At 60.2% G+C, this 57,032-nt stretch carries 48 protein-coding genes and 10 pseudogenes (2 of these 58 only partly in view); 24 read left to right on the plus strand and 34 right to left on the minus strand.

Translation table 11 applies throughout. The annotated features are described in order from the left end of the window. Positions 1-299, plus strand: the 3' portion of a protein-coding gene (tnpB, locus tag ACE10W_RS38775) for an IS66 family insertion sequence element accessory protein TnpB (RefSeq protein WP_011091000.1). It extends 55 nt beyond the left edge of the window; the window shows 299 of its 354 coding nt (coding positions 56-354); its start codon lies off the left edge, out of view; the stop codon is at positions 297-299. 401 nt (positions 300-700) lie between these two features. Here tnpB (ACE10W_RS38775) and ACE10W_RS38780 read toward each other — a convergent pair whose 3' ends face one another. Beyond that, a complete protein-coding gene (locus tag ACE10W_RS38780) occupies positions 701-1,102 on the minus strand; it encodes a hypothetical protein (protein WP_011091001.1) in 402 nt (133 codons plus the stop codon). 7 nt (positions 1,103-1,109) lie between these two features. Beyond that, the gene (locus ACE10W_RS38785) at positions 1,110-2,330 is read right to left on the minus strand and encodes an ABC transporter ATP-binding protein (protein ID WP_011091002.1); all 1,221 of its coding nucleotides are present in this window, start codon (positions 2,328-2,330) and stop codon (positions 1,110-1,112) included. On the opposite strand from ACE10W_RS38785, the pseudogene ACE10W_RS38790 reads away from it, so the two are divergent. Next, a pseudogene (locus ACE10W_RS38790) lies at positions 2,224-2,805 on the plus strand (DNA-binding protein); the annotation flags it as partial. The gene ACE10W_RS38785 and the pseudogene ACE10W_RS38790 sit on opposite strands and share 107 nt — an antisense overlap. Positions 2,806-3,741: 936 nt before the next feature. On the opposite strand, the gene ACE10W_RS38795 reads toward ACE10W_RS38790, so the two are convergent. Then, complete coding sequence (locus tag ACE10W_RS38795; RefSeq protein ID WP_011084703.1) at positions 3,742-5,253, minus strand: ISNCY-like element ISBj12 family transposase; 1,512 nt, start codon at positions 5,251-5,253, stop codon at positions 3,742-3,744. A gap of 140 nt (positions 5,254-5,393) precedes the next feature. Here ACE10W_RS38795 and ACE10W_RS38800 point away from each other — a divergent pair. Next, positions 5,394-5,802: pseudogene (locus ACE10W_RS38800) on the plus strand (IS21 family transposase); the annotation flags it as partial. Between the two features lie 1,754 nt (positions 5,803-7,556). On the opposite strand, the gene ACE10W_RS38805 reads toward ACE10W_RS38800, so the two are convergent. Then, positions 7,557-7,838: a DUF3892 domain-containing protein gene (locus tag ACE10W_RS38805; RefSeq protein WP_370057846.1), complete on the minus strand. Its 282-nt coding sequence runs from the start codon at positions 7,836-7,838 to the stop codon at positions 7,557-7,559. Between the two features lie 767 nt (positions 7,839-8,605). Between ACE10W_RS38805 and ACE10W_RS38810 the strand changes: the two are divergent. The 3 genes and pseudogenes from ACE10W_RS38810 to ACE10W_RS38820 all read left to right on the plus strand — a co-directional run. Next, a pseudogene (locus tag ACE10W_RS38810) lies at positions 8,606-8,902 on the plus strand (integrase core domain-containing protein); the annotation flags it as partial. A gap of 3,239 nt (positions 8,903-12,141) precedes the next feature. Continuing rightward, positions 12,142-12,393: a hypothetical protein gene (locus tag ACE10W_RS38815; protein ID WP_304549207.1), complete on the plus strand. Its 252-nt coding sequence runs from the start codon at positions 12,142-12,144 to the stop codon at positions 12,391-12,393. 1,293 nt (positions 12,394-13,686) lie between these two features. Beyond that, a complete protein-coding gene (locus tag ACE10W_RS38820; RefSeq protein ID WP_011082835.1) occupies positions 13,687-14,280 on the plus strand; it encodes an outer membrane protein in 594 nt (197 codons plus the stop codon). Positions 14,281-15,024: 744 nt separating this feature from the next. Here ACE10W_RS38820 and ACE10W_RS38825 read toward each other — a convergent pair. From ACE10W_RS38825 to ACE10W_RS38850, 6 genes and pseudogenes are all read right to left on the minus strand, one after another. Then, positions 15,025-15,282: a hypothetical protein gene (locus ACE10W_RS38825; protein ID WP_014490244.1), complete on the minus strand. Its 258-nt coding sequence runs from the start codon at positions 15,280-15,282 to the stop codon at positions 15,025-15,027. Positions 15,283-15,569: 287 nt separating this feature from the next. Continuing rightward, positions 15,570-16,643, minus strand: a complete 1,074-nt coding sequence (locus tag ACE10W_RS38830; RefSeq protein WP_014490245.1) for a ribonucleotide-diphosphate reductase subunit beta — start codon at positions 16,641-16,643, stop codon at positions 15,570-15,572. After that, positions 16,634-18,577: a ribonucleoside-diphosphate reductase subunit alpha gene (locus ACE10W_RS38835; RefSeq protein ID WP_304549208.1), complete on the minus strand. Its 1,944-nt coding sequence runs from the start codon at positions 18,575-18,577 to the stop codon at positions 16,634-16,636. The genes ACE10W_RS38830 and ACE10W_RS38835 overlap by 10 nt, the downstream gene beginning before the upstream one ends. Before the next feature lie 400 nt (positions 18,578-18,977). Next, positions 18,978-19,124, minus strand: a pseudogene (locus ACE10W_RS38840) (transposase); the annotation flags it as partial. Positions 19,125-19,559: 435 nt separating this feature from the next. Beyond that, complete coding sequence (locus ACE10W_RS38845; protein WP_043900134.1) at positions 19,560-20,201, minus strand: N-acetyltransferase; 642 nt, start codon at positions 20,199-20,201, stop codon at positions 19,560-19,562. 1,268 nt (positions 20,202-21,469) lie between these two features. After that, positions 21,470-21,673, minus strand: a pseudogene (locus tag ACE10W_RS38850) (ATP-binding protein); the annotation flags it as partial. Positions 21,674-21,832: 159 nt separating this feature from the next. Between ACE10W_RS38850 and ACE10W_RS38855 the strand changes: the two are divergent. From ACE10W_RS38855 to ACE10W_RS38865, 3 genes and pseudogenes are all read left to right on the plus strand, one after another. Further along, positions 21,833-22,021 (plus strand): recombinase family protein, encoded by a 189-nt coding sequence (locus tag ACE10W_RS38855; protein WP_231088716.1) that lies wholly within the window; start codon positions 21,833-21,835, stop codon positions 22,019-22,021. Positions 22,022-22,386: 365 nt separating this feature from the next. Then, a pseudogene (locus ACE10W_RS38860) lies at positions 22,387-22,545 on the plus strand (recombinase family protein); the annotation flags it as partial. 334 nt (positions 22,546-22,879) lie between these two features. Then, positions 22,880-23,413: a transposase gene (locus tag ACE10W_RS38865; protein WP_011082845.1), complete on the plus strand. Its 534-nt coding sequence runs from the start codon at positions 22,880-22,882 to the stop codon at positions 23,411-23,413. Positions 23,414-23,695: 282 nt separating this feature from the next. Here ACE10W_RS38865 and ACE10W_RS38870 read toward each other — a convergent pair whose 3' ends face one another. Both ACE10W_RS38870 and ACE10W_RS38875 read right to left on the minus strand, forming a co-directional pair. Beyond that, positions 23,696-24,019 carry a hypothetical protein gene (locus ACE10W_RS38870; RefSeq protein ID WP_014490252.1) on the minus strand — a complete coding sequence of 108 codons (324 nt, stop codon included), beginning with the start codon at positions 24,017-24,019 and terminating at the stop codon, positions 23,696-23,698. After that, positions 24,019-25,204, minus strand: a pseudogene (locus ACE10W_RS38875) (transposase). Before ACE10W_RS38875 ends, ACE10W_RS38870 begins: the two are co-directional and overlap by 1 nt. A 132-nt stretch (positions 25,205-25,336) precedes the next feature. Between ACE10W_RS38875 and ACE10W_RS38880 the strand changes: the two are divergent. Further along, a protein-coding gene (locus ACE10W_RS38880; RefSeq protein WP_109866565.1) for an IS3-like element ISRj2 family transposase occupies positions 25,337-26,466 on the plus strand; the annotation gives its coding sequence in 2 pieces (ribosomal slippage) (positions 25,337-25,589 and positions 25,589-26,466; 1,131 coding nt in all). Between the two features lie 1,270 nt (positions 26,467-27,736). Here ACE10W_RS38880 and ACE10W_RS38885 read toward each other — a convergent pair. Next, complete coding sequence (locus tag ACE10W_RS38885) at positions 27,737-28,969, minus strand: cytochrome P450 (protein ID WP_011082852.1); 1,233 nt, start codon at positions 28,967-28,969, stop codon at positions 27,737-27,739. A gap of 125 nt (positions 28,970-29,094) precedes the next feature. Continuing rightward, positions 29,095-31,095, minus strand: a complete 2,001-nt coding sequence (locus ACE10W_RS38890; RefSeq protein WP_011082853.1) for a cytochrome c — start codon at positions 31,093-31,095, stop codon at positions 29,095-29,097. A 1,027-nt stretch (positions 31,096-32,122) separates the two neighbouring features. On the opposite strand from ACE10W_RS38890, the gene ACE10W_RS38895 reads away from it, so the two are divergent. Beyond that, entirely contained in the window at positions 32,123-32,413 is a 291-nt protein-coding gene (locus tag ACE10W_RS38895) for a hypothetical protein (protein WP_011082854.1), read from the plus strand. Positions 32,414-32,569: 156 nt separating this feature from the next. Next, on the plus strand, positions 32,570-33,679 hold the full coding sequence (locus tag ACE10W_RS38900) for an IS630-like element ISBj5 family transposase (RefSeq protein ID WP_011082855.1): 1,110 nt from the start codon (positions 32,570-32,572) through the stop codon (positions 33,677-33,679). A 675-nt stretch (positions 33,680-34,354) separates the two neighbouring features. Here ACE10W_RS38900 and ACE10W_RS38905 read toward each other — a convergent pair. Beyond that, a pseudogene (locus ACE10W_RS38905) lies at positions 34,355-34,579 on the minus strand (ATP-binding protein); the annotation flags it as partial. Between the two features lie 318 nt (positions 34,580-34,897). On the opposite strand from ACE10W_RS38905, the gene ACE10W_RS38910 reads away from it, so the two are divergent. Then, the gene (locus ACE10W_RS38910; protein ID WP_223153801.1) at positions 34,898-35,323 is read left to right on the plus strand and encodes a hypothetical protein; all 426 of its coding nucleotides are present in this window, start codon (positions 34,898-34,900) and stop codon (positions 35,321-35,323) included. Here ACE10W_RS38910 and ACE10W_RS38915 read toward each other — a convergent pair whose 3' ends face one another. Then, on the minus strand, positions 35,324-37,084 hold the full coding sequence (locus tag ACE10W_RS38915) for an oleate hydratase (RefSeq protein WP_011082857.1): 1,761 nt from the start codon (positions 37,082-37,084) through the stop codon (positions 35,324-35,326). 45 nt (positions 37,085-37,129) lie between these two features. Beyond that, the gene (locus ACE10W_RS38920; protein ID WP_011082858.1) at positions 37,130-37,888 is read right to left on the minus strand and encodes a glucose 1-dehydrogenase; all 759 of its coding nucleotides are present in this window, start codon (positions 37,886-37,888) and stop codon (positions 37,130-37,132) included. 1,182 nt (positions 37,889-39,070) lie between these two features. Here ACE10W_RS38920 and ACE10W_RS38925 point away from each other — a divergent pair. The 4 genes from ACE10W_RS38925 to ACE10W_RS38940 all read left to right on the plus strand — a co-directional run bounded on the left by ACE10W_RS38925 (position 39,071) and on the right by ACE10W_RS38940 (position 42,274). After that, a complete protein-coding gene (locus ACE10W_RS38925; protein ID WP_011082860.1) occupies positions 39,071-39,913 on the plus strand; it encodes an acetoacetate decarboxylase family protein in 843 nt (280 codons plus the stop codon). Positions 39,914-40,009: 96 nt separating this feature from the next. Beyond that, entirely contained in the window at positions 40,010-40,297 is a 288-nt protein-coding gene (locus ACE10W_RS38930; protein WP_011082861.1) for a hypothetical protein, read from the plus strand. 92 nt (positions 40,298-40,389) lie between these two features. Beyond that, entirely contained in the window at positions 40,390-41,970 is a 1,581-nt protein-coding gene (locus ACE10W_RS38935; RefSeq protein ID WP_011082862.1) for a recombinase family protein, read from the plus strand. Positions 41,971-42,034: 64 nt separating this feature from the next. After that, positions 42,035-42,274 (plus strand): recombinase family protein, encoded by a 240-nt coding sequence (locus ACE10W_RS38940; protein ID WP_014490262.1) that lies wholly within the window; start codon positions 42,035-42,037, stop codon positions 42,272-42,274. 82 nt (positions 42,275-42,356) lie between these two features. Here ACE10W_RS38940 and ACE10W_RS38945 read toward each other — a convergent pair whose 3' ends face one another. Further along, positions 42,357-42,542 (minus strand): hypothetical protein, encoded by a 186-nt coding sequence (locus tag ACE10W_RS38945; RefSeq protein WP_011082864.1) that lies wholly within the window; start codon positions 42,540-42,542, stop codon positions 42,357-42,359. Between the two features lie 324 nt (positions 42,543-42,866). On the opposite strand from ACE10W_RS38945, the gene ACE10W_RS38950 reads away from it, so the two are divergent. After that, on the plus strand, positions 42,867-43,070 hold the full coding sequence (locus tag ACE10W_RS38950; RefSeq protein WP_223154120.1) for a polysaccharide deacetylase family protein: 204 nt from the start codon (positions 42,867-42,869) through the stop codon (positions 43,068-43,070). Positions 43,071-43,249: 179 nt separating this feature from the next. Here the strand turns inward: ACE10W_RS38950 and ACE10W_RS38955 are convergent. Continuing rightward, positions 43,250-43,404, minus strand: a pseudogene (locus ACE10W_RS38955) (TrbI/VirB10 family protein); the annotation flags it as partial. A gap of 78 nt (positions 43,405-43,482) precedes the next feature. Here ACE10W_RS38955 and ACE10W_RS38960 point away from each other — a divergent pair. From ACE10W_RS38960 to ACE10W_RS38980, 5 genes are all read left to right on the plus strand, one after another. Beyond that, complete coding sequence (locus ACE10W_RS38960; RefSeq protein WP_011082866.1) at positions 43,483-43,908, plus strand: transposase; 426 nt, start codon at positions 43,483-43,485, stop codon at positions 43,906-43,908. Beyond that, positions 43,905-44,261 (plus strand): IS66 family insertion sequence element accessory protein TnpB, encoded by a 357-nt coding sequence (gene tnpB / locus ACE10W_RS38965; protein WP_011082867.1) that lies wholly within the window; start codon positions 43,905-43,907, stop codon positions 44,259-44,261. Before ACE10W_RS38960 ends, tnpB (ACE10W_RS38965) begins: the two co-directional genes overlap by 4 nt. Continuing rightward, positions 44,248-44,550, plus strand: a complete 303-nt coding sequence (locus tag ACE10W_RS38970) for a transporter substrate-binding domain-containing protein (RefSeq protein ID WP_014490263.1) — start codon at positions 44,248-44,250, stop codon at positions 44,548-44,550. Before tnpB (ACE10W_RS38965) ends, ACE10W_RS38970 begins: the two co-directional genes overlap by 14 nt. 12 nt (positions 44,551-44,562) lie before the next feature. Next, the gene (locus ACE10W_RS38975; RefSeq protein WP_011082869.1) at positions 44,563-44,919 is read left to right on the plus strand and encodes an ABC transporter permease subunit; all 357 of its coding nucleotides are present in this window, start codon (positions 44,563-44,565) and stop codon (positions 44,917-44,919) included. 257 nt (positions 44,920-45,176) lie between these two features. After that, positions 45,177-45,458, plus strand: a complete 282-nt coding sequence (locus ACE10W_RS38980) for a helix-turn-helix domain-containing protein (RefSeq protein WP_375762485.1) — start codon at positions 45,177-45,179, stop codon at positions 45,456-45,458. A gap of 109 nt (positions 45,459-45,567) precedes the next feature. On the opposite strand, the gene ACE10W_RS38985 is transcribed toward ACE10W_RS38980, so the two are convergent. Beyond that, positions 45,568-45,690, minus strand: a complete 123-nt coding sequence (locus tag ACE10W_RS38985) for a hypothetical protein (protein WP_256379488.1) — start codon at positions 45,688-45,690, stop codon at positions 45,568-45,570. A 166-nt stretch (positions 45,691-45,856) separates the two neighbouring features. On the opposite strand from ACE10W_RS38985, the gene ACE10W_RS38990 reads away from it, so the two are divergent. Further along, positions 45,857-46,096, plus strand: a complete 240-nt coding sequence (locus ACE10W_RS38990; RefSeq protein ID WP_011082871.1) for an AAA family ATPase — start codon at positions 45,857-45,859, stop codon at positions 46,094-46,096. A 328-nt stretch (positions 46,097-46,424) separates the two neighbouring features. Here ACE10W_RS38990 and ACE10W_RS38995 read toward each other — a convergent pair whose 3' ends face one another. The 14 genes and pseudogenes from ACE10W_RS38995 to ACE10W_RS39060 form a co-directional block, all read right to left on the minus strand. Then, entirely contained in the window at positions 46,425-46,820 is a 396-nt protein-coding gene (locus ACE10W_RS38995; RefSeq protein WP_014490264.1) for a GFA family protein, read from the minus strand. A 536-nt stretch (positions 46,821-47,356) separates the two neighbouring features. Beyond that, positions 47,357-47,458, minus strand: a pseudogene (locus ACE10W_RS39000) (P-type conjugative transfer ATPase TrbB); the annotation flags it as partial. Continuing rightward, on the minus strand, positions 47,455-47,895 hold the full coding sequence (locus ACE10W_RS39005; protein ID WP_011082874.1) for a ribbon-helix-helix protein, CopG family: 441 nt from the start codon (positions 47,893-47,895) through the stop codon (positions 47,455-47,457). The gene ACE10W_RS39005 and the pseudogene ACE10W_RS39000, both read right to left, overlap by 4 nt. Positions 47,896-47,902: 7 nt before the next feature. Next, the gene (locus ACE10W_RS39010; RefSeq protein ID WP_018269525.1) at positions 47,903-49,885 is read right to left on the minus strand and encodes a conjugal transfer protein TraG; all 1,983 of its coding nucleotides are present in this window, start codon (positions 49,883-49,885) and stop codon (positions 47,903-47,905) included. A 41-nt stretch (positions 49,886-49,926) separates the two neighbouring features. Continuing rightward, positions 49,927-51,666 carry a VirD2 family relaxase/mobilization nuclease gene (locus tag ACE10W_RS39015; protein ID WP_018269524.1) on the minus strand — a complete coding sequence of 580 codons (1,740 nt, stop codon included), beginning with the start codon at positions 51,664-51,666 and terminating at the stop codon, positions 49,927-49,929. 468 nt (positions 51,667-52,134) lie between these two features. Beyond that, positions 52,135-53,043: a lytic transglycosylase domain-containing protein gene (locus tag ACE10W_RS39020; RefSeq protein WP_011082877.1), complete on the minus strand. Its 909-nt coding sequence runs from the start codon at positions 53,041-53,043 to the stop codon at positions 52,135-52,137. Positions 53,044-53,047: 4 nt separating this feature from the next. Continuing rightward, positions 53,048-53,383, minus strand: a complete 336-nt coding sequence (locus ACE10W_RS39025) for a DUF736 domain-containing protein (protein WP_011082878.1) — start codon at positions 53,381-53,383, stop codon at positions 53,048-53,050. A 34-nt stretch (positions 53,384-53,417) separates the two neighbouring features. Further along, the gene (locus ACE10W_RS39030) at positions 53,418-53,963 is read right to left on the minus strand and encodes a S26 family signal peptidase (protein ID WP_011082879.1); all 546 of its coding nucleotides are present in this window, start codon (positions 53,961-53,963) and stop codon (positions 53,418-53,420) included. Beyond that, positions 53,960-54,478 carry a DUF2840 domain-containing protein gene (locus ACE10W_RS39035; protein ID WP_011082880.1) on the minus strand — a complete coding sequence of 173 codons (519 nt, stop codon included), beginning with the start codon at positions 54,476-54,478 and terminating at the stop codon, positions 53,960-53,962. The genes ACE10W_RS39030 and ACE10W_RS39035 overlap by 4 nt, the downstream gene beginning before the upstream one ends. Beyond that, positions 54,465-54,731 carry a hypothetical protein gene (locus ACE10W_RS39040; protein ID WP_011082881.1) on the minus strand — a complete coding sequence of 89 codons (267 nt, stop codon included), beginning with the start codon at positions 54,729-54,731 and terminating at the stop codon, positions 54,465-54,467. Before ACE10W_RS39040 ends, ACE10W_RS39035 begins: the two co-directional genes overlap by 14 nt. After that, the gene (parA, locus tag ACE10W_RS39045; RefSeq protein WP_011082882.1) at positions 54,728-55,366 is read right to left on the minus strand and encodes a ParA family partition ATPase; all 639 of its coding nucleotides are present in this window, start codon (positions 55,364-55,366) and stop codon (positions 54,728-54,730) included. Before parA ends, ACE10W_RS39040 begins: the two co-directional genes overlap by 4 nt. Further along, positions 55,363-56,478, minus strand: a complete 1,116-nt coding sequence (locus tag ACE10W_RS39050; protein ID WP_014490269.1) for a replication initiator protein A — start codon at positions 56,476-56,478, stop codon at positions 55,363-55,365. Before ACE10W_RS39050 ends, parA begins: the two co-directional genes overlap by 4 nt. 13 nt (positions 56,479-56,491) lie before the next feature. Then, entirely contained in the window at positions 56,492-56,743 is a 252-nt protein-coding gene (locus tag ACE10W_RS39055) for an AlpA family transcriptional regulator (RefSeq protein ID WP_014490270.1), read from the minus strand. A 203-nt stretch (positions 56,744-56,946) separates the two neighbouring features. After that, on the minus strand, positions 56,947-57,032 hold the end of the coding sequence (locus tag ACE10W_RS39060; protein WP_014490271.1) for a DUF2285 domain-containing protein. The gene runs 430 nt beyond the window's last position; the window shows 86 of its 516 coding nt (coding positions 431-516); its start codon lies off the right edge, out of view — the gene reads right to left on this strand; it ends in the stop codon at positions 56,947-56,949.

Genomic DNA, 57,032 nt, shown 5'->3' on the forward strand with positions numbered 1-57,032 from the left:
TCCGGGCTGGCATCAACAGCCTTGCGGTTCTGGTCCAGGAGACGATGGCGCTCGATCCGTTCGCTCTTGCGGTTTTTGCGTTCTGCAATCGCCGTTGCGACCGGATGAAGCTGCTGTTCTTCGATCGGTCCGGCTTTGTGCTGGTCCTGAAGCGGCTAACCGAGGACAAGTTCCGATGGCCGCGCCGCCAAGAGGCGGTCGTCACGCTGACGACCGAGCAATTGCACTCGATCCTTGACGGCATCGATATCGATGCGATGGTCCGCCATCCGGTGCGGCAATATCAGGTTGCCGGCTGAGCCCCAAAGCCGCCACGGCCTGAACAGCCCAGTATCGCCAGATACGAACGCCATCCGTCAAAAGCCCGCGCGTCAACGTGCGAGGAAAATCGTGCTTACGCTCAATCAACGCCCTTTGCGCGTTCTTTACTGCTTCACCTTTCGAGCCTAGCTCGATGAGTGGCCCGTTCTTTAATCGCGGGCACGGTATCAAGTGGCCGTTCCGTCATGGAGATTGCCAAGCTCCGAGGGGAGAACGACGAGCTCCTGAGGATGGTCCGCCTCGTCACCCTGAAGCTTAACGAGGCCCAAAAAGAGATGAGAGACGCCGGCGTGGCCGCACGCGAGGCGCGCGCAATCGCTCGCCGTTTCAGCCCCTGCGCTGTACTACAAACGCAAGATGCCGGAGCGCGACCATGCGCTCATGCGCTCCGGCGGCAGATCGAGGAATTCTTGCGCGACCCGCTCTCGGCAATGCGCTCCTTGCGCACGGCCGTCCCGCGATCTTCCGCCCCGACAACGGTGCCGAGTACAACGCGAAAGCCGCCCGCGCCTTCCTTGTGTCGCTCAATATCGCCATCTCCCGCTCGAAGAAAGACCGTCACTGGGAGAATGGGTACCGGGAGAGTTTCTACGACAAATTCAAGATCGACCTCGCGATTCCGGTCCGCTTCTCTTCCCTCGGCGAGTTTGTCGCTGAAATCTACAGACAGATTCACTACGACAACAATGATCGCATCCGACAGCGCACGGCGAGCGGCCGGTCGTGCTCGTGGGCATGCCGGGTGCCTGAAACTGGGCGTCTTACGAAACGGCTGCGGCACTCTTCGTCTAAGTCACTGACAAGGCGCAGTCGGTCAGATCGACCACGACGTCGCTCGTGGAGATGACACCTCTCCGATGAGTGATCGCTAGCACAGTCACATCCTCAGCTAGCGTGCGTATATGGTCCATAACGTCCCGTTCGGTTCGTTCGTCGAGCGCGGAGCTAGCCTCGTCGAGAAGAAGGATCGCCGGCTGTCCATAGAGCGCGCGGGCAATAGCAACGCGCTGTCGCTCCCCGCCGGAAAGCTTCAAGCCGCGTTCTCCAACGGTTGTTTCAAATCCTTCCGGTAGCGCCTCAATCAACGGGAGAATAGCGGCTTCTTTCGACGCATCGCGAAGGCGTACCTCGTCGCGGGGCCGTCCTAACAAAATGTTGTCAGCTAGCGGCTCATTGAGCAACATCACCTCCTGCGGCACGAGAGCAACTGCGGCATACCAATCCGCGCGATCGACGCTCGCTATATCCGTTCCATCGACGAGAATTCGGCCGTAGTCGGGCTCAATCGATTTCAGGGCGAGCTTAAAGATCGTGGACTTCCCCGATCCGGTTTCACCGACAAGAAAAGTAATCCCGCCGCGCCCGGCCTTAAACGAGACGTCGGTAACGCCGCGACCGTTGTCGTAGGCATAACCAATGCTCTCGAAAGAGAGCTGGTCAGCGGAGGGCTTGAAATCGTGAGCATGAGATGCTTGCCGCTCTTCTGGTGCGGCCCACAGTCTACCTAGAGGGATGAGGTCGGCTCGCGACCGCGCCACGTCAGAGATCGCCCTCGCGACCGTCTCAAAGGGCATATTGAGCTGAAGCAGAAGCGTATTGAATAGCACCATATCGCCAATGGTGATCGCGCCGGCGTGATATTCAGGTATAAGAAGGAGAAGCGTGACCGCAAATTGCAGCGCGACGGCAAGGCCGAGCACGGCGATGTAGGCCAGTCGTTGCAACACGTAGGCTCGCCAGTTATCACGCACCTCCCGCGCCCTTATCATAAAGCACTCGTTGATCCAGGAGTGACTGCCGAAATGGCGCAACGTGTCCATCGCGTTCATGACGTTGCCGACGAACCGAGCATTCTCCTGTCCGGCTTCGATCGCCGCATCCAGGAGCGCGCGTGCCTGACGCGTGGAACTCCAGGTCAATGCAATCGCGATTGCGGTCTTCTTCACCTCGGTCAATGTGGTGAAGCAGCGCTTGCGCCTGGCCTCGGTCTCGCCCGCGTTGCTCGACATCTATGCCGAGGACGGCATGTCGCTTGAGCAGTTGATGGCCTTCACCGTCACCGCGGATCATGGACGCCAGGAACAGGTCTGGCAGGCCATCTCCGGCTCCTGGCAGAAGGAGCCCTATCAGATCCGCCGCATGCTGACGGAGAAGACGGCGCGCGCCTCCGACCGGAGGGCCGTGTTTGTCGGCCTCGACGCCTACGAGGCGGCTGGCGGTGTGGTGCTGCGCGACCTGTTCCAGTCCGACGACGGCGGTTGGCTCGAGGACGTCGCTCTGCTCGACCGCCTGGTCGCCGAGAAGTTGAAGGCGGAGGCAGAAACGATCGCTGCCGAAGGTTGGAAGTGGATCGAGGTCGCGATCGACTTCCCCTACGGCCACACGCGTGGCTTGCGCGAGCTGGACAGCGTATCCGCCGGTCTCACCGCCGAAGAGCAGGCGACCATCGAGGCGCTCAAGGCCGAATTTGCCAGGCTGGAATCCTTCGCCGCCATCAGGCTGGATAGAGGACTTCCACCTCCAAGCTGTCGCTCATACTCGGCACACAACGAAAAACCCCGGCATGAAAGCCGGGGCCCCGTGATGCCACGGCGTACATCCGGCCGTGACGATCAGGCGACAGATTGCATTTGGTTCTTAAAGAAAATGTGACCTTTTGCGGCCGTCGCTCTTGAATGTCGCGCCAATCAATCGCGATCACACACTGTTCCATCCGCGCGTTCACCCTGTCCGGTATAAGATATCCGTGTCACGAAGGGTATTCGTGAGGTTACGTCGAGCCCGCCACCGACGCCGGCACGGCGTCACGTATGGAATCGTCCAGATGGCGATGCCTTCACCGACTTCGTACACAATATCTGCGGCCGTCTGCACGATTGCCGTCAGCACCACGGCGTTCATCCACTTCACGGGCTGACCGCGCCCTAGCCAACAGGGCAGATCTTGCCGCGGAGCTGCTAGCGTCACACCGAAGGGGCTGGACTGGATCAGGCACCCCGAGTGCTCGCGGTCCTCGTCTTTGAAGCTGGACTGAGAGCGACCTAAGCGTCGAGGCTCGACCGATCATCGCAGACAGGCAGGTTCGTGGCGGTCATTGTGAGGGGCATCGACCAAGCGGCGGCGGATCACAGACACGGCCAACGACTCTCGTGAGCGCGGCGTGTTGCCGAGGCTTGATCGCGGAAGCGGAGATTCGCAATCGCCGGGTCAGAGAGCCAATCACCATTGAGTTCGTTGGGCCGGGCTCTCGGTATAGCGCGACGATCTGGGTGGGAAGACGTATTGCCTCACATATCGATGCTCCCGGGCGCGATCAGTTGCCTCATTTATTTTGCTCCTGGCCTGAGTTGAGGAGGAGGCCGGGTGCGGAGATGGCCGGGGTTTCGGAGCGCCCGGCCTCCTCCGCTGGCACCTCGCACGTCATTGGGGTGTTGTGACCTCATGCCCTGGCGGCATTTTTTCTGAAGCAAACAGCAGCGCATTCGCTTGCTCGCTGCGCCAGGATTTCAACCGACGTTGAAGGGTTCGAAGAAGCTTGTTCGGATAGTCTCCAGGATATTCCACCTGCAGGCGCGAGAGCAGTTCGCTGCCGGTCCGCCAAGGCTCGGCTTCAAACCATTTTCTCAAATCTGACGTTGCCCGGATAAGCGGATCGGGACGACGCCGGCCCCTTTTAGCCTTCACGATTGGCCGATCCGTCGGGCGCGTGGCGCCGTCCTTCCAGGCCGTTCGCAGGCTTGCCAGGAAGCGATCAATCGATTGTGATGCCGCAGCAGGATGGGCGGATGGTTGGATATCCGCGAGCGCCGCGAGGCGCTCCTGCACGTCGCGGATGTCGCGCAACAACGTGACCGGATCGAGAGCGGTATAGATTTCCTGGAGATGGTGGCGGACCGCATCAGGCGTGCGGGCGTCCGCTGACAGGCGCTGGTGGGGTGTTGCCGGCGCGCTGTATGTCTTACGTACACGAGCACCGTCGCGCTGCTTGGCTAACAGTTTGAACGAAGGTTGGAAGAAGTTTACGAACAGCCGCGCTGACCGATAGAGTTCCGCCAGTAGCTTGGCCGCCTCCAGGCCTTCGAACCTACGATAGCCGACCATCCTGCGCACGACGGCGCCGTTCTTTTGCTCGACGAACGCCTGGTCATTCTTCCGGTAGGGACGGCAACGCGTGAAGACAATGTTGGCCGCCTCGCAGTAGGCCTTCAACGTCTCATTCATGAACACGGTGTCATTGTCCGTGTCGAAGCCGAGCAGCGCAAAAGGCAATTGCTTGCGCAATTCCGTCAGCACCGTGCTCACCAGCGTCTGTTCGCGCACGATCAGAGGTGCGCACTCTGTCCAGCCGGTAGCAATGTCGGTGAGCACGAGGGTCTGGATGAAGCTGCCGCGCGCAGATGGACCGCTATGCGCTACAAGGTCGGCCTCGACGAATCCCGGCGCCGGATCATTCCAATCTGCCGAAGTCCGTATTGGAATACTGCGACGCAGGGAATGCCCCGCGTGCCGCCGGCGCTTGCGACCCAATTTTTCTCGAACCCGCACCAAGGCGCGGTCGATCGTCGCAGCGCTCATCGCCAAAAGTTTGGTGCGAATCTCAGGGGCAAGGTCGAGGTGCCCGTACCGTTCCATCGCCTCAATCAGCGCGGGCATTAATGCTTTCAGTCGCTTCCCGCAGATGCGGTCTGACGCCTCCCAAAGCAGCACGAGTGCGGTGTGTTCTGCTTCATTATATATCCGACGTCGCGCCCGTCGGCCCGGATGTACGCCTTCCTGGTTTCGAAGTAGACGCATCGCATGCTTCCGATGGAATCCGGTGATGTCGACGAACTCGTCCAATATCCGCGCCTTCTTCGCGCGATCCGACCGCCGATAGCGCACGCCTGCCGCCGCCGTCAGTTCCTTCCGCGTTGCCATGCTTAGCCACCCCATCTCCGCCCCTCGCTCGTTCCCGGTCCAGGGGAGCAATTTACGTGAGGCAACGGCTTAGGATCCGGTAACAATTAAGGCGAGGCAATGCGGAATCGAGGGCGATTGTCGCCCGCCATCGGTGAAGTCGGACAGACCCAGGCGCGCAGAAGAAGACGCCGAGGGGCCGGCGCCGGTCCGATCCGCTCGCGCAGTATTGGGAGGCCGAGATCGTTCCGATCCTGAAGGCTGCGCCCGGCATCCGCGTGATCGGCGTGCTGGACGAGTTGCGCCGACGGCATCATGACCTGAACCCGAACATCCGCCGCACGCTGGAGCGGCGCATCAACGCCTGGCGGGCGCTCAACGGCGGGCTTGCAGAACGCGCTGTGGGCGCTTGGCGGCGTGCCGCGGGAGCATCGCAGCGACAGCCTGTCGGCAGCGTTCCGCAATCTGGCCGCCGACGCACGGGAGGATCTGACGCAGCGCTACGCCGGGCTGATGGGCCACTATGGCATGGCGCCAACGCGCAACAATGCGGGCATCGCACATGAGAACGGCTCGATCGAGAGCGGGGAACGCGTCTTCACGCACCAGAGCATAGCTCAACGGCTTTGGGACCAATATAGATGGGCCTCCCGCACGCGCCGTCGCCCCTACACTCTCAAACAACACTAAGAACCTTCTAGGCCGAACGAATCCGTTGGTCGGGCGGGCGGGCGGGCGAGTCTATTTGGTCGAAGAGACGTGGGAGCCGGGAGTGTCTGAAATCGTGACGCCAATCGGCCGTAAGCGGGCAATAGATTGGCTGAGCGCCAATCCGACCCGCCGTCGTGATGCGGCTGCCACTGATCGTAAGCGGGCCGAACGCCTTTTTAATGCGGCCTGATCGATCTGCAAAAGACCGAGGCTGAAATACTGGCAGGCTGAGCGGCGTTAAGTCGCTCAGTCTGGCCTATCAATTTAGGTAGGCCACGCACGGCGGCTTTCTCGCTAAACCGCACTTCAGCTCCCAGCGGATTAAGGTTCATGGGAAAGCAGGGTGTGGGTTAGCCTTTATGATCCGAGGGGCTAACTTCACGGGGCAGTGCGGATGCCGCAGGGATAGCGCCTCTATCTAAGCCCCCCAGCCGATAAAGGCGCCGAGTCGCATCCGCGCGGCTCTTGAGCCGACGAGGAAATCATGGCACCAAAGGCTAAGCCTTTAAGGCATTTGCGCGCGCGGGACATTGCTGAAGCGGTCCATTTCGCGACGCGAGTATCCTATAAAAGGTGGCCGACGGGCGTGTGGTTTGAGCTAAGAGATCGGATGGTCAGAACAGCCGACGGGCAATTCTATCTTATCGAAGATCACCCCATTAAGCTTGACGGCCATGAAGTCGCACGGCCTTACAGTCTAGCGAGCGTCTTTGCGTGGCTGCATGATTGCCCACAACAGATTGAGCTTTGAACGGCCCAAGCGGGCCGCTTTTCGTTTGTAAATTTTCCGCGCGGATCTTTGTCAGCTTTTGGAAAGCTAGCCCGAATACTCAGCCATTGAGCTTAGCGGCGCGTGGCAGGGACAGTGCGTGCCCCGGTGTACGCGAGGGGGCTAGAGCGCCGAGTCACGTCACCGCTAATCTCAATTGCAGCGCGGGCGCGGTAGGGACAACGCCCGATTCTTATCCTGACCTGGCGCCGAGCCGTGCCCGCGTTGCTTCCGGTCGCTGAGACTGATCGCCCAAGCGTCTGGCGGCAACCAGTCCTGGTAGTTGCGCCACGGGCTTTCCCGGACGATACTTTCCGCCGTCAGCTTCAGTCGCTTGACGCTGGCCATGTTGAAGTTGGCGGGGCGTGGTAGGGACAGCGCCTCTAATTCCAGCTCGGGCGCGGAGTCACGTTGCCGCTAACTTCTACCATAGGTCCAAATGGACGGTGATCATCAGCGTGACAGACCTTCGCCCGCAGAGCTGAGACGTTCGGAGCGGATACTACGCGCCGATCAGATCGCACCTCGGGGCCTCACTAAGGCCAACGCAGCCGCCTATTGCGGGTGCTCCAAGGACGCGTTCAACACGTGGATTAAGAAGGGCTTGGTACCGGAGGCTATCCCCGGCACTCAGCGTTGGGATCGCAAGGCGATTGATTGGTATCTGGACCGGGCGTCCGGTCTGCCTACCGGGGAGACCGCATCGAGCGATCCGCTCCCAGCCTGGCTGACCTCAGAACGGAAGGCTGGCAGATAGGAGCGTACACGTCCAACCTTTTCAAGTGACTCTCGGGAGGCGCTCTATCAAAATTATACTACTGATCAGCCGGATCGCCAATGAACTTTATCCTTGCGACAATTAGGGGCACTCAGGGAGTGAAAGCAAATTGTCCGGTTGAATGCCGTCGGCCTTCGTCTTGATGTACTTGTGCCCGTTGTGGACGGCCACAATCACATCGGCCGTGCGCTTTTCCTCGACATAGAACTCCCATACACCGTTTTCGATTTCTTTGATCGTGTGATCGACGGATTGCTTCCACCTAGACCCGTCCGGGTTTACTCCGCCAACGTTTTTGATTCGCTCGTGAGGGTTCTGCCTGTCAGTCTTGTTGATGCATTGAATTCGTATGCGGCTGGTCACTCGGGTCTCTCCCATCTGCAAGAAAAAAGAGCCTCAGTGTGGACCTCGGCCGTGGGTTAGTGTGCCGACCAATCCCAGTAGGTTGCCTTGCATCCTTCTCGGCGCCGAGTCGCGCCCCCATTGCCAGGCGACCGTGACTGTGATGCGGCAACCAGTTCTGGTAGTTGTGCCACGGCTTTTTGCGGTGGATGTATCCTACCGACAGCCTTCTTCCCTCCCGAAGCTGGCGGTGGAGTTAGCGGCGCGCGTGGTAGGGACAGCGCTTCTTCTTCTCTCAGATTGAGCGCCGAGCCACGTGGCCGCTAACTCCCAACCATGGGGCCAAAGGATGCATATATTCGAGCGGCACATCACGGCCCTACGGTCGCAAGCGCTTGAGGTGCTTACAGCCAATCAGGCCCGGGCGGCCGATCAGTCTTTGAGCCTGGCAGATCGCCAAGTCGCGACATTTGATGCCGAGGAGGCTCGGGCAGTGTTAGGCATCCTCGACAGCGTGAAGCCCAATCTTAGGCCGAACGACGCGCGGCGGATCGCTGCACGCATACGCGCGCTTCTAGAGTGGGAGGGTTGAGTGCCGCACGACTCTCTCGGGGACAAAGGCGGTCAGCCCCGGTCTTCGGCGACGGTCTGGTCAACAAGGCCTACTTAAACTCGTGAACATCAGCGGCGAAGGAGTTCGACTAGGCAGCTCTCCGGCAATTCATGTCCTGTAGGGTAGCCAAAGTCATTTCGATGAAACGTCAGCTTTCTTGACCAGCACTTTAACGTACGTATCCATCAAGTACACCGAGCGCCTGGCTGAGGCTGGCGTCGAGCCGTCTGTCAGCAGCGTCGGAGATTCCTATGACAACGCTCTTGCCGAAACCATCAACGGTCTCTACAAGGCCGAGGTGATCCATCGGCGCGGGCCATGGCGCAGCTTCGAGGCCGTCGAGTTCGCCACTCTCGAATGGGTCGACTGGTTCAACAACCGGCGGCTCCTGGAGCCCATCGGAAACATCCCGCCGGCCGAAGCCGAGCAACGCTACTACGCCATGCTGGAACAACCAGCCAAGGCGGCATAACTTAAACCAAATGGCCTCCGGCAAACCCGGGGCCGTTGACTATGATTGCCGGAAAGAGCTTCAGCGAGCCTGCGAACAAACCCCTTCGCCTTTTCCTTGGGTATCGTCGTGACGACGGACATGCGCCCGTGCGACTCTTGCTTGCGGGTGCTCAACTTGGGCGCCGCTCGAGCAGGATAGCGCCGATGAGACGCAACCTTCGCTTGCAGCATCGAGTGCAGGCCGCTTAAACTCTAGCCCCTGAGGAGCCCGACGCTCCTTTCGCCAGCCGCCTAATCAGCCTCAAATCATTTGACAACGGACAACGGTTGCCCCGCTTGTGCGGTGCCATCAACCGGTCGGCCCTCTGCTGAGATGTTTCGTTGTCGTGCAGAACTTCGAGACTACAGACGCGAGCGATCGCCACGACGCGGCGCGAGATTCGCTGATGGTTCATGGATTTTGCTTTTAGCTCTGATGCCGGTAGCGGACTGGCTGCCGGGGTTCAGAAACCGTAATCGTGACCGGCCAATGTGCTTTTGGGGTGCCCTTGGACACGGGCGCACCGTCCCCGCCGAACGGGGCTGTTAGCACGCTGGCCCATTGATGGCCACTGATGCTGTCTTCGGTTTCTGAGACCCAAGCCTATGGTCGCACACAACCTAGACGGTTGCAATGTTAATATTCTACTCTAGGCGCGACGAAACCGCGCGCTTCCGTTGCAAGGCTCGACGCTGAAAGAACTTGGCCTTCCATTTGTAGATGCTGGCGTCGCTGACGCCGCCGATCTTGTTGACCTGCGACGAACGCCTTGTTCCCCACGCAGACCAAGGGCACGCCCGCTGCAGAACCTGGCACGGCAGCGCTCGACAGGGCCGGCCTCAGAAGCGCGGTCGGAAAGTGGATAAGTGTTCGGTGTGAGATTCCGCCCTGCTGATGCCACGCGCTTTGGTGTTGCGGGGCGGGCGTGGCGGGAAAGGTCGGCGCCGATCTCATGTGGTCAGCGATTAGCTGGCTGGTGGGGGTATGGGTCGTGGCCATATGTCCACTCGATTCTAAATTGGTGGTTTCCCTTTGAACGAGAACCTGAGCGACGTGCCCTGCCGCGGCGTCGACGGCGACGCGGTCGCCTCTTCCTCAGTGGCGTAGGGGCCGGAGTACTCAAAATTGAGCGCAACCTTCCACCGGCCTTTATGGCGCGACACGAAGTATTGAACGCCAGCCATAAAGCTTGCTCCGGCCTCGCCCCTGTGATCGACAGATGGCCTTACTCTGCAAATCTGCCGCGGTCGCCTCAACTACCGAATTTGGTGGGCTCGGAAGGAGCAGCGCCTTGTAGTGATAGGGCTGGACTGTTGCTGTGACCGGGGAGACCAACTGCCGGGCCTTGGTCGCTTCCCTTATTCACGAGCGATCGCGGCTGCAATCGGCGAGATCGAGTGTCGAGAGCGAGATGTCGCCTAGCTGCTAGCCAGTCTTTTCTCTCTCGTTAGAGTCAAAGGCTGGATTGATGACGGATTGGGAGACGATCCACTTTTCCATTATGACCGTGATCCCAAGCTCTTGTTCCGTCTCAGCCCTCGGGAAAACATGCGTTCGATCGTCAAACTCGTCAGGGTCCCTCACGGTAGCAGCACGATTTGAGCCGAACCGCGTTGCCGCGCCCTTTCTATTGCCCCCCTGCACGCCCTGGGGAACGTCATTGGGATCTCCGTTCTTAATTAATAGTCTTTGACTGCAATACTGGGCGATATGATCCGGAAGCGCCGATAGCGGCGCCCGCTTGGCTTCTTCCCGTACTCGCGCTCCCACGTCGAAGTGTCAATCCGCACATCCGTCATGTTCGCTGATCGCCTCAAAGATTACAACCTTGCCCTAGCGACCGTGCTTCAGAGCGTCAATTCCTTCGAGCTGGTCGGGGTTGGGCTCGTCCTTGATGTTCCAACGGATATCGCAAGCCGCCGAATCTTCTCCAATCGAACAAGCGCCTCTTGGAGTAACGAGGCTCGGAATTTGCAAGTCGTCGGCGCGGGGTGGCGCTGCTCAGCCGTCCTTCGGAAATCCCTCCGTTCAATGCAGAAACACCATAGCGGCGGCACGCCTGACAGCTCTTTATTTCCGTCAGCTACAAATTCTTGTAGTTGACCCGCGCGGTGTCCTCCGGGCTGAATCGCGATCAACCCCACAGGAGAGCAAAGCTATGTCTCCACTAGAAGCAATCACCCGTTGGCTGGACTCACAAGATTTGGGCATGCAACTTGAGATCGCCGGTTTCGCGACATTCTTGGTTTTCGGGGATGATGACACTTTCACGCTCGGCGACTCGGAGCAGCTCGAGTCTCTTTACCGATGGTTGAACGAGCCAAGCTTGGCATCGGGCATCGCCGCCGAACGTGCCCTGACCTTTCGAGTGTACTTCGCTTCCTTGGCCGAGGATAGATCGACGGGCGCCGGATGGAAGCGAACCGAAGTGTTGGTGCGGAGAATTCTGAAAGACGCTACGCGAGACGGGAGGTTTGCCGCTGCCCGCAAGGCGCAAAGGATGCTTGAGCTCTTGCCCGCCCGAAAAGAGAGCTGGAATCAGGTCGTGAGATCCTGGAATGAATTGGCCGCGACGTATCTAACACACGAGGCTCTCAGTAGTTGGAGCGCCGCCGAGAAGCTCCGAGGCCTGAGGGCGATTTCAAGCACCAGCGTTCCTGTTGCTGGGCTTGGGTCGCCTCATCGAGGCGCTGCTTAATTCTGGTAAAGCCGCAATTCCCCTGTGCTGCGGGGCGAGCGTCTGCATGCACCTGTCGGATCCATGGCGGCCACGCTAGCCGCTTAAAAGCATGACAGCGCATTGAAACTGACCGTCAGGGCCACCGGAGGATATCTCCACCCGACCGGCGGCCCACTTGCGATGCTGTAGCACAAGAGCCGAAACCGGCATCTCAATGGCAGGCACGGCTTCGCGCTTTTCTTCGAACATATGCCAATGCCAGCGGGCCTAACACATCGAGATGAACGAAAGTCTCCGGATAGGCTATATCGTTTCGGTAGCTTCATTGCTCGAGAGCCGCTCAGGCCGATGTTCAGGGCCGTAAAAGGTGGTACGTCCGCCTGCCTTCGGCGCAGACGTGGCTGCTGCTCGACATGATGTCGCGGCGGCGTCAGTGCCGCTGCGAACGAAAACCGACAAATATCGGACAAAATCCGCAATTGGTGACGAAAAGTCCGGATTGGCTATATAATATGAGATCGTTGGATGGGGGAGCCCGATGTCGATCTATAACCCTTTGAGAGACAAGCTGGTCGCAAACAGCTCTGCCTCGCTCAAGATGACCTTTGCCGACATCGAGATGCTTATCGGTCGCTCCCTCCCGAAATCAGCGTATGAATATGATGCGTGGCGGGCCAACGAAGACCCCGTCAAAACAAATCACAGTCACAGCCTTGCGTGGACAGTTCCGGGGTATCAAGCCGAACCAAATCGATTGCAGCGGACAGTAACATTTCGGCGCAGGGGGTAGCATTTTCCGCAAAAGCGAATGCCTTGAACCTGGTTCGCTAATTCGACAATCGAGGATGCGTCGTGAATGAAAATGATCACGCGACACGACTAAGCCCGTATCGACAAGACATGATATTTCTTATCGCAGTAGCCTCTCCCTCCGTTGGCAGCAAGCAAGGGGCGGCCGGGCGCCGATACGCGTGCCGAGCTCGATCTTGGCGTCCCTCATCTCCGCCAGCAGAGCCACGGGATCGAGCGTGCGATAGCTCTCGAAGGCGCCGTTCGTTTGACGCCTTTGCTCAGCTTCGGATGCGCGAGAGCGCACTCAGGGATCATCGCCGCTTCGAGTTTGGGACGGAGCGGATCGGCGACCTTGCCGAACTGCGCCGTTGCAGCTTCTGCATCGAACTCGGTGACGATGAAGGCGAAGACGACACGGCGCCCGGTCTTCCAGCAACCGGCTCACGTGGCTGTTGGAGATGGGTGCCGTAGTCGGCCGCTCCGAGCGCAGTCGTTCAATACCGAACTCGGCTGGGAGTTCTGTGAGAGCTCCTGGAATAGCCAGTTCTCGGGATGTCGCTCGGCCTGTTTCGCGGCTCAAATTTCATGTATCGAAGAGGGTACTGGCCGTGATCGAGAAGGCCAGCCGCAGCAAGAAATTCTGGACTCTTAACTCGATGCGGCGCCGAGCCTTATCGCCGGCCCCTACACACGCCTCCGTCTTACTGCGGATGCATCGTCCGCCCGGAACGAAATGGATTGAATGCGGCTCGTCCGTCGAAGCTTCGCCGTAAGCGGGAACACTTGCATCCAATGGCCGACGAACGGTCGATACGGGCGGAACGAGGACACGCGGAGCAGCTGCAATCAGGAAACTGACTCGCTGTCGATGCGCTGACTCTTGTCATGCTGATGTGCTCGAAGCCGCGCAGGACGGGTAACCGCGATTAGACATTTTCGGGTCAAGCCACTTAATCAACAGTCGGCGGACAGCATCCGCGACCGACCCGACATGCACTTTGCCCATCGACCGGCCGCTCAGGCGGCGCTTGCGACCCCGTCAACTACCAACCCTTGCAGTTGATGGAGGTGGCGGAAACGTGGCAATCGTCGTCAATATCCCGTCGGGGGCGTCGAATTCGAAACTGGGATTCAGAAGAATAAAAAAATTGCTAGCGGGCACGGTAGCCCTCAACACGCTGGCTGCTCCTGCCTCTGCCGTTGATCCGGCCGCGCGGCCTTACTTCAAAGCGCCTCCGGCGGTCATTCCGATCTATGATTGGAGCGGCTTCTACGTCGGCAGTGCTGGGACGTGGTCAACGCCGGCGGCGTGGTCGTCGCTCCGCCCGTTGGCATGGGGCGCCATCATGCGACGGGAGGCACGGTGGGCGGTCACATCGGCTACCGCTGGCAAATAGCGAACTCGGTGTTCGGTCTGGAGACGCAGGGCAATTGGGCCGATTTCAAGGGCTCCAACGCGAACCTTGCTTTCGCAGGCGTCCGGGATGACTCCACGCTTGATGCATTCGGCCTGTTCACGGGCCAAGTCGGCTATGCTTGGAATAACGTGCTGCTCTATGTAAGAGGTGGGGCTGCAGTCGTCCGTGACAAATACCGGGTCTCCGATTTTGCGACCGGGCTCACTATCGACAACGGCAGCGAAACTCGTTGGGGCGGCACGGTAGGGGCGGGCCTTGAATTTGGCTTTGCTCCGAACTGGTCCATCGGCGTTGAATACGACCACCTGTTCATGGGTCGTCGGGATGTGGATTTCTTTTTTTCACCCGGACTCGTGGGTGTTCCGGTGGGCACTTTTGCAGGGACTGCCCGTATCGGTCAGGACGTCGATATCGGCTTGGTCCGTGTGAACTACCGGTGGGGTGGCGTGATCGCCACGACCTATTGATCGATCTTCGCCAAAATGGCGCGGGTTCGCACCAATATCCTGAGCCGCATCGCGGCATAGAAACCTTGGCAACAGGGACTCGCATCAATAGCGCTATCGGCTTCTTGTCGGTACATCGGCTCGAGCTGGTTAGGCGTGGTTCAAAGGAATCTGGCTGATCTGGTTATGACGCAGCGCCACGGCGAGATCGCGGCGAACTCAAGCGTGCTGCCGTGGTCGAACGCCAGCCGCTTAGTGGCTGGCTGCGCCGATTTCCCGGCCCCGTGCCTCCACCTGCATCACCGTCGGCTTTCCGGCCGTCGGAGAATGATGAGGCAAAAAATAGTTTTGTCGACCGTCGTAGTTAACCCGGCCCTCGCTTAGGGAGACACAGGTCATCGATTACAATCGTTCCGGTCGGCCGCAGCACGCTCATCGCACAGGCAGCGCACTGAAATGCGAGCCGAGGTGCGAGCCGGGCGCACCTTCGTGCTACGACTTGGTCGACCAGGTCGAGGCCGCACTGGCCACCTCGGACGAAAGGCCGACGAGCGGTCGAAGCGGCGCTCGTGCGAGGGTGGGACATAACGTCGACGACGTGATGGCTTGCGTCATCGTCGCTGCCGATCTCTGCGCCCGATCAGCCTGCCGAACCCCCGCTGGCGCGGATCAATTGGGAGCGCCTCGGAGAGCGGATGCAAAATCTCGAGAGGTGGATCGGCAGCGCTGAAGCGGAACTCTTGTGTTAGGACAGAAACGCGGCTGTCATCCGAGCCGCATTGCCAGCGTCTGCTCGTAGTAGATCACCTCCGCGAAGCCACGGCCGAGGAAGACCGCCAGTGGGTCGGCGACGAAATCAAACGCGAAGGGGGATGAAGAACAAATCGGTTTGCCTGATCCGACCGGGCTGCAATGAAGATGACCCCCTTTGACAGGGTTGCCCCTCTTTACAACTTCCGATTGCGTGATAGTAATCCCCTCTAGCCCTAAGAGGGGGGCGGCCGTGGCGATCATCGAGAACATTCGTCTGCTCAAGGGCGTAGCCGTGTTGCGCTGATTGACTTCATGAAGGTGGTTGACGAGACCCACCTCACCGACCTGCGGAAATACTGTAAACCCTAGCCGCCATCAGCAATGGAGCGCATGTACCGGCTTAACCCAACAAACCATCTGTGTGTCCGGCTTTGTCGCGCTGCAATCAAGACGCCACGATGAGGAGGTCCGGTTCTATGCCTTTGTCATGCTGGCGGGTGACGGCGACGACTATCGGCGCCTGCCGCTGTCAATGCCGCTAGCATGAATAAAATGGGCTAGATACGGCCGAAAGTCGCCCACACCCCGTCTTCGCCGTCCCAGCTGCCGCGGCTCGCCGCCTTGGAGTACTCCGTGGCGCGCTGCTCGAAGAAATTGGCGTGCTCGACGCCATTGAGAATCTCGACGAGCCACGGCAGCGGATGCGCCTTGAGCTGGGTGAACCCGCCCTCCTTCGCCTCGAAGAAGCCGAAGACCGGGGCAATCCGGAGTTGGGCCAGTCGCCAGTCGGCGACGTAGCGGACGTAGGCGTGGATATGCTCAGGCAGCATCCCCTCGATCTTGCCAAGGCCGAAGGCGAGCTCGACGAAGTTCTCCTCCAGCTTCACCATGGTCTTGGCTACGTCGACAATGTCGTCGCGGACGGGGCGCGTCACCGCGCCGGTTTCGCGGTGCCATTCGTGAAATAGCTTGATGATGCCCTCGCAGTGGAGACTCTCGTCGCGCACTGACCAGCTTACGATCTGTCCCATGCCGTTCATTTTGTTGTGGCGTGGGAAGTTGAGCAGCATGGCGAAGCTGGCGAACAAGGCCATGCCTTCGGTGAAGGCGCCGAACATCGCCAGGGTACGGGCGACATCCGCCACGCTGTCGACGCCGAACTCGTGCATGTAGTCCGCCTTGGCGCGCATCTGCGCATAGCCGCGGAATGCCTCGAACTCGGTCTTAGGCATACCGAGCGTCTTGAGTAGCAGGGCATAGGCGTCGATATGAACCGTCTCCATGTTAGTGAAAGCGGCCATCATCATCTGGACGGTGAGTGGCTGGAAGATCGGAATGTACCGCTTGAAATAGTTGTCGCCGACCTCGATGTCCGACTGAGTGAAGAAACGGAAGATCTGGGTGAGCAGCGCGCGCTCGCTGTCGGTGACGCGGCCCGAAGCCCAGTCGTTGAGGTCGGCGCCGAGCGGCACCTCCTCGCCCATCCAGTGGGTCTGCTGCTGGCGCTTCCAGAACTCGTAAGCCCAGGCATAGCGATCGACGTCGTAGCTGCCGGTCGAGTCAAGGAGGCCGACGCGTCCCTTGCCGATCAACGTGCGCGGATCGGCGCGCGATAGATCGATCACTGACATGCGAGGCACTCCTCATAGTCGGTGCGCTGCCGCGCCGGCTGCTGCGTCGGCGTTGCATCCCCGGCAATCTTGCCGGCGAACGCCGCGCGCGAGATCGACTTTGATCGACAGTAGTAGAGGCTCTTCACCCCACGCTTCCACGCCGTCCAGTGCAGCATGTGGAGGTCCCACTTATCGACGTCGGCCGGCAGATAGAGGTTGATCGACTGGCTCTGGCAAATCAACGCGGCGCGGTCGGCGGCAAGCTCGACGATCCAGCGCTGGTCGATCTCGAAGGCGGTGCGAAAGATCGCTTTCTCGTGCTCCGACAGGACGTCGAGATGGGCGACCGATCCGTCGTGCGCGATGATCGACTCCCAGGTCGCCGAGGTGTCGGCGCCTTTCGCGGCCAGCACCTTAGCGAGGTGCGGATTGCGCACCGAGATGGCGCCGGATAGCGTCTTGTGGGTGTAGATGTTGGCCGGGATCGGCTCAGTGCAGGCGCTGGTGCCCCCGCAGATGATGCTGATCGAGGCGGTCGGCGCGATTGCGATCTTGTGGCTGAAGCGCGCCATCACGCCGCGTTCCAGGGCATCCGGGCACGGGCCACGCTCGCGAGCGAGCGCCACGGATGCGGCGTCGGCTTCGCGACGGAGTTTTCGGAACATGTTCAGATTGAATGACTTGGCCAAGGTACCCTCCATTGGAATGCCCTTGGCCTGGAGAAACGAGTGGAAGCCCATGACGCCGAGGCCAACGGAGCGCTCGCGCAGGGCGGCGTAGCGGGCACGCTTCATTCCGTCCGGCGCCACCGTGATGAAGTGCGTGAGCACGTTGTCTAGGAAGCGCATGACGTCCTCTATGAAGCCGGGCTCCTCATTCCACTGGTCCCAGGTCTCGAGGTTGAGCGACGACAGGCAGCAAACCGCGGTGCGCTCCTCGCCGCGATGATCGATGCCGGTCGACAGGGTAATCTCGCTGCACAGGTTGGAGGTCGAGACCTCGAGGCCGAGCTCGCGCTGGTGCTTGGGGAGCGCACGGTTCACGGTGTCGATGAACAAGAGATAAGGCTCGCCGGTCTGCAGCCGGTTCTCAAGGATGCGTTGCCACAGCTGGCGGGCGTCGATCTCGCGGACGACCTCGTTAGTCTTCGGGCTGCGCAGAGCGAATGCGGTGCCGGCGCCCACGGCACACATGAACTCGTCGGTGACGTTGATGCCGTGATGTAGGTTGAGGCTCTTGCGGTTGAAGTCACCAGACGCCTTGCGGATCTCGAGGAACTCCTCGATCTCGGGATGGTGGATATCGAGATGGACCGCCGCCGAGCCGCGCCGCAACGAGCCCTGGCTGATCGCCAGCGTGAGGCCGTCCGTGACGTGGATGAACGGGATGATGCCCGAGGTGACGCCGCCCCTCGCCTTCTCGCCGATTGAGCGAACATTACCCCAGTAGGTGCCGATGCCGCCGCCATTGGAAGCAAGCCAGACGTTCTCGTTCCAGGTGCCGACGATGCCTTCGAGCGAGTCCGACACTGAGTTAAGGAAGCACGAGATCGGAAGGCCGCGCGTCGTGCCGCCGTTGGAGAGCACCGGTGTGGCCGGCATGAACCACAGCCGAGACATCGCATCATATAGACGTTGGGCATGCGCAACATTGTCCGCGAAGGCGCAAGACACTCGGGCGAACATGTCCTGGAGGCCTTCGCCGGCGAGCAGATAGCGGTCGGTCAGCGTCAGCCTACCAAACGAGGTCAGCAGGTCGTCGCGCGACCGATCGAGCGAAAGGTCAGACGGAGTTGGCGATCGCGCGGGGGGCCTCGGCAGGGGAGCCGGCAATGCTGGGGGCTGCACAAGACACAGTTCAGGTGTGGTAGGCTTTGCCTGCGCTGAGGGCTGCCGCACACTCGGCAGCTCAATGAGATGACCATACTGATCGAAATCGTAAGACGCCGACATCGGCAACCCCGTGATATTTGGGGGCTGGGACCGTGCGGACGACTTGCGAGGGGACCGGGCAAATGTCCCCGGCTGCAAGCGACCCACCGGGCACCCCGCCCGAGGACATGGGTTCTGTCGCGGTAGGTTTCCTGGCTCGCGGGTCGCTGCGGCTGTCGGCCTTCCCAGCGCTGTCGCGCTAATGCCTCGGAATAGCCGCTGCCGACACAATGGGTTCCCCCCTAACACCGTGCCACCATATATGCGAATTTAAAACCACTACGACACCACATATAGAAGCCTTTGCCCAGACTCGTCAAGACGGCACAGTCAAGTTAACCAGTTGGAGCAGCCCCGAGGTCGAGGTTCGAAATTCGCCGAGCGCCTGTCCTGAGAGCCTCACTCAAAAAACATAGATGTCTCAAGGCCTGGCCAATCGGCGAGTTAGGAGCCTCAGATGGGCGACGAGCGGCCAGGCGAGCTCGGTAGCGGCGGAACCTTCGAAGTCTTTGCAGAGATGCCCACATCTGCCGAGCCACGCAAAGGTGCGCTCGACGACCCAGCGCCTGCGATCGGCCAAGATGTGCTCAAACCTTTGGAAGTGGCGTCGCAAATTCTCCAACAGGGGAACAGCAACCCTGGACATCCTGAATGTTGGCATCGATCGGTTCGCGGTCCGCGAATTGAGTTGGGCCGGATCGGGTTTCGGTAGCCATACGCGTCTCGCCATTCATCGCTTTCTGTGGCCTTAGATCAAAAATTGTCTGGAGCCCGACCGCAAATCGATGCAGCCGCCCGTGGCAATATCCCAGCTTAGTGGATTTGACCCCGCCAGCTCTCACATCAGACGTGCCAACTTTGCCGAAGAGACGATTGGTATGCTTTTCGCAGGCCCGGCGAGCCGCCTCACGTGCTCAGTTGTCTGGCCGCGAACATAAGCCGTCCTGACCGAACGCGGTCATGTCAGGTTATTGGCAATCAATCCTAACGGGATGAGGCGGAGCTATGCTTGAGTCTGGGTGACGAGCCGATCCGGCGGCGCGGCCTTGCTGGGTCGGAATGAAGCCGTTCGCAACATTGGCGTGAGCGGCGGCGAAGAACCGTGTTGTATCTCACCAACGACCTTGAAGCCGTGACGTTGGTAAAAGGGAATGTTTTCAGGGTTCGAACTTTCGAGGTAGGCAACAATGCCGTCCTCATCGCATCGTTGAAGGGCGTAGTTCATCAGCAACGTGCCAAGCCCTTTTCCGACCCAGTTCGGATCGACGGCAATGAGTGGCAGATACCAATGTGGCTCGTGGGGACGATGTTCGGCCATTCTCCGCCGCAAGTGTGCCATATCCTCGGTAATCTCCGGGCGCAGGGATAGCGCCATGATTGCATCCAATGCCTCCTCATCTTGCTGCACGTTGGGAGGCAGCCACAGGGCCGCGCCACGAATCTCTCCCGCGACGTAGGCTGTGCCATGTGCAAATGCTCGGCCCCCACAGGCGTCAATGAACTGAGGCATGCTTCTAAGGTATTGCCTTGGGTCAGGCCAGCTCCAACGCATCAACGGATCCGCGGCAAAGCCGAGCACAATTGTCCAGACAGTGCTTGCACGAATGTTTGCGTTCGCAGATCTGATATCTGATTCTTCTGTCATGAAGTCGTTTCGGGGCTCTGTTTTGGCATTGGCCTTCCAAGGAGGAGCATGGCATCGACACATCTGACGGTGAGCGGAATGGATGCACCGACGGGGACTCGCCGGGTGCATTTGGTTTCCCTTCCGAGATCTCCGCCTGTCTCAGACGGCTGACTTTGACGGCCACTTCGGACGAAGGCTCCTTGGTAGGCAATGCTTGGATCTACATATTCCTGGCGGGCTTCTGCGCTTCCACGCCCTATCTGGAACCCGCCCCGCCCTTCCCAAGGAAGCTCCGACGTTCTCAAGGTCGACACGGTTCGGCAGCCTGCAACCGTCCGCGAAGGGAATGACATGAGGACGCCTTTGATATTGCAAGTGCGAAGAAGTCAGGGCATGGCGAACATCGGGCGATGGCTGCCTGAACCGGGCTCCGGCACGAGCAAACAGCCAGCCAAGTGTCGCGCGTCGAGGTCCAGACTAGGCAAGGAATCATCACCTCGTCTCGTATTGAGCGGTTCTCGTAAGTTTCTTGGTCAAAACACATGCTAAGTGCGAAACCTCCATTGCCAACGTCGTGTCCGCGGTCACCGGCAGAGAGAGCTTTCGTCTGCGAGACTCATATGCGTAGTACAGCGGCTTTCCAATTATCGCATGTTGTCCGCGCTCCTTGATGTTCTTGTCTCGGCGCATCATCGCCGCGATTCGCGATTGTCGGATCAAGGCAACGGGACTGGATACCACGACGCTGCCGCCGTCGACCTACTGAACAACGCAACTTGGGATCGCGCGAGAGCTTTCGTGCATTGATTGATCGTCAGGCGTGTCGATCGCTCGCACAACGGCGTTAGCTCTATCGAGCGAAAACGTTGCTGTCGTGCCCTCGTCGTACTTGACGCCCAGGTCAGTTGTATCCGCCGCGATCCTTGCCATAGTGGGAAAGACAGCAGGCTGACGTAGTTGCGTGAGTAACTCTCGTAAAAGAGGTTTTTGGCCACAAGCGTTGATGGCTTCGTAGGACTTGTTCCAACTCACTCCCTGATCGGAACGGTTTGGAAGATTTCTTGGCGCTGGTATGCTTGCCACACCAGGTCCGAGATCCACGTGGTGAGTCATGTTGTTTCGTTCTGTCTTGGAAAACTGTAGTCGTCGGGGCAGCATATCAGAAGGCAATGTAGCGAAGACCTCCCCAGAATAGGTAGGGATCTATCCGCCCTTGATGCTGAGTTGGCCCGGGTTCAACCTTGAGCATAGTCTGTCGAACGCCATCCGGAACTGCCCCCTTTTCGTCATGAAGAACTGCCCCCACCATCGGACGTTTGATGGTCGCTTCCGCCGGTGACGGGACGGAGGGAGGCGGAGCCGACCGGACGGCCGTCACCGGCGGTCGGCGGTTTGATGAAGCCACTCTTGGCGCGGAGTCGGTAGCTGTCGCCGCGGATCGTCAGCACGTGGCGGTGGTGCAGGAGCCGGTCGAGGATCGCGGCAAGAAGACGCGCCTCCAGTAGACGATCCACCGGAAGCGGCGGATCTGCTTTGAGGCCGTCGTCTACGTTCGCCAGTCGACGGCAGACCAGGTCATCAACAACCGCGAGAGCGAGCGCCGCTAGTACGGCTTGGCCGACCTTGCCCGGCAGCTGGGCTGGAGCGAGGTGGCCGCAATCGACGACGAACTCGGTCGCTCTGGTGGCGGCACCGCGCGTCCCGGTTTCGAGAAGCTGCTCGCCGCCATTTGCGAAGGGCAAGTTGGCGCTGTGGTCTCGAGTGAGGCCTCTCGGCTGGCGCGCAACGGCAGGATTGGCATACGCTCCTGGAGTTCTACGGGCTCGTTGGAACACTGATCGTCGATGAGGATGGCGTCGACGATCCTCGCCATCCCAACGATCGCCTTCTGCTGGCATGAAAGGCACGATGAGCGAGATGGAGCTGTCTATCGTTCGGCAACGCTCGCTTGAAGCCTTGGAGCAGAAGGCACGCAGGGGTGAGCTCTTCCTCAACGTCGCCATCGGCTATCTCAAGGTCTCCAACGATCGGATCGACAAGGACCCTGATCGGCGCATTCAGGAGGCGCTCGCACTCGTGTTCACCAAGTTTGCCGAGATGCAGACACCGCGCCAGGTCCACCTCTGCTTACGGCAGGAGCGAATCACTTTGCCCGGGGGGCGGCCATGGCCCCGAGGGCCGCCACGTCGAATGGAAGTTACCAGTGTACAATACGATCTACCACATCCTGACCAATCCCGCCTATGCTGGCGCCTATGTCTTCGGGCGCTCGGGCAGTCGGGTGACGATCGAGGCCGGCCGCAAGAGGATCGTGCGGGGCTTCCGGCGCGAGCGCAACGACTGGGAGGTTTTGATCAAGGACCACCATGAGGGCTACATTACGTGGGCGGAGTTCGAGAAGAATCAGGGCCTGATCACCGACAACGCCAACGGAAAACGCTTCATGAGTCGAGGCTCGGTTCGCAGCGGCGAAGGCCGGCTCGCGGGTTCTTCGTTGCGGCCACTGCGGCCGCAAACTTCACGTTACCTACAGCGGTACGCACAGTACTGTCGGGCGGTATCATTGCCGCGGTAGCCAGATCAACCATGGTGGAGACCCGTGCATCTCATTAGGCGGTCTGCGCGCGGATCGCGCGATCAGCGCGGAGGTCATCGCGCGGCTGCAGCCGCTGGGTATACAGGCAGCGCTGGCGGCCATGGAAGCGCGCGGCTGTGAACACGCCGACAAGCTGCGTCAGCTCGAGTTGACTCTGGAGCAGGCACGCTACGAGGCAACTCGCGCTCCTCGGCGATACGAGGCTGTCGATTCGGACAATCGCCTTGTTGCCGGCGAGCTGGAGCGGCGCTGGAACGAACGCCTGGTCGCTGTCCGCGAGCTTGAGGGCAAGCGCGACACGTTGTTGGCTACGCCGGAGATGACGTTGAGCGACATCGATCGCGATCGGTTACTTGCGCTTGATTCCGAACTCAAGAGAGCTTGGGAAAGTCCGGGTGCAACAGCTGCGACGCGCAACAGGATCATCCGAAGCTTCATCAATGAGATCGTTGTGCGCATGCGCGACGAGGTGCTGGACTTGATTGTCCACTGGCATGGCGGCGATCACACGGCATTGCAGGTGAGGAGGAACCGCACCGGCGAGCACCGCGGCGGATGTGGTCGATCTCGTTCGTGTCCTCGCGCGTCAGATGCCCGACAGCATCATCGCCGCGGTTCTCAACCGCGCCAGTAGGTCGACAGGGCGTGGCAACAGTTGGGCCCGCGTCCGCGTCCGCGTTCGCAGTCTGCGCAACCAACACGCCATCGCGGCCTACCGAGAGGACGAGCGCGCCCAGCTGCGTTGAAAGTCAGTCCTTCGACGGCTCGCCGTCTGATCGAAGAACAGAGCTTGCCTGCGCAGCAGCTGTGCAAAGGCGCACCGTGGATGGTCAAAGCGGTTGATCTGGAACATCCCCAAGTCAAGGGCGCGGCGGTTCCGGCGGCCATCGTCTGGCGATCCGGGTCAAAAAGAAACTCAACTCCAAGGGGGTAGCGAGGTGGGCAGCATGAACCTGACTCGAGCGCGCGAGCAGCAGCACGTTCTCGCCGTTGGCGATCCAACGTGACGGCGGCCAGGTCGCGGATCTGCTTCGGTCGATCGACGGCTGCGTCTATGATCCTTGCGCACGACCTCGCGCTCGCACAGTAGGATCAGCGTCTCACGCGCCGACAGGTTCACGCGCGCCGTCTCGTCGGGCAGGTTGTCGAGCTGGTCGCGGATGCCGGAGAGCTGCGAGCGCGCCAGCATGGCCCCCAGCCAATCGATTGGTGCTTCGGTGACCTTCTTTGTACGCACCATCAGAAGCTCCCTCCGATCGTAGCTTCGTATTCGGCAAGAGGACGTAACAACGAGGGCAGTGGTGAAGGCGCCGGCACTGTCGGTGTCGCGGTTGCTGGTTGGCAGACCGCGCCATCGCGACAGGCAACCCCGTCGAGGTGGGCGAACTCGACGATCCGCAGCCGGCGATCCTCCGATTGCCTGTGACCGCAACCTCGCGCATGCCATGGTGGATGCGCACCTCGCCAGCCGCGACCGTCACCGCCACGCGCTCGCTGATCAGCCGCCAGGGTACCGTAGTTGTTCGTATCGATCTCGACAGCACAATCGTTGCCGACGACGCGGGCCAGTTCGCGCGGCGATCCGAGCGACGCCGAGCGGCTTCGACCGGTGTACCTCGTCACACGCAAAGCGAGTGATCGGCGCCACGCCCGTCGTGCCGTGGATACGTACGTTCGCCACCCCGCCCTCCCACTCGGCGAGATGCGTCTCGAATGCCTCCCAGCTCGCGAAGGAATGCCCCGCGATCACGCTCTTCTTCACGTAGCGGACGCCATTCTCCGTCTTGCCCTTTGTGCGCGCCCGATACGGTGCGCAGGCGCGAGGACGGAAGCCCCAATGCTTCGCGAACGTGATGAGCTTGTCGTCAAACTGAACCGACCGGCTCACCTGTCGTGGCGCACCACGAGCGCGCGTGGATTGTCCTTCAGCACTTCCTCCGGCAAGGTCGTGAATGCGCTCTCGAGCCCAGCGAACCAGTGCTCTTGCTTTTCGGCGCGGGTCGCCACGAACACAAATGCTTTGACCTTCGCCCCGCCGATATCGACCAGACGCTCGCCGAAGTCGATCTGTAGCTGCCGCCCCGGGGGCGTCTCGAACCGGGTCGTCGCCAGAGCTTCGGCCTTCAGTGCCTGGCGGTAGGGCTGCACGGCTGGTCGCAGCGTTCGCCGGCTGACCGCCAAGCCGTTTTCGGCCAACAGGTCGTGACGGACCGCATCCGCATTGCCGCGATGTCGAATGAACCTCTCGCGCAGCCAGCCTTCAAGGCCATGACCCGCTTCGCCCGCTCAGGCGACTTGAAGGCTTCACCCACCCGCGCCACGTAGTCCTTCACCGTCTGCAGCCCAGCTGGCGCGCAATCCGCTTCAGACCTCACCCACACACCCTCAGGTGCAACATCTCCGTCACGTCATCCGGCGTATTCATCACCTGCCCCTGTGAATTACTCCACGACAAGCCTTTGATTCGTTAGAGCTGGCCCCGCAAATTCGGACAGTAGCTTGAGTGGATTTTCTGCCTGACAGCGGCGAGGATTCTTGCTGCGAATCAGGAGCGAAGATGACGAAGAAGAGCCGCCGGACGCATTCTCCGGCATTCAAGGCGAAGGTTGCTTTGGCTGCGGTCAAAGGAGACAAGACACTGGCGGAGCTGGCGCAACTGTTTGATGTTCATCCGAACCAGATCACGATCTGGAAAAACCAGCTCCTGGAAGGCGCCGCCGGCGTGTTTGGGCATGACAAGACATCGGCCGAGACGCCGGTCGATTTGAAGGCGTTGCATGCCAAGATCGGCGAGCTGGCGTTGGAAAACGATTTTTTGTCCGGCGCGCTCACCAAGGCGGGCCTGCTGAGCGCAAAGCGATGATCGACCGCGGTCATGATCTTTCTATCGTGCGCCAGGCGAAGGTCCTGAAGCTGGCTCGCAGCACGGTCTACTATGAACCTCGGCCAGTTTCGGCCGAGGACCTTGCCTTGATGCGTCGGCTCGATGAGCTGCATCTCGATTATCCCTTCGCGGGAGCGCGTATGCTGCGATCGTTGCTGCGGCGGGAGGGGGTATACGCCGGTCGCCGCCACATCGCGACGCTGATGAAGCGCATGGGGATCGAGGCGGTCTATCGTCGCCCGAACACGAGCAAGCCGGCTCCGGGTCACAAGATCTACCCGTACCTGTTGCGCGGATTGAAGATCGAGCGGCCCGACCATGCGTGGGCAATGGACATCACCTACATTCCGATGCGGCGTGGCTTCGTCTATCTCGCGGCGGTCGTCGATGTGTTCAGCCGACGGGTCCTGGCCCATCGCGTCTCGATCACAATGGAGGCGGCCTTCTGCGTCGAAGCGGTCCAGGAGGCGTTGGCGAAGCACGGCAGGCCCGCGATTTTCAACACGGACCAGGGCAGCCAGTTCACCAGCCTCGAGTTCACCGATGTGCTGCTGGACGCGAAGATCGCCATCAGCATGGATGGCAAGGGCGCCTGGCGCGACAACGTGTTTGTCGAGCGGCTCTGGCGCACGGTCAAATACGAAGAAGTTTATCTCCGCGCCTACGACAGCGTGTCCGAGGCGCGAGCGTCAATTGCCAAGTATCTGGCCTTCTACAATCAGGGACGCCCTCACTCGAGCCTTGACGGGCGCACGCCCGACGAGGCTTACTTCGGCACGCAAGCTATGGTGATGGCCGCATGACCGTCGCCGACGATTTTGTCGTCGCTCTGGTCGGGCTACGCCCTCCCGACGCAACGACAAAATCGTAAAGCCCCGCGTTCAGCATAACCCGGCAGGAATCCACTTAAATCCAGCGGGGCGCTGTCCAAACAACCGGGGCCAGCTCTGTTCCTCGTTCATTCGCTCTCTCCTCGGCTATCCAAGGAGGGGGCAATTCCTCGTGACGTCGAGGGGGCAGTTTTCGATGGCGCGCGCGACAGCGAGCCGACTTTGTTGTATCAGTCTGGCTCTGCCCTTTGGCAGAGCCAGAAAGCCAAACAAGCTCGGCCGAAGCTGTCTCGATGGGAGAACTCCAGCCATCTTGGGACGTCAAACAGCACGCGCCATGTTCGATGCGGAGCGCGTTTTCGTACGATCGCTGTCGCTACTGTCGATCAGGTTGGCAGCAGCCATGTGCACTCCACGACAACATACTCCGGAATGCTGTCCAGCGAGGACTTGCCGACGGCCCGAATTTGACGCGTCTGAATGCCAACGGGCGATCGAAGCGATTACCCCTTCTGGGAGTAAAGAGTCGGAATTCGGTGGAGGAGCTCGCCCGGACCTCAACGACGAAAAATCAATGGGGCCGCGAGACGATGCAGTCCCGCGGCCTCGCCACCGGAATTTAGTGAAAAGACAGTTTAAGTATAAAATCCCTCAGCCGGTGTTCTTTCAAGTAGAACACCGTGTTCCAACACTTGCCAATCCGGACAGCTACGGGGAAACGCGTGCAACCGCAGACCAATGCGGCCGCGAGATCGATGAAGAAGCCGGTAAAATTACGGTTCGCCTGTCCTATTCGCCTGTCATAACGGGTGCCAAGCGTCGAAAGAGTGTATCAGCGAGCAGAAGCAGCGCTCGATGCTATGCGCTGTTTGTAGTCGTCGGCGTCGTGCGTAATGGTGATCCTGCAGGTGCCGTTTGAGCGTATCATTGCTGTTGCGCTGATTGCGCGATGTTCGTGCATAACTGCCGGTTGCCGAGGCCCGCTTCAGCGTACGGCTTCCGTTCGCTTAAACCATTTCCTCGGTAAGCCAATGTAGTAGCCGCGCATGCGAAGCTCTGCCTCTCATCTATTGATGTGTTTCGCAAGCGGAACACACCACCGACACGATTGATTATTGCCTCACGCATCTCACGCGCATCGCGTGACGGAGACTTCGCGACGACCGACCTAGTGCTGACGCCAGAGGCCGCCACGCCAGCGGCCGGATCGGTACTCGCGGCTCGTTGCTGGGAAGTCCGGCCTTCAGACCGGCGTGTCGTAGGTGATGGGATAACGCTCTGGAAACGGCCCTCCTGCGTAGTCAATCTCCGCGGCGGGACGGACGCCCCGGATTTGCAGGATGCGGCGAACGATTTCCGGAACTTGGATGCGGCTGATCTGGTCGCCGAGGCAGGTGTGCATCCCGTAGCCCAGATGCATGTAGACCGACTCCGGCCGGTCGATCGCGAAGCTGGACGGCGCCGGCAGTTGCAAGCCATCGCGCATCGCCGACCGGGTCGAGATCAGCACCGTGCTGCCGGCCTTGATTGTCGTCGCGCGCAGCGAGCCCTTGGCTATCCGGTAATCGGTCCGGCAGTGGCGCACCACGAACGGATTGATCGGGTTGAAGCGCAGCGCTTCCCAGCAATAGCGATACATCAGATGGTCGTTGTTGCTGCTGGCGACGTCGATGGCCTCCTTCAGGATCCTCGGGCGCTTGAACAACTCGTCGAGCAGCTGCACGATGGCCGCCGATGTGGTCTCAATCCCGCCGACCAGTGTGCCCATCATATTGGTAATAATGCGTTCGTCGGCGAAGCCGATCGAATCGTCAAAATGGCTATTCAGCAGGCGGCTGAACACGTCCTCGAGCGGCGCCCCATTTTTCAGCTGCTCGCGCCGCTGCGGGAGCAGTTGTGTCAGATAGGCGCGCATCTCCTGCCCAGCGTCAATGTTGTCCTGGTGCACCTTCGGATCTTTGTCCAGGTTGTGAAACATGTCATATTGCGTCGCGCGCGACCAGCGGAACATCGAGGCCAGATCGGGGCCGGGAAAGCCGAAATATTCTCGGGTCAGCTGAATGGGCACCAGGCGCGACAACGTGCTGACCACCTCGATCTGGTTCTGGGTATAGATCTGCTTTTCGACAGACGCATTGGCGAGGCTGCGCACCTTCTGGCGAATTGCCGGCAGATCCTCCATGCGCATGAAGGCGCGCATGATACCCTTGTCGCGCTGGTTTATTTCGGTGCAGTCGCGGCCGAGCATGAAGGGGCCGACCGAAGGGTCCATCATTGGCGCATAGGTGACGTTGAAGATGTCGGGGCGGCTCAGCGCTTCCTGCACGTCGGGGAAGCGGGTGATGAACACCGGCCCCGCGGCGCCCAACGCCAGGTTGGGCCTGACGCGCCGGATGAATGCGAACAATGCATCCGGATGTTTGGCGATCATCCATTTCAGGAACTTCGCCGCCGGCCCCTGTTTCTGTTCCGCCATTGCTGCCGCACCCTAACTCCGAAAAGCTTCGCCTGGTCGGTCGATCCGGGCTTCCGTCCACCTTTCCCCCTGCGGGAGCGAGATGGTCTTCGCTATTGCTCCAGTTGGAGCTGACCCAATCAATTTCAGATCGACTTGAGGAACTCGATGATTGCGTTGCGCTCCTCCGGAGACAGCGCAGGGCCAATGACGCCCTCATGCTTCTCGTTCGAGAATTCGTGGCCGGTATTGCGATTGGCGGGCCTCGACGTATCGATGATGAAGTAGCCCTTGCTGTCGTAGGTCCTGCCTTCAGGAGCGACCGTCCGTGTCACGATACCGACGCGGACAGGATCGAAGCTGGGCTCACCGAGCAGGAAGACTTGTGGGCGCTCCGCAACCGGGCTGAGCAGATCGTAGATCGTCGGCACCGAGCCGTTGTGCAGGAACGGCGCAGTCGCCCATACGCCGTTCAGCGGACGCGCCTTATAGCCGAAACCTGCCGCTAGACAGTTCGGCCGATCGCCTTCGATCTCCGCTTGGACCGTCCCGGTCGACCGAAGCCATTCGTCGATGCCGGATTGGACCACGGCGCCGAGCGCAAGCGCGTAGAGTTGCATCGCATGGTCCGAGAGGTGGATCGTATCCAGCGTGTTGTCAGCCTTCCGTTGGCAGACATCGATGTCGAGGCCGAGCCCTGGGCTGCTCTGGCCCGCCCTGGCCAGTTCGCTGCCGGCGGTGTCCACGGTGCGATTGCGCAGCACGTCGCCCTGGGCCGGATCGGTGCCGATATGGCTTTGCTTGATGATCTTGACGTTGAGTACGGATTCCCTCGTCTGCTTCTCCTGCCCATCGCGACCGCGCCAGCGGATAGGGCCGAAGTTCTTCCAGAACTCCGCGTCCGGGGCCTTGCCGTGCACGATGTCCGGCGTCAGCGCTGGAAGATGGCAGCCGCTGCAATGTTTGTCGTAGAGTTGGGCTCCCACGGCGGCCTTGGCTTTGTCGATCGCAGGAAAGCTGTCGGGCCAGGCTGGCGCATTCAGTCCGGTGAAGGCTTTCGCCACCAGCGGCAGGTCCTTTCCAGCGAGCTGTTGTTCGATCCAGTGCAGATTATCGAAGGGGATGCTGCTGGCAAAACGTCCCCCCTTGGGCGGGGCGGTGAGGTTGAGCTCCGCCGAAACCCCCATCGCCTCGCCGGCATTGCGCACCAATGGCTGCATAATCGAGCCGTCGTACTGCACCCAATCGAACCATGACGATGTCCAGATGTGCGGGTAGCTGACAGGGGCGTTGAGGTTGACGTAGTTGCCGTAGCGCTTGGGGTCGAGTGCGAACACCTGGTTGCCGATGCGATTGAGCGCATCGAGGCGGGTAAACCCTTCCGTGACGTCGATCCCAGCGGGCTGATCGATCAGAGCACCAAGTATTCCATCGAGCTCCTTGGACAGTTGGACGCGTGTAAGATCGCTGTACTCGGTTCCTAAAACGCGCTTCGCGAACCGCCCGAAGCGACCGTCGAAGAAGGGTAGCTTTGCCGACAAAGCGGTCTGTGCGAGCGCAGCGCGGAGCGCATTTGTCAATTGACCGAGATCGGTCACGGCGGGGCCGCCTTCAATGACATAGCGCTTCTCTTTGAAGATCAGTTGGCCGGTATGGCACGCGGCACAGGTCAATCCAACGGCAGTCTCCTTACGCGAAAGTCCGCGGATCGACTGAAACGGCGAATATGCAAAGCCGATCGGCAAACCGTACTCATTGTTCTCGCTTTCGGCAGACTCTATGAATCCAAACCGCAGTAAATAGCGGTTGTCAGAAAACCGTTCTCGTTTGAAAAAGGGGATAGCGAAAGGCGAGTTCAGCGGCGCTTCCAGGGCGAGAAACCATGACAGCGGGATCGGTAAGGTCTGCGTGCCCTGGGCTTTATGATGGAATCGATCGGCGTCTTCGGCGTTCCAGCCCTGATCGAGCGAAACCTGCTCGCTCGCGGAAACCGGTTCAGGGAGACCAGGCGGCGTCAGAGCTTCGATTGTCGCGCCAAGCTGGGAGCTGGTCATGACTGCGATCAAAGCAATGACCACGATGATCGCCAGAAGAACAAGAAAGCGTCGCCACCAAAGGCGCCGAATTGCGCTGGTAACTGTCGACATGGCTCCCCCGTGTCAGCGAACGGCCTCCAGCAGAGAGCCGTGCAAACAGTAATACTACAACTACATGATCTTGTAGGCTTACCCCTGCTGTTGACGTCCTTGAGACGCGATCACTATTCTTTCTGACGTCACAATCGGTGGTCTGTGGAATGGGCGAACTTGACCGCATAACAAGAACATCTAGAGCGTTCGGACGAGCTCTTGTTCGAGCCGCCATCCCATCCTCGCGATCGAATTTGCAGTGACGTTGGGTCCGCTGTGGGAGATCGGGGGGCTGTAATCCGCGGGAACGCGAGCGAACGGAATTGGCCGGGCGCCTGAGGGCAATAGGCTCGCACTCGGAGATCAGGACTCCGTAGGGCGCAATGACCATGAGCATACATCCGGCCACGCCGATCACGATGATGCAGACGGCGAATTCGAGCCAAGCAACGCGGCTACCATTTAACGGCTTCGTTTGGCAAGCACGATGACGGCGCGGCTGACCTGAATTAGCAGCATCGGCGTCAGGCTGTAGCCCGCGACAATGCTCCACATCGTGAGCGTCGGTGGCAGACGTGGAAGACCTCTGTCATCGGCGGCCAGTAGAGAGGGACTGCGAGCAGAGGGCCGTACAGGCCGAGCGCAGCCAGACCCATGGATTGCGCGTGAACTCGTTGAAAACGGTACCGGAGCGGCTGCTGCGCATGGCGACGACGCGCCAGAGTTGTGCGAATGCGACGGCGAGGAATGTGGTGGTGACTATGGCCTCGCCCGTCCAGCCGGGCCGAAACCGCCAGTGTCCCCGCGGTTCTCGCGCTTACGAAGGAAGGCCTCATATCCCTCCGGGTCAACCTCCTTCAGGCGGTTCAGCGCGCGCTTAGCTTCCAGATCGGCGGACTTGCTATGACGCTGTTTGATCTTTTTACTTTTGCTTCCATCTCTGCGAGCTGTCCCGTTGCTGTTGGTACACTCTCGGGTATTGTCTCGAGCTTCGCGCTTGGTCGCGTCTCTTCGAGGCCTTCGACGCACCGATTGGGATGACGAGATGCTGCGGCTCGAATTGAACGACCTTCTCGAAGGTGGGTTTGAGCCGCTCGACGATCTGCACGAGGCCGTCCAGGCGCTGCTCGACCATCCGCGGCGGCGGCGGCGGCGGCTCCGGCGGCCTGCTGCCCGCAGGGCTGATCCAAGCGACCAAGTTTGCATCGTCGCTGTTGAAATGGTTGAAGTCGAGTCGACGTCAGCATCGTCACCTCCGGAGACGTCGGCGTCGCGGCACCGGAAGCTCTGGCAGTATTCCGAGAACGGCACGATCCCCGGCACCGACGACACCTAGCAAGGGATCGACTGCATGGCCCATCCTTCCGCGCAAACGCTCGGGTACCCACGCTAGTAGCCGTGTGCGAGCAGTAACGCCGTCGTGGTCTAGTCATCTGGAACGGAAGTTCGTGACATTAGTTGATCGCTCGGATCTCTAGAGAGGAGAGCGCTCGTGGCGAATGCAGGTGTGAAAGGCCGGCCGATCGCGCCGTTGGTGCTGAGTTCGCAGGAGCGGGCGTACTTGGAGAGGCAAGTTCGTCGTCATCGTGTAGCCCGATCGCTATCTGAGCGATGCCGCGCGATCCTGCGGTGTGCAGTTGGTCTGCCAAGCAAGTCTGTGGCTGCCGAACTTGGCATCCATGAACACACCGTCGGCAAGTGGCGCCGCCGATTCTTGAAGGATCGTTGTGATGGCCTGCTTGACGAAGCCCGCCCGGGCCGCCCTCGAACCATCGACGATGATCAGGTTGCCGAGGTAATCGAGCGGACATTGCGTACGACGCCGCCCGACGCAACGCACTGGTCGATCCGCTCGATGGCTGCGGATACTGGCTTTTCTCACACCACGATCCGCCGAATGTGGACGGCGTTCGGCTTGCAGCCGCACCGCAGCCAGACATTTAAACTATCGAGCGATCCGCTATTCGTCGATAAGGTGCGCGATATTGTCGGGCTTTATCTGTCGCCGCCTAACCGAGCCGTTGTCCTCAGTGTCGATGAGAAAAGCCAGATCCAGGCACTCGATCGCGAGCAGCCGGTCTTGCCGATGATGCCTGGGGTGCCGGAACGTCGCACGCATAGCTATGTGCGGCATGGTACGACCACGCTGTTTGCCGCGCTCGATGTCGCTTCCGGCTTCGTCATTGGCAAATGCTACAAGCGCCATCGGGCGCTCGAGTTCTTGAAGTTTCTCAAAGAGATCGACGCTCAAATCCCTGAGGGGCTCGCTGTCCATATCGTCATGGACAACTACGCTACCCACAAGACCCCCAAGATTAAAGCGTGGCTCGCTCGCCGGCCGCACTATCATGTCCACTTCACGCCGACTTCCGCGTCGTGGATCAATCAGATCGAGCGCTGGTTCGCTGAACTCACCAGAAAGCAGATCCGGCGAGGTGTTCACACCTCCGTCAGGCAGCTCGAAGCCGACATCCGTACCTTCATCGAATTGCACAACAACAACCCGAAGCCCTTCAAATGGACCAAGTCCGCAGACCAGATCTTGGCTTCCGTCAAACGCTTTTGCCACAAAGCCCAGCAGACTCTATGTGGCGAACTTTAGATTCATGTGACTAGCTGCTGTTGTTAGTTGGTAAACTCACCGCCGTTTGTCGTGCTGGTGATTGCAACGCCGTTAACGCATGTTGTCAACAGCCGTTAACGTAAGCGGATCAACTTTCCGGACACGATGCAACCGCAGGCATAAATACACGTTCGTCTGCCTATTTTATAAGGCAGGCCGATCGTCGCAGCCAAAAACCTTTCCGAACATCGAATAGCGGCGAACAAGCGTAAACATCGACACGCACTGCTTTTGGCGACAATCAAAACGACTATCGACTCGTGCTCGTGACGATGACGAACGATGGTCAATCAAGCCACATCGGCATGGGATTCTGAGGAGGTGTCGCTTCTGCAATGCATGTGGAGCGCGGGCCACTCGGTGTCTGCGAGGGGTGGCGATGCGTATCTCGCAACGCCATCATCGGCAAGGTCAAGCGCATGAGAGCTCGCCGAGGCCAAGCAACGCAACAGGGACAAACGACGGCAAAGTCAGCAGCAGTCGCTATCGACTTTGATCCGGCGCTCGTGCAGGAGATGCTCGCCAAGATCGATGGCTATCACGCCGATCTCGCATCCGAACGCGGTTCGTCGATGGCGCGGTGTCGCAACATCCGCGATGTCGATCAGCAACGTCTACAAGGAAGTCAAAGCGCGGAGCTCATCGGCAACCCAACCATCGGCCGTCGCCCCGCGCGAGGGCAAGCGCCTCGAACAGCCGCGGCAGCCGCTGACAGAGCACGGAGCGGTTGTCGCGGCAGGCCTTGTGGCCCAAGGCGCAAGCAATCCAGCTCTTGCAGACGCCGGTCGGGCCGATGATGAGCAGGTTCTGATGCCGGTCGATCCACTCGCCGGCGACGAGCTTTTGGAACAGCGGCTTGTCGAGCCCGCGCGGCGCCTTCATGTCGATAGTCGATCCAGTCCCAATTGATCTTGCCGGCGTGCTGAACCAGTTCGTGCTCCATGTTGATGACCTGCTTGAGCCTGGCCCGGAACAGATCACCTTCGTCCGTCGCCTTCGGCTTCTTCGGTCGCATCGGCTCCTCCCGATACGAGCGCCGAATCATGCCGTGCGATTCGAGGGAATCTCAAACTGCAAATTGCAGGTTCCGAGCTACCGCACTGTCAAAGCCTGCAATCACAAAATCGCCGCAGCCGAAAAACAACGACTCCAGATCAGCCCCTTACCTGTTCTTCACGGACGACTAAGGAGGCACGGATGAATCGATCCATGAGTCAAAAACCAGGCGCACGCTTTACCGAGAAGCAGGGCCATTATCTGGCGTTCATCTATACCTATTCGCACATGTCCGGACGGCCACCCGCCGAATCCTGCATCCCCAGAAGCATCGAAGTCCTTGTGCCGCCAGAAAACTTGCCTATCCTAAGCTGGCCGGTATCAAACCATCAAGATCACTGTGACGAGCCACTAGCTAGTTTCGCCCTCACCTCGTGGCAAGAGGTTAATCGGATGCGTGTGGCGAGAATAACATCAAGCCGAAAGAACACCGAATTCCAGAGTACGCCTAAAGGTTGCCTGGAAGATCGGCGCGAACGTTTGATCCGCGCCTTGGCGAGTCCGAGCCGTCACGGCGCAGGACAGCGCTTCTCTATCCGAGCGAAGCCGCAGCGTCCGCTGCCTTAATCACCTCAGGTGATATTTATTGAGTAGTTCGCCAAGCTCAGTCGCTTCAATCTTTTTTAGAATGAGCTCGCGCAGGAACGCAGGTCCCGGGATCTCAATTTCATTGCCGTCGCGCAGTCTACCCATTGCTGCAAGCAGCTTGCGAATATCATAGGTCGAGTTGAATACCTCGGGCACGCCACGTTCAATCTTGAGGAGGATATACACGGCTTCCATCGCGGTCCGAACGGAGTATTCCGTCGTGAAGATACAATCCCGTTCACCCGACTCCGCGAACTGGCCGATGAAGGCGAAATTGACCGCATCTTTCGGCACAACATCTGGCCGGTCGCCCGCCTGCCGCGGCATGAAGAAGGAAGTGACGTAGGGCATCATCACCGGGACCGTCTTGGCGGCCCCAGCGGCGAGTTCCGGTATACTCGCAACCGGCACACCGAGGTGATAAAGCCATTCTTGCGTGATTTCCTCGCCCGTACAATCTTGCATCGGTTTCCTCACGTAGTCGCCGGCTTTATCGACGAATAGCGAATAGACCCAGACGACGACTTGATCGCTGGGCTGGCGCTTGAAATGCGGCTGGCGATTTGTGGTCCAACTGAGCAACCAGCTCGAATCTTTCACCGTAACGATGCCTCCTGTGACAACCTTGCCGCTGAACGGATCGCGTTTGGCGATCTTGCGGATGTATGCTGGAATGCGTTTGTCCAGGGTCGTGATCGTCGCCGATTCCCATTTGCTTGCAGGAATATTGCCGCAAAAGACATTTGGGCGTCCAAAGGCCGCATCTTTGGCCGCAATACGCCGCCACAGATCCCAGGCGGGCGCCGGTCCTTCGTTGAGCCTGGCGGCCGTGTGATGGTCCCCCATGTCCGAGTTTTCGGTCAGCGACCCGATCGTCATGAAAACAAGATCGTCGGCGCCAATAATGAGACTGCCCTCAATGCCATTCTCCAGCCAGCGGATGGCTGTGGCTTGCTTGCGGCCACGCTTTATGTCGAAATCGATATCGGTGACTCCGACCCCGTAGCGAAAGTTGACGCCTTGCGCCAACAGCCATTTGGATAACGGCAGAACGAGCGATTCATATTGATTGTATTTGGTAAACTTCAGCGTACTGAAATCCGGCAGGCCGCCGATATGGTGGATGAATCGATGCAGATAAAGTTTCATCTCGAGGGCTGAATGCCATTCTTCAAAGGCGAACATGGTCCGCCAATAGAGCCAGAAATTGCTGTTGAAGAAATCTCTTCCGAACACTTCGTCGATGCGCTTGGTCTCCATCTGCTTACGAGTGGCAAGAAAAAGGGCAATCAGCTCTTTCTGGGCCTGTTCGCTCAGTGTGAAGAGGCCATCGGTATGGGCATCCTGCCCCTGCTTCACCGTCGCCCGCCGTAGTGTGTAGTTCGGATCATCCTTGTTCAGCCAGTAAAACTCATCGAGCACGCTGGCGCCTTCAAGTTCGAGCGATGGGATCGAACGAAACAGATCCCAGAGACACTCGAAATGATCCTCCATCTCTCTACCACCTCGAATCACGAATCCCCTTTCCGGATCCTGACAACCGTCCAACGCGCCCCCCGGAACCGTCTGTCGTTCGAGGATGGTGATACGGTCGCCACGCAACTGCCCGTCGCGGATCAAGAAGGCCGCGCCGGAGAGCGCAGCCAACCCCGAACCAACGAACCATGCTGTCTTGCTATCCACGCCGGCGGGTTTGCGGGGCCGAGCAAAAGCTTCGTAATTTCCACTGGTGTAATACATCGCGACATTCGATCTCGTTTGATGTGACAATCCGTCCGCTGATAGTCAGAAGATGTTTTCGACCGCCTGACCCTTCTGCGGGACGCCGATCGTCAGACCGCCATCGACGACGATTTCGGAGCCGGTAAGATAAGAGGACTCGTCGCTAAGCAGGAACAAGACTGCCTGTGACACTTCCTGCGGCTCGGCTGGCCGCGCGAGCGGAATTGGAAAACTGGAAAGATCGATGTTCTCTGTCATCCGAGTGTTGATGAAGCCCGGATGGATAGAGTTTATGCGAACGCCGGACGCGGCGGCCTCCAAGGCAGCGGACTTCGTTATGCCCCGCACGCCGAACTTGGAAGCAACATAGGCGTGAAGCCCAGGACTACCCCTCATCCCCTCGACCGACGAGATGTTGACGATCGAGCCTCCGCCCGCGCGGCGCATCGCAGGTAGGGCAGTCTGCATTCCCAAGAATACACCGGTGAGATTGACAGCCAGGGTCTTCTCCCACTGCTCGAGCGGGAACCGCTCGATGGGAGCCATACTCGCTATGCCTGCATTGTTGACGAGGCCGTGCACCGCGCCGAACTTGCCCTCCGCAGCCGCAATCGCCTGGCACCATTCCCCTGGCTGAGCGACGTCTTGACGCACATAGATCGCGGATGGGCCAAGTTCGGCCGCGAAAGTCGCTCCTTCATTGTCAAGAATATCGGTGATCACGACTTTCGCGCCCTCGGCTACCAGCAGGCGCGCATGAGCGGCCCCCATCCCTTGAGCCCCGCCGGTTACCAAAATGACTTTTTCGCTCACACGTCCCATAACTCTTGGTTCCCTCGATCAGTGGCGGTGCAGGGGTTTTCAGCATCAAAAAGGATGACGGGCGTGTTGATCAAAATGGTTGAGAACGAGCATTGAAAGTCGGGCAAGCCAAGAGTTGCGGTCTGCACCACGCCCCGGACTCTTGGCGATCTGCCCTCTGCTACGTATCATCTTTGATTCCCAAAGCCTGTGCGCAGTACCCGTGTAAATTGGCGCTAAAGCACTTCGATAACGATTTCACGTCGCGAACATGCTTCCGCCGCTCAGGCGTTAGCCATCCTTTGGATTATTGCATTGGCTTTGCCGAACTACCCCGCCTTCTAGACGCCGACAATTTGCGACCGAATTTCCTCCGGTTTCGGAGATAGGATCGGTACCCGCGAGCGGAGCGATACCGGTGCCGAACGGTGCTGAGCTCCTTGTGGATCGAAAAGTGGGGCGCAGAACGCATGAGGTTCTCCTTAGTCTTGCGAATTGGAGTATCCATTCCGTGCAATCGGCGCGCCGAGACTCTGATGGGAAGTCAGCCTCACGTGACTCTTGCACAGGCGCCGGAGGTCTTCCGACTCTCCACCGAGACGGCGATGTCAGGGCCTGCGTTTTCGACCATGCGCAGCGACAATGTTACGCTGATCTGGTTTAATCGAGGCTGTTGCGAAAACTCGTGAGAGAGCCTCATCGACTTTCTGTCCGGATACTTGATCATGTCGGGCTTTCGACATCGCGTCGTCAATCGGACAAGCGAGGAAGGCAACAGAACAAGGGTCGAAAGTTGTCGGGTCACTCGTACCCAATTTGACGTCAGCCAGTGAGCCGTATAAACCGCACGAGGTGCCTGGCATCGACGTTGCATAACGACTGATAGACAAATAGGAATCACCCACTCGCCTTGACGTCATCATCGGTGAGCAGGCTCCGCCGGAATGGATGCACAATCAGGCGCATCCGGCAGCACAGGACAGCTGCCGGCTTCTAGAATGGAAAAGGTCAAGCGTGTCGGATGTTTTCGGATCGTTTAATCCGGCGGATTGAGGTGCAAGGCGCAGAAACGGCACTGCGGCCTCGCGTAGCGAAGATCGCTATCACCGGATCGATGTGCCGCACGGACTACCGAACCCACATCGCTGCCAGCGCAGTACAGTCGCTTCAGGGGCGCTTCAACAACCGGAGAGGCGCGGTGAGATGAATAGCTCAATCTCCAACCGCGCGAATTGTTCTGAGATCAAGGAGGATGCGATGCCCGACGTCAAAGGCATTCCGCTTGATGCGCCTCTTTACCATGGGGGCAAAAATCGTGGCGGTGCGTTTCTCGGCTGCCAAGCCATAAACCTTATGTTCAGCGTGGGGCACGAGGCGAATTGTTTATTGCCGAAGGAACTAGCACCTGCAGCAAACCCTGCAATCGCCATTGTGGGGGTCGCGAGCTATCGCTCAAGCACTGTCGGGCCATACTTGGAGTGCTATTCAGGAATTCAAGTTCGTGATCCCGACGGCGAGACTGGCTACTACATCCCTTACATTTACGTGACGGTAAATGATGCAGCTCTCGCCTCGGGACGAGAGGTTCTTGGTGCTCCAAAAAAGCTGGCGCACATTAGACTGATCAGAGAAGGCGGTCTAATTCAGGGTACGCTCGAGCGTCCGAAAGGCAAGCGCCTGCTGACCCTTACCGCTCAACCAGACGAGCGCATGAGCTCGGATTCGCGGCAGATGTATTCTGCGCGGACGAATTTCTACTCGGTTCGGCAGCTGCCGCCCATCATTGAGTCCGGGAAGGGAGAGGTCACGCAACTCGTCAAATGGTGTACGGACCGAACGTTGCGACGCGACGAGCGTGGCGAAGAAGTTCTATTTACTGGACCAACCTCCCTAACTTACGACTCCCCCTCGATTATCGATCCCGTGCACAACTTGACAGTTGGCCAAGCCCTGCTCGGCACATACGAGGAGTATGACGCAAGGCTCGAGGCCATTGATATCCTTTCGGAGGAATCAAACCCGGTAAACGATGATCGACGAGCTTGAAGAATTCATCCAATCCTAAATTGCTGCCAGCGCTGTCGGTTTGCCAGCTGACGGGCGGTATGTGGGGTTCACCTCCCCGGCGACTCATTCTGGAAGATGGTCGACAAGGCCGGCTTCAAGACCCACGTCTACAACAAGAATAGCGGCAATAAGGAGAAGAAGGCCGACGTGGCGATCGCCACAGCCATGATGGATGGGCGTTCAACATCATCGACAAGGACAACGACGATATCCTGCTGGTTGCCTCGTCAGAAGCAGACGAAAGAGCTGCGCCGGACATGTCGGCTACGGGCCCAAAAGCGCAAACCCGCATTTCTCTGCAGCTCGCTTCGCCCGCCGCAACGTGCTTTCAAGAAAAACGACATAGCAGTTGACTCTTTCTGAATACACTTTCCGATGGCGCGGACTTGATGATGCGCCTAAATGGTTTGCGATGCGCAATACAGCGCGGCGCGATATAGCCGCGGGGAGGCAACATGGGGAACACCCTTGTTGTACACGCGAAACGTCTGCCTCAGTCGCAGAAAGCGCGACGGGCGGCGCAGTATGTCCGCATGTCGACGGATTACCAGCAATACTCGATTGAGAATCAGGCAGTGGTCATCGCGACCTACGCCGAACTTCACAAGCTAACCATCGTCCACACCTATCGTGACGAGGGAGAAAGCGGCCTCAGAATCGAAAACCGGGGGGGCCTTACCGAACTGGTTGAAGACGTGCAATCGGGACGCGCTGACTTCGCTCATCTGCTTGTCTTCGACGTGAGCCGATGGGGACGCTTTCAGGACGTTGACGAGAGCGCGCACTACGAGTTCATCTGCCGCAGGGCGGGCGTCGAGGTTGCTTATTGCGCGGAGCAATTCGACAATGACGGAAGCCTTCTCGCCAGCATCATGAAGAATATTAAGAGAGTGATGGCGGCTGAGTTCAGTCGGGAACTCTCCGCCAAAGTTTTCGCAGGGTCAGTCCGGCTGACGCATCGCGGCTTCAAAATGGGCGGCCCTACGGCTTACGCGTTCCAACGACGTCTCGTCGACGATCAATGCAGACCGAAGGGCATTTTAACGATCGGCCAGCGCAAATCTTTGCTTACCGACCATGTCAAGCTCATCCCCGGTGCGCCCGATCAAGTCGAGATCGTGAATTGGATTCTCCACGAATATCTCCGTCACAAATCGCAGGCCACCATTGCCCGAGAGCTCAACCAGCGAGGGATCTTGAATAGCCAGGGAAGACCGTGGCTTGGAAAGGCTGTCGGTGACCTCCTCCGGAACGAAGCTTATATCGGCGTTCTGACCTACAATCGCAAAAGCAGAAAACTTGGCGCCAAGGTGACGCGCAACCCAAGGGAGCTCTGGATCAGAAAAGAGAATGCCATCGAACCTATCGTCCATCGCGACGCATTCCGGCGCGCGCAAAAGATTATGGGTGAGGGGCGCGTCAGCATTCCCGAAGAGGAAATGTTGCTTCGGCTCCGTAAGGTCCTGATGAAGAAAGGCAAGCTTAGTAAGACGATTATCAATTCAAGTCCGGGACTGCCGTCCATGTCATCGTATGTTTTGCACTTCGGCGCGCTGCGGAACATCTACCGTCTTATTGGGTACAACGGCAATCAAGAATGGTTTGACAAATACGCGTCGCACCAACGGTGGGCCGCCCTTCAGCTTAGCAATGCTGCTCGCCTTCGAGACGCCTTCGAGAGACTTGGTCGCAGTGCCACCCTCAATGCTTCGACTGAATGTCTTCGAATCGACAATGTCGTGAATGTCGTCTTTCGGGTCGCGAGATGCCGCAACTATGAAAACCGGCCCTTGCGCTGGACGCTGCAATACCGCGTGAGGTGGCCGAAGGGATGGGTTGTCGCGGTTCGGCTGGACGAGAAGAACGAAGCGATCTTCGACTATGTCTTGATGCCCTCGGCGTGGCTCACCTTCAGTCGTCGCATGTTCTGGTTCTCAAAGGAAGTCTATAAGGGCCGCACCATAAACCGATTTGACACGTTCGAAGCGCTGTCACGCTTCCTCATCGAATGCGTCGGCAAGGAAAAGCCTTCGTGAGTCTAACACCGCAGATGAAGAAGCCGTTGAAGGCGGCAACTCGCCACGCGACATCGCAACTGCCTTGAACAAGAAAGGCGTACCCGGGCCACGTGGCGGCGCCTGGAACGCCTCGACCATTGACGGTAGCCGCAAGCGCTTGAACGGCATCCTTCAGTACGCCGGGCGGATCATCTGGAACCGCCAAAGGTTCATAAAGGTCCCGGAGACCGGCAAGCGCATCAGCCGCGAAAACCCGCGCGAGCAGTGGATGACTGCTGAGGCAAACGATCTGCACGCGCATGAAGGAAACTGGTTTCTGTGATAACCGGCGCACGGTGCCGCTCGAAGCGATTGAAGCCACGGTTCTAGAGGGGCATCGAGCAGATACTCGCGGTCTGCTGAGATCATGCGTCGGTTTCTTCCAGCTCGGCGATACGCTTGCGCAGCGCGGCGACTTGGCGGCCCAGCTTCCATATCTCGTCGCCGGCCCAGTAGGCGCCGCGCTGGGCGATTTCCTTGCGAACGTCGTCTGCTTCCGCGATCTCGCAGCGGATGACGCTGTCAAAGGCTTCGATGATCAGGTCTCGCACGGGTTATTACCACCTTTTCGGAGCGTGCCGGGGCCATCAGATGCCGGCTTTTGCCGGCCGCGTTGCTCAAATACGTAGAGCGCTCCCTACGGAGCGCTCTACGATCGTCAGTTACGCCTTCGGCAAACTGCCGGCGCGCAAGATGGCTTACGCCTGCCGTACGAGGTTTTCTGGATGCGACGATAGGAAATACCATTCGGCCATGTCAACGTTTAAGTTGTATTCTTTTGTATAACACGTATTGAGTCATTAATTATATCGACACACAAAGGTGCACCGTGTTTGAATCGCGCGATGAAGCGTAGAATCAAACCGAACTCGCAGATGGCGGACTATGAAGTCGTCCTCACCTTCGATGACGGACCGCGGCCGCCGAACACGGATAAGGTGTTGGCTGCGCTCGCACAGGAATGCGCGCGAGCCACGTTCTTTCTGGTGGGCCGATCCTCGGCGGAATTTCCCGAGCTCGTGCGGCGTATGGCCGCCCAGGGCCACACCGTAGCGCACCACAGCTGCCGATCGACGTGATAAGCAGATTGCCCATCCCGGGCCACGAAAACACCGTCTCAACAAGGATTGAGCCCGTGACCACTCCCCCAACAAGCAACCCGAGCACCGTCAATATGGCACGGCCGCGTTCGGCAACGCATGATGGATCAAGATACGCCAGACCGGGATGTCGCGTAGCGGACCGAGTTTGAGCTTCGTCATGGCGTTCCTCCCTTGCCGTAGGGTGCCAATACCAAATCGCGGGTAACGATGACCCGCACGGGGAAACCTGGCCGGATGGTCAGCGTCGGCTGGATGTTGAGCTGGCGCTGCAGATCTGCTGGCCAGTCTGGCTGATGCTGCTAGGTCGTCCAGCGACTCGGCATAGACGACGTATCGCTCCGGGGAGGACCGCCTTGTGCGGTTTGATGGAGGATGAAGACATAGGCGTATGACTGACCATATGCCTATGCCGAAGGTTTCCCGACTTGAAGTCGTCTCGACAGGCGCTCGACGTCGTTGGACATTGGAAGAAAAGCAGCGAATCGTCACCGAGAGCTATGGCGGGCCACGTCTGGTGTCGGTCACGGCACGACGTAACGGGCTGTCGACAAGCCAATTGTTCACGTGGCGCCGGTTGGCGCGGGAAGGCAAGTTGAGCGGGGATGCCGCGCCGGTGCTTGTTCCGGTTGAGATGACGCCTGCGGCGGCTCCGATCTCGAGTGGCGCGCCACAACCGGTGTCTTCACCGCCTGCGCAACGTGCACGGGCCGGCATTATCGAGATCGAGCTTGGGGGCGGCTGTCGCGTGCGCGTTGACCGGGACGTGGACGCGGAGGCGCTGCAGCGGGTTCTTGAGCTTCTGAGACGGCGATGATCCCGATCCCGAGCGGCGTCAGGGTCTGGATCGCCACCGGCCACACCGACATGCGCCGCGGGATGCAAAGCCTGGCGCTTGCGGTCCAGGAGAGCCTGAAGCGCGATCCTCATGCTGGCGATCTCTACATCTTCCGGGGTCGCCGCGGCGATCTGGTCAAGATCCTCTGGCATGACGGGCTGGGCATGTCGCTCTACGCCAAGCGCCTGGATCGCGGCAAGTTCATATGGCCTTCGGCGTCGGACGGCGCAGTATCGATCTCGGCGGCGCAGATGGGTCCAGAAACTAAAGGTCCCAAACGTGAAAATCCTAAACATCTCGAATTTTTCAGAAGGACTCTTGGCTGTCGATAGCGATCGCGCCGACGCGTTTTGTTCGGACGACGCGATCCTCTACACTTTGCGACAAAAGCCGGCTCGCGACCGTCTGGAGGTCGTCGGCCGCCCGCTCTCCTTCGAGCCGTACGGGTTAATGATGCGCCGTGACGACTCTGCGTTTCGCTTGGCTGTCAACAAGACGCTGGCCGAGCTCTTTCGCTCGGGAGAGATAACATCTCTCTACCACAAGTGGTTTGACCAATTTGGAATTCCACTGAGCGAGAAGCTCGAGACCGTTTTGCAAGCGCAAGCAGTCCCTCAATAGCGGCTGGGTCGAATGCTCTCCTACAATTGGAACTGGAGTATTCTCTTCCAGCAGCCGCAGCTTGGATGGCTGCTGGAAGGTCTGCGTCTCACAATAGTCATGGCGGTGGTGAGCTTCCTCCTAGCGCTTGCGATCGGAACCTTAGTCGGTACAGCCCGCACTGCTCGATCGAGAGCGGTGCGTGGAATAGGCTTCGTCTACACAGCTCTCTTTCGGAACGTGCCATTGCTGATCCAGATGTTCCTGTGGTTCTACGTCTTTCCGGAGCTCCTGCCCTCAAATCTTGGACGCTGGGTGAAGCGGGATTGGGCGTGCTTGTCGTCCCTTATGGCGATCGATACGTACGGTTGGTCATCTACGCTGGAATAGGACGGGATCAGATCGATGCGGTCTTGAGCGCTTTTTCGGAGATAGGCCAAAGCTTAGAGGCGAAATACCCCGATACACTGTCGACATCCTAAGCCGCGGGCATCGTGCGAAGCGCGTGGGACGCCGACTGCCCACGTGCATCGATCACGGTCCCGGCCGCGTTTGAGGCTAGATCACGTCGAGGAACACCGACCAAGAAATAATAGCGGGATTATAGCCAGTGTTTTGAGGCCTAGCACCATGGCATGAGTTGACGTATGAAAACTCGTGCGATTGTAGCCTGGAATGTGCGTCGGATTCGCGTGAATCGGGGTATCTCGCAGGAGCAATTGGCTTGGAAGGCCGGGATCGACCGCTCCTACATGAGTAGTCTTGAGCGGCAATCGAAGAACCCGACGATTGATCTTCTCGACCGCATCGCCGAAACGCTGGACGTGCAGTTGTCCGAGTTCTTTGTTCTGCCGTCCAAAGGTGCTAGGTCTCCGAAGACCTTGCCTAAAAGCCGCAAGCCAGCGGGTCCACGTCGCAAGAAAAAATAGCGAATTTCAACGGCTTCTACGTAGCCAATTGAGGGACTTAGAACACCAATTTCGCCCGACAAGCCTTCTTTGCCGGCCGAACAGGGCTGTGATTAAATTGGAGTGCGTTTCACAGCACGGGAGTGAGTGACGACTGGTTGCCGGATGCAGGTTCGCGAAATGCATTGGCGGGCGCGGTCGCATCGGAAGAGGAGACTTCGATAATCGCAATTGCCTCGACTTTTTCAACCATTTGTACGCAGCCGATTGACCACGGCAACCGGGTTCATCCCCACTGGGGCGATCTTTCGTAGTCCACGTGTGATGTGTCCGGAGGCGCAAAGGCGCGGAGATTACGCCTCATCAGGCAAGTCTATTGGAGCGCCAATTGAGCTTGAAGAATATCTGATCGATTCGCCGTGATCTCGGGATGCCCCGGCTGTGGGAAGTCCACGCTGCTGACCGAACTCGGCCGACGCGGCTACGCGACGATAGATGAGCCTGGACGCCCGGTCGTAAGGAAGGAATTGGAGTCGGGCGTTCCCGCGTTGCCCGGGACAGGTATTGAAGCGCGCCTGCACAGTGCGTTTGATCTTTCCCTTGAAAACCTGACGCGAGCGAGTGCGTTCGACGGCTGGGTTTATTCGATCGCGGCCTGATCGACGCCGCAGCGGGTCTCGAACGCGTGACAGGCGAGCCGGCGACAAGGAACTCGGACAGGCACGCCACTATCATCGACGCGTGTTCATCGCTTCCGCCTTGGCCGGCCATCCACGCGACCGATCAAGAGACGCGTCATGATTTCGAGGATGCCTGTCGAAAACGAGCATCTTCTGAAGGTTTTCCCGATGCTCGGCTATGAAGTGGCACTACTCCCAAACTCAGCGTGGTGGAAAGGGCCGATTTCGTTCTTTGAGTGCCGACGTCCAACGAACATCACCAATTATAAACACGTGCAGTCGAACGGAAAGTCCATGGCAAGGGCCGCTATGGCGAATCAATTGTCAGCCTGCTGCCGTGAATCTGCCGAACGGGCACTGAAAACGGATCGAAGTCCTTCAGGCAACGCACGTTCACTGCCCATCCGTCGAACGGCCGAATGCCGGCTTCGCGTTCTGCTGCGGTGGGCTGGCTTGGTTTGCGGAACGGCAAAATACCGCAAACCGGGCAAAAATAGTCAGCCGCAGTGAATAAACCCCAGCGATAGACCGACAACTCCTGGAGGGGCGTCAGGAGCCGGAAGTCGCCCTCGGCGACGCGATAAATCAGCGCGCCACGCTTCGAGCAGATAGAGCAGTCGCAAACCCGCACATGGTCGATATCGGCGTCGATCTCGAAACGGACGGTGCCGCAGTGACACGAGCCGGTGTACGTCTTCATCATCGGCGGTTTGTCTCTAGAAGCCCGACCGAAGATAGATCAACGGATGGGGCCTGACAAAATCTCGTTGATCCTGTTCGCAAACACATAATAGCCGCAACTCCGCCAGCAAGTCACGGGCGCGGCGCGCTGATTGGCTCCTGGCTTACTCGCTCGATTGGAGTCGAGAAGAACTCGGGTGGAAGAAATGCCAGTCGTCGCCTTGAGACACACACCGTCTAAAGATACGCCCGCTTCAATGGCGAGGTCATTGGTTAACCAGTCTGGGAAATCGAGCGTGAATGTGCGAACACTATCCGTGTCTTCGACTGAGGCAATCTTGGCAACGCTTGTACAATTGTCGCAAACACAGGATCCCCCCTCATCCCGTTGACATCACTCGCTAGGTCGCAGTCGATCCTGGCAGGCCGTCGAGGGATATAGCTCGCATCAGACGGTCGCATACGGGGCCAGGGGGTCGCCTCTGATCGAGTTGATCCAGGGGAGGGCATGCATTTCGCAGTTGAGCACGCGGGTCGCCTAACACTTTTTGGATGGTCCACGATCCGCTCGCCGTCGGCGGCGGACATCGTTCGTCCGCTATCCTCCAACCCGCCAGACAGCCAATCGATCCAGAGCCGACCGTCGGGGTTGAGCATCACTCGCCTGGGGACGAGTCAGTCTGCTGGGCATCCTCCGGGATTTCTTGCCGCAGTTTCGGCCCTTGATTGAGCCGGCGGCCCAATGCGGCAAGGAAATTATCATAACGCGCTCCGGCCTGTGCTCTCGCGGCCTTGGCGGCGGGTTCGGGGAGTGATGGTGTTGTCGTGAGCCAGAAGCGGATGAAGAGAGCGATAGTCTCGACCGAAATCCCGACATCCCGCTCAAGGCGCGCGATCCGGCGGTCGATCTGGTCAAGACGCTTGGCAGTAGCAGCCTCTCGCCGTTCATCGGCGTCCGGCGACAGAAAGGAAGCGATCGCGGCTTCCGCGATAAGCGACAGCGACTGCTCGCGCCGGGCGGCGTAGGCCGATAGCGCCTTCATGACATCAGGATCGAGATAGACCGACAGCTGAGCCTTCTTTTTTGTCCCGATCATGGCTACCTCACAATCCGAGATCGTCGCCGGGATCGAGGGAGGCTTGGCGCGCCACGCCCTGCATCATGTCGTTCATGCGCCTGATCCGCGGGACATCTTCATCGAGCTCATCCACGAGGTCCGAAGCGAACTCGTTCTCGAGTGGTTCCTTATTCTCCACCGTGTCTCGATCGAGTTCCGGCTGCTGCCTGCGGTCGGCGGCCTTTGGATCTTCGTCATCCGTCTGGTCGTCGTTCAACGTCTCCAATGCCCTTGGGCGCGGCGGCAATGGCCTTGAGCTCCAATCGTCCAACCGGCCGCCATTGGATTTCGTCAGCATCGGCGGCGCCATGATGCGCTCCTGGAAACGTCTATCTTCGTAATAGCGCGCCTTCTTCGCCCGAATCGGATGGAGGCCCGACATCATGACGATCTCGTCGGAGGGCGGGAGCTGCATCATCTCGCCGGGCGTGAGCAGCGGGCGGGCGGTCTCGGACCGCGACACCATGAGGTGGCCCAGCCAAGGCGCCAGCCGGCTGCCGGCATAGTTCTTCATCGCCTTCATCTCGGTCGCCGTGCCGAGCGCGTCGCTCACGCGCTTTGCGGTGCGCTCGTCGTTGGTCGCAAAGCTGACCCGGACGTGGCAGTTGTCAAGGATCGAGTTGTTGGGCCCGTAGGCCTTCTCGATCTGGTTCAGCGACTGAGCAATCAGGAAACTCTTGATGCCGTATCCGGCCATGAAGGCCAGCGCAGACTCGAAGAAGTCGAGCCGGCCGAGCGCCGGGAATTCGTCGAGCATCAGGAGGAGCCGGCGCCGGCCGGCCTTGGCTTGCAGATCCTCGGTCAAGCGGCGGCCTATCTGGTTGAGGATCAGACGGATCAGCGGCTTGGTGCGATTGATGTCGGAGGGCGGCACGACAAGGTACAGCGTGGTCGCTCGCTCTCCGCCAACGATATCGGTAATCCGCCAGTCGCAGCACCGCGTCACCTCCGCCACCACGGGATCTCGGTAAAGGCCCAGGAACGACATGGCGGTGCTCAAGACACCGGAGCGTTCGTTGCCGGACTTGTTCAGCAACTCGCGGGCAGCGGACGCGACGACGGGATGAACACCGGCCTCGCCGAGATGCGCGGTTCGCATCATTGCGGCAAGCGTCGTCTCAATGGGCCGCTTGGGATCGGACAAGAAGGCTGCGACACCGGCGAGCGTCTTGTCTTCCTCGGCATAGAGGACGTGGAGGATCGCGCCGACCAGCAGGGCGTGACTGGTTTTCTCCCAATGGTTCCGCTTCTCGAGGCTGCCCTCCGGGTCGACCAGAATGTCGGCAATGTTCTGGACGTCGCGCACCTCCCACTCGCCGCGGCGCACCTCGAGCAACGGGTTATAGGCCGACGACTTCGCGTTGGTCGGATCGAACAGAAGGACACGGCCGTGTCGGGCGCGAAAGCCGGCAGTGAGCTGCCAGTTCTCCCCCTTGAGGTCGTGGACGATAGCCGAGCCCGGCCACGTCAAGAGCGAAGGGATGACGAGGCCGACGCCCTTGCCCGATCGCGTGGGTGCGAAGCACAGGACATGCTCCGGTCCATCATGGCGAAGATAGGTGCGCTCGAAGCGGCCGAGCACCACGCCGTCGGGTCCAAGCAATCCAGCCTGCTCGATCTCCTTTGCCTTCGCCCACCGCGCGGACCCATAAGTCTCGGCATTCTTCGCTTCGCGGGCGCGCCAGACCGACATACCGATCGCGACCGCCGCAGCGATGATGCCGCCGGATGCCGCGATGAAGGCGCCCTCGGTGAAGATTGAGGGCGCGTAAGCATCGTAGGCATACCACCACCAGAAGAAGGCAGGCGGAAGGTAGAACGGAAAATGGAGCAGCTCGAACCAGGGCTGCCCGAGCTGCGGCTGAAAGCCGAGGCGCCAAGCCGTCCATTCCGTCGCGGCCCAGATCGTGAGCAGGACGATGCCGAAGACCATGATGACCTGCCCCCAAAGAATCTTGGTCGCCGACATGGCGGCCGCCCTCTCCTGACGTCGGTGATTGGAAGGATCACTCACAAGCCGAGCCCCCGGTTGCGCCCAAAACCCCAATCGATGCCGCCATCCGCGCGCGCGACGCCAGAGACATGCCGGCCGAGCTGTTTATCGAGTGAGGGCGTCCAAGGCACGAGCTGGAAGCCGAGACCGTCGTCGATCATGGCGAAGCGGCCGGAGGCGAGCGCGAAGCGCTGCCGATAGGTGCCTGCCACATACTCGCCGCTAGCCGACGGGTTGAACGGCTGACCGGTCTCGGCGGCGAGCTGCTTGCCGAGATCCTCTAACTCCCGACGGCGCAGCGTGCCGATAAGGTTTTTCGCGAACACCAGTCCACGCGCCTGGCGTTCGGCGAGCCCCTGCCCGATGAGCTGCTCGGGCCGCCGTTCCATAGCGTCGCGGACCTCGGCGCCGAAGCCGCCCTGGCCAAGCGCCACAGGGTCGCGCGCGACGGCCTGCCGATCGAGCCATGTCGCGCCGCTCGCGGTCACCTGCGCTTCGATCGAGAGATCGGAGCGGACGGCAAGCGCCACGCGACGCTGCCCTCTTGCGTCATCGAATTTGCGAAGCTCGACGATTGAGCCTGGCGCGCTGTCGCCGGCAGCGTCGAGGTCGGGCAGCCGGATGTGGTGGGTGCGGCCGTCGACCCCGTCGACCACGGCATAGGCGGTCGCCTTGAGCTCGTCGTCGAGACCGCGATCAACGAGACGCCCGATGACGGGGACGTCAAGATTTTCGCCTGATAACACGTAACTCGCGCTCCCGCGCTCGATGCCGCGTTCGGTCAAGCTGCGGTGGATACGCTTGATGATGTCGCCGCGTTCGCCGAGCTCGCGCAAGGTCGTTTCGGCGGCCTCGTCCATGGACCATTGGCCGGGCCCGAGTTGATGAGCGAGGCCAAGACTTTCCAAGTGTCGCAGCCGGCCAACCTTCAACGCATGGAATTGATCGGGCTGCTGCTCGGGACGCGGCGCAAGGTCGATAACACCGTGCTGGTTTGCATCGCGAACAAGCTGGCGATCGAGCTGCGTCCAGCGCTCGGCTCCGATCTGGCTCTCGAGCGAGCGACGAATGTCGAGATCGGAGCGCAGTCCAAGTTCCTGGGTGACCAGGTCCTGGGCGCGGGCGCGCATCCCTTCCTTGATGTAGTCGCGGGAGATGACGAGGTCTTGGCCGTCCTCTGCGACGCCGCGCACGATGATGTGGACGTGGGGGTGCTGGGTGTTCCAGTGATCGACCCCCACCCAGTCGAGCTTGGTACCCAGATCCACTTCCATCTGGCCGACCAATTCGCGGGCGAAACCCTTGAGGTCGGCCATGTCAGGCGCGTCCTCGGGGGAGACGATGAAGCGGAAATGGTGGCGGTCATTCTGACAGCGCTCGGCGAAGGCCTTGGGATCGGCATCCTCGGTGCCCGGGCCGAACAGGTGGGCCTTCTCCCCGTCCCGGGTCACGCCTTCGCGCCGGAGATAGCCGAGATGCGTCGCGAGCGGCGCCGACCTCGCCCTGTGCCGGACGACCCGGGTCTTGATGGTCACCAGACGCGAGCGGCCGGTGAGCAGACGGTTTGCCCGCACGCTGGCGGCTCGGCCGCGGCCGAAGCGCGAATGACGGTGGCTGACGAGCTGGCCGGCTCGCGAAATGCCGCCGCCAGCGCGTTGAGCGGCGGCAAGCGCCTGGGCGATGAAGGGCTTGGCCCGCTGGCTCCTCGAGGAGCGGATGCGGCCGGGCCGTGGTTGAAAATCGCTGTCTTCAGCCATGGCCAGCCTCGACAATGTGCGGAATGCAGAATCCCTGCAACGGGTTGATAGTCGAGCGCACATTGCGCGCCGAAGCCGCACATTGCGGACCCGAGGAAAAATAGCAGCACAAACAACCAACCGACCGAGCCGCACATTGCGGCCTTTTATCTCGCCATCGTTCGGTCGGTACTCGCGGAAGCCCCCACTGTTTGCGAGTGTTTGCGATAGCGATCGTTACGCGAAGGGCCGAGACACCCGTAGGGTGGCTCGGTGAGGAGCGAAGCGACGAGTAGAGCGCGGGCCGAAGGCATCGCCCGTATGACTGTGTTGCAGCGTTTCGAATGCAAACCGAATGTTCGTCAAGGGGCGCCAGCGAACCTGGAAACTGACAGCTGATATCGCGAGCTGCCCGATGTGCAGCCGCCGCAACAAGGGTGCCTGCAGACGTACCGCGATCCGCGCATTGACGTTGAAGATGCCGTGCAGTCATTGCGATCGCCCCATGGCCGAGAGCGCGACGAACAGGCCCTCCGACTGCGGCGCAATCGCCGAAATATCGTGCACCGTAGTGCCGACTGAGCCGCCGTGCGCGGGTTGATCGAGCGCCGCTCGCGCGCCAGGGGACGGCCCGTCAGCGTGGTCGAAGAACAGCGGCGCCCGCGTCCAGGATGAACGAGAAGAAGCCGCGAGGAGAAGAGGTCCTGGCGCTCCCTCCGCGTCGACAAAAGGGACGATGGCCGCGACATAGGCTGTCGTCTCCGCGGGCAGTGGACGGTGTCTATCCCGAAACTCCTCGTAGCGGCCGGGACCTGCATTATAGGCCGCGAGAAAGCCCGGCGAGCCGTAACGGTCGTGCAGTTCGCGAAGAAAGGCGGCGCCGGCGAGGATGTTGTCACGGGGATCGAAGGGATCGCGCCCGAGACCATAGCGCGCGCGCATGTCCGCCCAAGTCTTGGGCATGAGTTGCATCAGGCCGAGTGCGCCTTTGGGTGAGACGGCACGCCGATCGCCATTGCTCTCGACCCGCATGACGGCTCGTATCCATGCAGCCGGAATGCCAAAGCGCTGCGCGGCCTCTGCCACATGAGATGCGTAGTGATCGCTCGCCGGTTGACTTCGTGCCGGTGCTCTCTGCCCGGACACTGCTGCCGTTGGCCCGCCAATCACCAGCAGGCCGGTAAGGAGGAGAACGGCAAGGCTCGCCCTGTCTCCGCCATCATGGCGAGGCGTCTTGCTGCCTACCGGCGGTGCGCACGGACCACCGGTTTGACCGCCGCTGTGCGTGGCGGCCGCCCGACGGTTGCGTGGACCCGAGTTATGAGAGGGCTTTTCCCCGAACAAGGGGGTGGACCGTTGATGCGCCTGGTTGGCGGCACGCGCGACAGGATCCTGCATGCAATCAGTCCCGCTCGGCGCGTTGGGGCTGACGATTCCAGTTCAGCGTCCAGGCCGCTTTGTCGTTGCCCGACTGGAAGAGATTTGCGCGGATCGGCCGCGGCAGCGCCGGGTCGTCGATGACGAGCGAAACGTAATCGCCGGCCTTCTCGCCGGTCCGCTTCCAACCTGCGCCGATCTCCGGGCCATCGGCATCGCCGAGGCGGATACGGTAGTCCGGCGCGTTCTCGGCATCCGAGGATTCGGCCGGGACGAGGGTGAGAATCCGCTCGAAGAACAGCGTTTCAACGCGACCGGTGAAGCCGGACTTATCGCGCGTGAACTGGCCGATTTGTGCCATGGGAAAGCTCCTGGGTTGCTGGGTTGGAAACGGGTCAATGAGTGGCGGCGCGCCAGACGAAACGGCCGTCGGCGGCTTCGTCCGTCCAAAGCGGGACTGCGCGCGCGACGATCGAGCTGACGGGGAGCGCGCCGAAATAGCGGCCGTCCAGGCTGTCTGGGACGGTCGGGTTCATGAGAAAGACCTCGCCCGGTTCGAGGGTATGGCAACCGCTCCAACGCGGCAGCGGACGGCCGCGATGATCGTGCTCGTGTGCGGCGCCGACATCGACAGCATCGACCGTGATGGCATCGCCCGACCGGCACACGGTTTGCCCGGGCAGCGCCATCACACGCTTCAGCAGCGGCAGACCTTTTGGAAGAAAGCCGCCATCGGCAAGGAAGCTGGCGATCGGTTCCGGCAGCCGTACCGCGACCAGTTCCAAGTCGCGCAGCTCTCCGAGCGGATGCAGCGCGTAGAGCCCTATTGGCGTGCTCGCGGTAGCGTTCCAAATCAGCCGCGGCGCAGGATGAACGAGGGCCAGGGCGCCGGCGACCAGCGCCGCAAGGTAGGTCAACATGAGATAGCCGAAGCGGGTCATGGCGTGACGCTCCGGCGCTTGAGCCAGGCGATATGCTGCTCGCGCGTGTAGGCGCGCGGCACATGGTCGGCGGCGAGACGGTTGTGGAGATGCCGCCAGTATTCGGGTGCGGCGTCAGCCGGATCGATGGAGAGCGCCTCGATGGCGTCGATGGCCTGCAACACGCGCTCGACCTTCGGCCAGCTATCAACGCGCAGCAGGATTTCGCCACCGGGGCGGACGAAGGGCAGCGTCTGATAGCGCTGCCCGGCTTCCACGGCACGCACGATGTCCATGCGCGACACCACGGTGCCATAGTCGTTCGATGCCCAGCGGACGAAGCCGAAGATGCTGCCCGGCTCAAAGCTCGAGATGCTGCGGCGACGGTCGAGAATCTTCTCCTCCGCGCGGCGGCCGAAGCGCAGCCAGTGCTCGATCCGCTTCTCGATCCAGGTCAGCTCGACATGGGTGAGCGCGACATCCCGTCGATGCGAGGGCGGCACTGCACGCGGCGGCAAGGCTTCATTGTCGTTCATGACGGTTCTCCGGGGCGTCAGCGGGGAACTCTCGCGCCAGCAATTCGCGCAGCATGTCGGCGACGGTCACGCCGCGCTGGAACGCGGCGACCTTGATGCGGCCGCGCAGCGTGGGCGTGACGTCAATCGTCAGGCGCGCGGTGAATGCGGCAGCATCATTCACGCTGCGTGGCGGCGTATCACTGGCTTTGATCCAGCTCTCGGCATCGCCCGGACGCGAGGCGAAGCCGCGTTTGATAGAGCGGTCGCTCATGGCGCGAACCTCGCAACTTCTGCCGCGAGCGCGGCGATCTCGCGGGCGGCGGCGCTCTGCTCGACGAACTCGAAGACGAGCCGTCCGGACTGAGCGGCGTCGGCGAAGACAACGCGTTGGCCGATGGTGCTGGCGAGCACCGGCGGATCGTGGTCGGCGAGAGTTTCGGCAGTCTCGCGGGCGATGATCGTGCGCGCGCCGCAGCGGTTGAGCACAAAGCGAGCAGGAAGCTGCGGACGATAGATGCGAGCCTCTCGCAGCAGAGCGAGCATCTCGGCCGAGGCCCAGCCGTCGAATGGCGACGGCTGCACGGGGATCAACACGAGATCCGCCGCCAGCAGCGCCGAACGCATCAGTCCCGCGACGCGCGGCGGTCCGTCAATGACGACATGATCGGCGGTGCGTGCGATTTCCGGCGCCTCGCGGTGGAGCGTATCGCGCGCGAGGCCAACGACGCCGAATAGCCGTGCGACATTCTCCCGCGCACGCTGCTGCGACCAGTCCAATGCGGAGCCCTGGGGGTCAGCGTCGATCAGCGTCACGCGCTTTCCGCGCAGCGCCCATACGCCGGCGAGGTGCAGGGCGAGCGTGGTCTTGCCGACACCGCCTTTCTGGTTGAGCACGGCGACGATCATCGCATGCCTCCCGTCTTGCGACCTGAAAGCGGCAGAGATGGTTGGCTTGGGTGCTCGGTTGGCGGCTGAGCGCGGATGTCGGTGTTATCCGCAAGACGCGCGGCCCCACTACAACAGTTAGATTCTAAGTTAGACTCTAAGTTAGGGCAGGCGATCGTGTTTCCTGGCCAAAGCGTTAGCTGTGGTTTGCACTCCCGGAATCCCGATACCGGCACGCCCGGAGTCCCGATAGTGTGAACGCCCGAAGTCCCGAGCTGATTCACAGCGCCGTCCACAGGAGCTGTGAATGACTTCGATGGCAGGATGCGCAATAGCTCTCGGCGTTCCCTGCGTTCGATGCTCAGGCAGTAGCCTGGCAGCGGTTGACGTGCCGCGATCCGGCGGAGATCAAAGGCGAAGTCTGCAGGCTTGGCGAGGCTGCCGGATTTCTCATGGAGGTGTGCGACCTCGAACAGCCAACCTCTCGGCTGGCGGCCAGCATGCTTGCGCGCGACGCGGTAGAGCCAGCGCTCGATCCCACCAGTCAGGCTGAAATAGGCCGGATCGATCGTGAGAACGAGTGAGCGATCGATGACGCCGCGATAGAGCCAGTCGGGAAGGACGAATTCCATTCCCTGCACCCGACCGTCGCGCGTCGCGCATTCCTCCCATTCGTTGATCCATGAGAACTGGTGGCGCCGCCAATGCTCCCCCTGCCGGATGCTGGTGCGGATGACGGTCGCCTGCAGGCGGGCCAATGCCCCCTTCAAGAGCTTGTAGTCGCGGGCGCCGGTCTGCCGGCCGACTGCGGTCAGAAGCTGGTAGGGTGTGAAGCGCAGGAAGCGCGAGGTCTTCAGACCGAGGTTCTCGGCCTCGACAATCTGGCTCGCCGCCCAAATCAGCACGTCGGCATCCCAAATGGTCGCCATACCGTGCTCAGGAACTGCATAGACTTCGACACACACGTCGCCGGTCTGGTAGAGGATCGGTCTTGTTCGCTTGGCCTTGGCGAGCGAAAAGAACGGGCGCTCCATCAGGTCGCGTTGATCACGCGGGCTGGCATCACCGGTGGCGACAACGAACGGGTCGAGCTTGCTTCGCTCGCTGGGTGTGATGAGGCGACGCGACGACATGACGAGCGTTGCCTTAGCGATGCGCGTTGCCGGCGGCGCGCGCTTCGAGGTAGCGCGGATCCGACGTTGAGCTGCAGGCGGCCTGATCGGCCCAGGCTTCGAGATCGCCGATGGCGTAGACAACGCGGCCGCCGAGCTTGCGAAAAGTCGGGCCATTGCCATGGCAGCGATATTTTTCAAGCGTGCGCGGCGAGATGCCGAGGAGGCGCGCGGCCTCGGGGGTGCGCACGTAACGGGTGGCGAGTTGCGCAGGCCTGTCGAGCATGGGAGATCTCCGTCTTGCCTCGAAGTGCCGCGGCCAAGTCGCGGCATGTCCGGGCCAGAGTGGCGGAGAGTTCAGGCGTTGGGGGTGGACGAAAATTGACGTACGTTTGTGTCCCCCCATCGTCGCAACCAGGCGAAGCCAGGCGTACTACCGGGGCGCAACTAACTCATCAGGTCGATGGCTTGAAGGAATCGGGGAGCCGATCAGAGGCCGCGTAGAAGTTTCAGATAGCCGCGCTCGACCAAAGCGATTGAATCGTGAATGAGCCGGTTCGCCTTGCGGCGGGCAT

This window comes from Bradyrhizobium sp. B025, from assembly GCF_042257955.1.
GTDB classification, from domain to species: Bacteria; Pseudomonadota; Alphaproteobacteria; order Rhizobiales; family Xanthobacteraceae; genus Bradyrhizobium; species Bradyrhizobium diazoefficiens.

What these genes read in the sequence shown, in the direction of transcription:
- ACE10W_RS38865 (WP_011082845.1), top strand. Translation starts at nt 22,880, where the DNA reads ATGGAAGCGCGCGGCTGTGAACACGCCGACAAGCTGCGTCAGCTCGAG.
- ACE10W_RS39035 (WP_011082880.1), bottom strand. Translation starts at nt 54,478, where the DNA reads ATGAACGACAATGAAGCCTTGCCGCCGCGTGCAGTGCCGCCCTCGCAT.
- ACE10W_RS39010 (WP_018269525.1), bottom strand. Translation starts at nt 49,885, where the DNA reads ATGTCGGCGACCAAGATTCTTTGGGGGCAGGTCATCATGGTCTTCGGC.
- ACE10W_RS38885 (WP_011082852.1), bottom strand. Translation starts at nt 28,969, where the DNA reads ATGGCGGAACAGAAACAGGGGCCGGCGGCGAAGTTCCTGAAATGGATG.
- ACE10W_RS39025 (WP_011082878.1), bottom strand. Translation starts at nt 53,383, where the DNA reads ATGGCACAAATCGGCCAGTTCACGCGCGATAAGTCCGGCTTCACCGGT.
- ACE10W_RS38920 (WP_011082858.1), bottom strand. Translation starts at nt 37,888, where the DNA reads ATGGGACGTGTGAGCGAAAAAGTCATTTTGGTAACCGGCGGGGCTCAA.
- ACE10W_RS38960 (WP_011082866.1), top strand. Translation starts at nt 43,483, where the DNA reads ATGACTGACCATATGCCTATGCCGAAGGTTTCCCGACTTGAAGTCGTC.
- ACE10W_RS38975 (WP_011082869.1), top strand. Translation starts at nt 44,563, where the DNA reads ATGCTCTCCTACAATTGGAACTGGAGTATTCTCTTCCAGCAGCCGCAG.
- ACE10W_RS38995 (WP_014490264.1), bottom strand. Translation starts at nt 46,820, where the DNA reads ATGATGAAGACGTACACCGGCTCGTGTCACTGCGGCACCGTCCGTTTC.
- ACE10W_RS38815 (WP_304549207.1), top strand. Translation starts at nt 12,142, where the DNA reads ATGTCGATCTATAACCCTTTGAGAGACAAGCTGGTCGCAAACAGCTCT.
- ACE10W_RS38845 (WP_043900134.1), bottom strand. Translation starts at nt 20,201, where the DNA reads ATGACAGAAGAATCAGATATCAGATCTGCGAACGCAAACATTCGTGCA.
- ACE10W_RS38950 (WP_223154120.1), top strand. Translation starts at nt 42,867, where the DNA reads ATGGCGGACTATGAAGTCGTCCTCACCTTCGATGACGGACCGCGGCCG.
- ACE10W_RS39015 (WP_018269524.1), bottom strand. Translation starts at nt 51,666, where the DNA reads ATGGCTGAAGACAGCGATTTTCAACCACGGCCCGGCCGCATCCGCTCC.
- ACE10W_RS38895 (WP_011082854.1), top strand. Translation starts at nt 32,123, where the DNA reads ATGCTGCGGCTCGAATTGAACGACCTTCTCGAAGGTGGGTTTGAGCCG.
- ACE10W_RS38935 (WP_011082862.1), top strand. Translation starts at nt 40,390, where the DNA reads ATGGGGAACACCCTTGTTGTACACGCGAAACGTCTGCCTCAGTCGCAG.
- ACE10W_RS39055 (WP_014490270.1), bottom strand. Translation starts at nt 56,743, where the DNA reads ATGCTCGACAGGCCTGCGCAACTCGCCACCCGTTACGTGCGCACCCCC.
- tnpB (WP_011082867.1), top strand. Translation starts at nt 43,905, where the DNA reads ATGATCCCGATCCCGAGCGGCGTCAGGGTCTGGATCGCCACCGGCCAC.
- parA (WP_011082882.1), bottom strand. Translation starts at nt 55,366, where the DNA reads ATGATCGTCGCCGTGCTCAACCAGAAAGGCGGTGTCGGCAAGACCACG.
- ACE10W_RS38925 (WP_011082860.1), top strand. Translation starts at nt 39,071, where the DNA reads ATGAATAGCTCAATCTCCAACCGCGCGAATTGTTCTGAGATCAAGGAG.
- ACE10W_RS39020 (WP_011082877.1), bottom strand. Translation starts at nt 53,043, where the DNA reads ATGCAGGATCCTGTCGCGCGTGCCGCCAACCAGGCGCATCAACGGTCC.
- ACE10W_RS38830 (WP_014490245.1), bottom strand. Translation starts at nt 16,643, where the DNA reads ATGTCAGTGATCGATCTATCGCGCGCCGATCCGCGCACGTTGATCGGC.
- ACE10W_RS38985 (WP_256379488.1), bottom strand. Translation starts at nt 45,690, where the DNA reads ATGGTTGAAAAAGTCGAGGCAATTGCGATTATCGAAGTCTCCTCTTCC.
- ACE10W_RS38785 (WP_011091002.1), bottom strand. Translation starts at nt 2,330, where the DNA reads ATGTCGAGCAACGCGGGCGAGACCGAGGCCAGGCGCAAGCGCTGCTTC.
- ACE10W_RS38930 (WP_011082861.1), top strand. Translation starts at nt 40,010, where the DNA reads ATGGTCGACAAGGCCGGCTTCAAGACCCACGTCTACAACAAGAATAGC.
- ACE10W_RS38915 (WP_011082857.1), bottom strand. Translation starts at nt 37,084, where the DNA reads ATGTATTACACCAGTGGAAATTACGAAGCTTTTGCTCGGCCCCGCAAA.
- ACE10W_RS39030 (WP_011082879.1), bottom strand. Translation starts at nt 53,963, where the DNA reads ATGACCCGCTTCGGCTATCTCATGTTGACCTACCTTGCGGCGCTGGTC.
- ACE10W_RS38890 (WP_011082853.1), bottom strand. Translation starts at nt 31,095, where the DNA reads ATGTCGACAGTTACCAGCGCAATTCGGCGCCTTTGGTGGCGACGCTTT.
- ACE10W_RS38795 (WP_011084703.1), bottom strand. Translation starts at nt 5,253, where the DNA reads ATGGGGTGGCTAAGCATGGCAACGCGGAAGGAACTGACGGCGGCGGCA.
- ACE10W_RS38980 (WP_375762485.1), top strand. Translation starts at nt 45,177, where the DNA reads ATGAAAACTCGTGCGATTGTAGCCTGGAATGTGCGTCGGATTCGCGTG.
- ACE10W_RS39040 (WP_011082881.1), bottom strand. Translation starts at nt 54,731, where the DNA reads ATGAGCGACCGCTCTATCAAACGCGGCTTCGCCTCGCGTCCGGGCGAT.
- ACE10W_RS39005 (WP_011082874.1), bottom strand. Translation starts at nt 47,895, where the DNA reads ATGATCGGGACAAAAAAGAAGGCTCAGCTGTCGGTCTATCTCGATCCT.
- ACE10W_RS38910 (WP_223153801.1), top strand. Translation starts at nt 34,898, where the DNA reads ATGAATCGATCCATGAGTCAAAAACCAGGCGCACGCTTTACCGAGAAG.
- ACE10W_RS39050 (WP_014490269.1), bottom strand. Translation starts at nt 56,478, where the DNA reads ATGTCGTCGCGTCGCCTCATCACACCCAGCGAGCGAAGCAAGCTCGAC.
- ACE10W_RS38835 (WP_304549208.1), bottom strand. Translation starts at nt 18,577, where the DNA reads ATGTCGGCGTCTTACGATTTCGATCAGTATGGTCATCTCATTGAGCTG.
- ACE10W_RS38825 (WP_014490244.1), bottom strand. Translation starts at nt 15,282, where the DNA reads ATGTTCTCGATGATCGCCACGGCCGCCCCCCTCTTAGGGCTAGAGGGG.
- ACE10W_RS38870 (WP_014490252.1), bottom strand. Translation starts at nt 24,019, where the DNA reads ATGGTGCGTACAAAGAAGGTCACCGAAGCACCAATCGATTGGCTGGGG.